General features: G+C 31.6%; 54 protein-coding genes (2 of these 54 cut by a window edge). 24 read left to right on the top strand and 30 right to left on the bottom strand.

Annotated elements, in window-relative coordinates; translation table 11 throughout:
- On the bottom strand, positions 1 to 404 hold the 5' portion of the coding sequence (gene pepE, locus PW52_RS08770; RefSeq protein WP_044632547.1) for a dipeptidase PepE. Its footprint begins 304 nt before the window's first position; only the first 404 of its 708 coding nucleotides appear in the window; the start codon lies at positions 402 to 404; its stop codon lies off the left edge, out of view.
- Positions 405 to 522: 118 nt separating this feature from the next.
- Here pepE and PW52_RS17135 point away from each other — a divergent pair, with 118 nt between their 5' ends.
- The 6 genes from PW52_RS17135 to PW52_RS08740 all read left to right on the top strand — a co-directional run bounded on the left by PW52_RS17135 (position 523) and on the right by PW52_RS08740 (position 7821).
- Positions 523 to 1323, top strand: coding sequence for a hypothetical protein (locus PW52_RS17135; protein ID WP_052823438.1), 801 nt, complete (start codon positions 523 to 525; stop codon positions 1321 to 1323).
- Entirely contained in the window at positions 1310 to 2116 is an 807-nt protein-coding gene (locus PW52_RS08760) for a peptidase associated/transthyretin-like domain-containing protein (protein WP_044632546.1), read from the top strand. The genes PW52_RS17135 and PW52_RS08760 overlap by 14 nt, the downstream gene beginning before the upstream one ends.
- Positions 2117 to 2174: 58 nt before the next feature.
- Complete coding sequence (locus PW52_RS08755; protein ID WP_044632545.1) at positions 2175 to 2678, top strand: DUF6702 family protein; 504 nt, start codon at positions 2175 to 2177, stop codon at positions 2676 to 2678.
- Positions 2679 to 2786: 108 nt separating this feature from the next.
- Positions 2787 to 5030 carry a M1 family metallopeptidase gene (locus PW52_RS08750; protein WP_044632544.1) on the top strand — a complete coding sequence of 748 codons (2244 nt, stop codon included), beginning with the start codon at positions 2787 to 2789 and terminating at the stop codon, positions 5028 to 5030.
- An 83-nt stretch (positions 5031 to 5113) separates the two neighbouring features.
- Positions 5114 to 5401, top strand: a complete 288-nt coding sequence (locus PW52_RS08745) for a Sec-independent protein translocase subunit TatA/TatB (RefSeq protein ID WP_044632543.1) — start codon at positions 5114 to 5116, stop codon at positions 5399 to 5401.
- A gap of 131 nt (positions 5402 to 5532) precedes the next feature.
- Positions 5533 to 7821, top strand: coding sequence for a tetratricopeptide repeat-containing hybrid sensor histidine kinase/response regulator (locus PW52_RS08740; RefSeq protein WP_052823437.1), 2289 nt, complete (start codon positions 5533 to 5535; stop codon positions 7819 to 7821).
- Positions 7822 to 7851: 30 nt separating this feature from the next.
- Here PW52_RS08740 and PW52_RS08735 read toward each other — a convergent pair whose 3' ends face one another.
- The 6 genes from PW52_RS08735 to kynU form a co-directional block, all read right to left on the bottom strand.
- Complete coding sequence (locus PW52_RS08735) at positions 7852 to 8496, bottom strand: O-methyltransferase (RefSeq protein WP_044632542.1); 645 nt, start codon at positions 8494 to 8496, stop codon at positions 7852 to 7854.
- Positions 8496 to 9581 (bottom strand): amidohydrolase family protein, encoded by a 1086-nt coding sequence (locus tag PW52_RS08730; RefSeq protein WP_044632541.1) that lies wholly within the window; start codon positions 9579 to 9581, stop codon positions 8496 to 8498. The genes PW52_RS08735 and PW52_RS08730 overlap by 1 nt, the downstream gene beginning before the upstream one ends.
- 56 nt (positions 9582 to 9637) lie before the next feature.
- Positions 9638 to 10129 (bottom strand): 3-hydroxyanthranilate 3,4-dioxygenase, encoded by a 492-nt coding sequence (locus tag PW52_RS08725; RefSeq protein WP_044632540.1) that lies wholly within the window; start codon positions 10127 to 10129, stop codon positions 9638 to 9640.
- A 236-nt stretch (positions 10130 to 10365) separates the two neighbouring features.
- On the bottom strand, positions 10366 to 10518 hold the full coding sequence (locus PW52_RS08720; RefSeq protein ID WP_044632539.1) for a hypothetical protein: 153 nt from the start codon (positions 10516 to 10518) through the stop codon (positions 10366 to 10368).
- A gap of 557 nt (positions 10519 to 11075) precedes the next feature.
- The gene (locus PW52_RS08715; protein ID WP_044632538.1) at positions 11076 to 12470 is read right to left on the bottom strand and encodes an FAD-dependent oxidoreductase; all 1395 of its coding nucleotides are present in this window, start codon (positions 12468 to 12470) and stop codon (positions 11076 to 11078) included.
- Between the two features lie 48 nt (positions 12471 to 12518).
- Positions 12519 to 13787 (bottom strand): kynureninase, encoded by a 1269-nt coding sequence (gene kynU, locus PW52_RS08710; RefSeq protein WP_082050878.1) that lies wholly within the window; start codon positions 13785 to 13787, stop codon positions 12519 to 12521.
- 148 nt (positions 13788 to 13935) lie between these two features.
- On the opposite strand from kynU, the gene PW52_RS17130 reads away from it, so the two are divergent.
- The 6 genes from PW52_RS17130 (at position 13936) to PW52_RS08680 (ending at position 19882) form a co-directional block, all read left to right on the top strand.
- Positions 13936 to 15351, top strand: a complete 1416-nt coding sequence (locus PW52_RS17130; protein ID WP_052823436.1) for a sensor histidine kinase — start codon at positions 13936 to 13938, stop codon at positions 15349 to 15351.
- An 881-nt stretch (positions 15352 to 16232) separates the two neighbouring features.
- Positions 16233 to 16907: a hypothetical protein gene (locus tag PW52_RS08700; protein WP_044632537.1), complete on the top strand. Its 675-nt coding sequence runs from the start codon at positions 16233 to 16235 to the stop codon at positions 16905 to 16907.
- Positions 16908 to 17168: 261 nt separating this feature from the next.
- Positions 17169 to 18734, top strand: a complete 1566-nt coding sequence (locus tag PW52_RS08695) for a M6 family metalloprotease domain-containing protein (RefSeq protein WP_044632536.1) — start codon at positions 17169 to 17171, stop codon at positions 18732 to 18734.
- A 52-nt stretch (positions 18735 to 18786) separates the two neighbouring features.
- Entirely contained in the window at positions 18787 to 19005 is a 219-nt protein-coding gene (locus PW52_RS08690) for a hypothetical protein (RefSeq protein ID WP_044632535.1), read from the top strand.
- A 35-nt stretch (positions 19006 to 19040) separates the two neighbouring features.
- Positions 19041 to 19436: a hypothetical protein gene (locus PW52_RS08685; RefSeq protein ID WP_131453994.1), complete on the top strand. Its 396-nt coding sequence runs from the start codon at positions 19041 to 19043 to the stop codon at positions 19434 to 19436.
- A 164-nt stretch (positions 19437 to 19600) separates the two neighbouring features.
- On the top strand, positions 19601 to 19882 hold the full coding sequence (locus tag PW52_RS08680) for a hypothetical protein (RefSeq protein ID WP_044632533.1): 282 nt from the start codon (positions 19601 to 19603) through the stop codon (positions 19880 to 19882).
- On the opposite strand, the gene msrA is transcribed toward PW52_RS08680, so the two are convergent.
- The 3 genes from msrA to PW52_RS08665 form a co-directional block, all read right to left on the bottom strand.
- Positions 19879 to 20550 (bottom strand): peptide-methionine (S)-S-oxide reductase MsrA, encoded by a 672-nt coding sequence (gene msrA / locus PW52_RS08675; RefSeq protein ID WP_044632532.1) that lies wholly within the window; start codon positions 20548 to 20550, stop codon positions 19879 to 19881. The two genes, PW52_RS08680 and msrA, sit on opposite strands and share 4 nt — an antisense overlap.
- A 360-nt stretch (positions 20551 to 20910) precedes the next feature.
- The gene (locus PW52_RS08670) at positions 20911 to 21690 is read right to left on the bottom strand and encodes a zinc ribbon domain-containing protein (protein ID WP_044632531.1); all 780 of its coding nucleotides are present in this window, start codon (positions 21688 to 21690) and stop codon (positions 20911 to 20913) included.
- 3 nt (positions 21691 to 21693) lie between these two features.
- Positions 21694 to 22788 (bottom strand): Nif3-like dinuclear metal center hexameric protein, encoded by a 1095-nt coding sequence (locus tag PW52_RS08665; protein ID WP_044632530.1) that lies wholly within the window; start codon positions 22786 to 22788, stop codon positions 21694 to 21696.
- A 47-nt stretch (positions 22789 to 22835) separates the two neighbouring features.
- Here PW52_RS08665 and lpxK point away from each other — a divergent pair, with 47 nt between their 5' ends.
- Complete coding sequence (gene lpxK, locus PW52_RS08660) at positions 22836 to 23840, top strand: tetraacyldisaccharide 4'-kinase (protein WP_044632529.1); 1005 nt, start codon at positions 22836 to 22838, stop codon at positions 23838 to 23840.
- Here the strand turns inward: lpxK and PW52_RS08655 are convergent.
- From PW52_RS08655 to PW52_RS08630, 6 genes are all read right to left on the bottom strand, one after another.
- Positions 23830 to 26055: an ATP-binding protein gene (locus PW52_RS08655; RefSeq protein ID WP_044632528.1), complete on the bottom strand. Its 2226-nt coding sequence runs from the start codon at positions 26053 to 26055 to the stop codon at positions 23830 to 23832. The two genes, lpxK and PW52_RS08655, sit on opposite strands and share 11 nt — an antisense overlap.
- Positions 26056 to 26110: 55 nt before the next feature.
- Positions 26111 to 27100 (bottom strand): type I glyceraldehyde-3-phosphate dehydrogenase, encoded by a 990-nt coding sequence (gene gap / locus PW52_RS08650; RefSeq protein WP_044632527.1) that lies wholly within the window; start codon positions 27098 to 27100, stop codon positions 26111 to 26113.
- Between the two features lie 5 nt (positions 27101 to 27105).
- Entirely contained in the window at positions 27106 to 27984 is an 879-nt protein-coding gene (gene lipA / locus PW52_RS08645; protein WP_044632526.1) for a lipoyl synthase, read from the bottom strand.
- A gap of 192 nt (positions 27985 to 28176) precedes the next feature.
- Positions 28177 to 28725, bottom strand: a complete 549-nt coding sequence (locus PW52_RS08640; RefSeq protein ID WP_044632525.1) for an RNA polymerase sigma factor — start codon at positions 28723 to 28725, stop codon at positions 28177 to 28179.
- On the bottom strand, positions 28716 to 29828 hold the full coding sequence (locus PW52_RS08635) for a glycosyltransferase (protein ID WP_117584368.1): 1113 nt from the start codon (positions 29826 to 29828) through the stop codon (positions 28716 to 28718). The genes PW52_RS08640 and PW52_RS08635 overlap by 10 nt, the downstream gene beginning before the upstream one ends.
- A 9-nt stretch (positions 29829 to 29837) precedes the next feature.
- Positions 29838 to 30041, bottom strand: coding sequence for a membrane or secreted protein (locus tag PW52_RS08630; protein WP_044632524.1), 204 nt, complete (start codon positions 30039 to 30041; stop codon positions 29838 to 29840).
- A 125-nt stretch (positions 30042 to 30166) separates the two neighbouring features.
- Between PW52_RS08630 and aqpZ the strand changes: the two genes are divergently transcribed.
- Entirely contained in the window at positions 30167 to 30859 is a 693-nt protein-coding gene (aqpZ, locus tag PW52_RS08625) for an aquaporin Z (protein ID WP_044632523.1), read from the top strand.
- Between the two features lie 79 nt (positions 30860 to 30938).
- On the opposite strand, the gene PW52_RS08620 is transcribed toward aqpZ, so the two are convergent.
- The 4 genes from PW52_RS08620 to PW52_RS08605 are packed head-to-tail and all read right to left on the bottom strand — an operon-like array spanning position 30939 to position 34527.
- Positions 30939 to 31727: an anti-sigma factor gene (locus tag PW52_RS08620; RefSeq protein ID WP_044632522.1), complete on the bottom strand. Its 789-nt coding sequence runs from the start codon at positions 31725 to 31727 to the stop codon at positions 30939 to 30941.
- A gap of 11 nt (positions 31728 to 31738) precedes the next feature.
- Positions 31739 to 32269, bottom strand: a complete 531-nt coding sequence (locus PW52_RS08615; RefSeq protein ID WP_044632521.1) for an RNA polymerase sigma factor — start codon at positions 32267 to 32269, stop codon at positions 31739 to 31741.
- A gap of 54 nt (positions 32270 to 32323) precedes the next feature.
- The gene (murB, locus tag PW52_RS08610; protein WP_044632520.1) at positions 32324 to 33337 is read right to left on the bottom strand and encodes a UDP-N-acetylmuramate dehydrogenase; all 1014 of its coding nucleotides are present in this window, start codon (positions 33335 to 33337) and stop codon (positions 32324 to 32326) included.
- Positions 33337 to 34527, bottom strand: a complete 1191-nt coding sequence (locus PW52_RS08605; RefSeq protein ID WP_044632519.1) for a pyridoxal phosphate-dependent aminotransferase — start codon at positions 34525 to 34527, stop codon at positions 33337 to 33339. Before PW52_RS08605 ends, murB begins: the two co-directional genes overlap by 1 nt.
- A 121-nt stretch (positions 34528 to 34648) precedes the next feature.
- Here PW52_RS08605 and PW52_RS08600 point away from each other — a divergent pair, with 121 nt between their 5' ends.
- Positions 34649 to 35983, top strand: coding sequence for an aspartyl protease family protein (locus tag PW52_RS08600; RefSeq protein ID WP_044632518.1), 1335 nt, complete (start codon positions 34649 to 34651; stop codon positions 35981 to 35983).
- Positions 35984 to 36037: 54 nt separating this feature from the next.
- Here the strand turns inward: PW52_RS08600 and PW52_RS08595 are convergent, their stop codons facing one another.
- Positions 36038 to 36454, bottom strand: coding sequence for a DUF1573 domain-containing protein (locus PW52_RS08595; RefSeq protein ID WP_044632517.1), 417 nt, complete (start codon positions 36452 to 36454; stop codon positions 36038 to 36040).
- Positions 36455 to 36729: 275 nt separating this feature from the next.
- Between PW52_RS08595 and PW52_RS08590 the strand changes: the two genes are divergently transcribed.
- The gene (locus tag PW52_RS08590; RefSeq protein ID WP_044632516.1) at positions 36730 to 39366 is read left to right on the top strand and encodes a valine--tRNA ligase; all 2637 of its coding nucleotides are present in this window, start codon (positions 36730 to 36732) and stop codon (positions 39364 to 39366) included.
- A 190-nt stretch (positions 39367 to 39556) separates the two neighbouring features.
- On the opposite strand, the gene PW52_RS08585 is transcribed toward PW52_RS08590, so the two are convergent.
- Complete coding sequence (locus PW52_RS08585) at positions 39557 to 40477, bottom strand: DUF2971 domain-containing protein (protein WP_044632515.1); 921 nt, start codon at positions 40475 to 40477, stop codon at positions 39557 to 39559.
- 162 nt (positions 40478 to 40639) lie between these two features.
- Between PW52_RS08585 and PW52_RS17775 the strand changes: the two genes are divergently transcribed.
- Positions 40640 to 40807 (top strand): hypothetical protein, encoded by a 168-nt coding sequence (locus PW52_RS17775; protein ID WP_262509261.1) that lies wholly within the window; start codon positions 40640 to 40642, stop codon positions 40805 to 40807.
- A 167-nt stretch (positions 40808 to 40974) separates the two neighbouring features.
- Here PW52_RS17775 and PW52_RS08580 read toward each other — a convergent pair whose 3' ends face one another.
- From PW52_RS08580 to htpG, 7 genes are all read right to left on the bottom strand, one after another.
- Positions 40975 to 41481, bottom strand: coding sequence for a DUF421 domain-containing protein (locus PW52_RS08580; RefSeq protein WP_316930136.1), 507 nt, complete (start codon positions 41479 to 41481; stop codon positions 40975 to 40977).
- Positions 41482 to 41965: 484 nt separating this feature from the next.
- Complete coding sequence (locus PW52_RS08575) at positions 41966 to 43156, bottom strand: adenylate/guanylate cyclase domain-containing protein (protein ID WP_082050875.1); 1191 nt, start codon at positions 43154 to 43156, stop codon at positions 41966 to 41968.
- A gap of 486 nt (positions 43157 to 43642) precedes the next feature.
- Positions 43643 to 44188, bottom strand: a complete 546-nt coding sequence (locus PW52_RS08570; RefSeq protein WP_044632512.1) for a cupin domain-containing protein — start codon at positions 44186 to 44188, stop codon at positions 43643 to 43645.
- 84 nt (positions 44189 to 44272) lie between these two features.
- The gene (locus PW52_RS08565; protein ID WP_044632511.1) at positions 44273 to 45076 is read right to left on the bottom strand and encodes a helix-turn-helix domain-containing protein; all 804 of its coding nucleotides are present in this window, start codon (positions 45074 to 45076) and stop codon (positions 44273 to 44275) included.
- A 141-nt stretch (positions 45077 to 45217) separates the two neighbouring features.
- The gene (locus PW52_RS17125) at positions 45218 to 46459 is read right to left on the bottom strand and encodes a DUF3089 domain-containing protein (protein ID WP_052823435.1); all 1242 of its coding nucleotides are present in this window, start codon (positions 46457 to 46459) and stop codon (positions 45218 to 45220) included.
- Between the two features lie 116 nt (positions 46460 to 46575).
- Entirely contained in the window at positions 46576 to 47037 is a 462-nt protein-coding gene (locus PW52_RS08555) for an FKBP-type peptidyl-prolyl cis-trans isomerase (protein WP_044632510.1), read from the bottom strand.
- Positions 47038 to 47282: 245 nt separating this feature from the next.
- Positions 47283 to 49196: a molecular chaperone HtpG gene (htpG, locus tag PW52_RS08550; protein ID WP_044632509.1), complete on the bottom strand. Its 1914-nt coding sequence runs from the start codon at positions 49194 to 49196 to the stop codon at positions 47283 to 47285.
- A gap of 244 nt (positions 49197 to 49440) precedes the next feature.
- Between htpG and PW52_RS08545 the strand changes: the two genes are divergently transcribed.
- Complete coding sequence (locus tag PW52_RS08545) at positions 49441 to 50451, top strand: 3-oxoacyl-ACP synthase III family protein (RefSeq protein WP_044632508.1); 1011 nt, start codon at positions 49441 to 49443, stop codon at positions 50449 to 50451.
- Between the two features lie 774 nt (positions 50452 to 51225).
- Positions 51226 to 51588: a CoA-binding protein gene (locus PW52_RS08540; protein WP_044632507.1), complete on the top strand. Its 363-nt coding sequence runs from the start codon at positions 51226 to 51228 to the stop codon at positions 51586 to 51588.
- Here the strand turns inward: PW52_RS08540 and PW52_RS08535 are convergent.
- Positions 51559 to 53007, bottom strand: a complete 1449-nt coding sequence (locus PW52_RS08535) for a sodium:solute symporter (protein WP_044632506.1) — start codon at positions 53005 to 53007, stop codon at positions 51559 to 51561. The two genes, PW52_RS08540 and PW52_RS08535, sit on opposite strands and share 30 nt — an antisense overlap.
- A 72-nt stretch (positions 53008 to 53079) precedes the next feature.
- Between PW52_RS08535 and recR the strand changes: the two genes are divergently transcribed.
- The 5 genes from recR to PW52_RS08510 all read left to right on the top strand — a co-directional run.
- The gene (gene recR / locus PW52_RS08530; RefSeq protein ID WP_044632505.1) at positions 53080 to 53697 is read left to right on the top strand and encodes a recombination mediator RecR; all 618 of its coding nucleotides are present in this window, start codon (positions 53080 to 53082) and stop codon (positions 53695 to 53697) included.
- An 11-nt stretch (positions 53698 to 53708) separates the two neighbouring features.
- A complete protein-coding gene (locus PW52_RS08525; RefSeq protein WP_044632504.1) occupies positions 53709 to 54809 on the top strand; it encodes a glycosyltransferase family 2 protein in 1101 nt (366 codons plus the stop codon).
- 90 nt (positions 54810 to 54899) lie between these two features.
- Entirely contained in the window at positions 54900 to 56240 is a 1341-nt protein-coding gene (locus PW52_RS08520; protein WP_044632503.1) for a dihydrolipoamide acetyltransferase family protein, read from the top strand.
- 89 nt (positions 56241 to 56329) lie between these two features.
- Positions 56330 to 57118 carry a hypothetical protein gene (locus tag PW52_RS08515; protein WP_131453993.1) on the top strand — a complete coding sequence of 263 codons (789 nt, stop codon included), beginning with the start codon at positions 56330 to 56332 and terminating at the stop codon, positions 57116 to 57118.
- Positions 57118 to 57671, top strand: partial view of a 3'-5' exonuclease gene (locus PW52_RS08510; RefSeq protein ID WP_044632501.1) — the 5' portion only. 220 nt of this gene lie beyond the right edge of the window; only the first 554 of its 774 coding nucleotides appear in the window; it begins with the start codon at positions 57118 to 57120; its stop codon lies beyond the right edge, outside the window. Before PW52_RS08515 ends, PW52_RS08510 begins: the two co-directional genes overlap by 1 nt.

Below are 57671 nucleotides of genomic sequence, written 5' to 3'. Positions count from 1 at the left end.
GTGGTTTTAATGGTGAGTCCACAAATATTACTGCCTGCACTGGTGCCTAAATATGGCGTGCCGTTTGTAATAGCATTTTGCATTGGGGTTATTAATTGGTTTATATACAATTGGTTGGTTAAAACAAAGGTGTTGCCGCCACCAACAAATATGGCTTCAGCTTTTGTTACGGCTTCAATTGGGTTTTTAAAGGTGTGAATTCCAACTACTTTTTTGTTTATTTTTTTAAAGGCTTTTTGGACAATTTCGGTGTATTGTTCGTGCGAAATGCCGCTTGGTCGCGCATATGGCACAAATAAAATAGTATTTGCGTTTTTAAAATGTGTAGCTAGAGTTGGTAAAATATATTCTAAATAACCACTGCCATGAATGGTTGAGGTGCTAGCAATAATTAAGTTTTTCATAGGTTGTTAATTTTGAAGGATAAACATAAGTAAATATATGTTTTAACAAAACATTACAGGGCTTTTACCTTTTTTTTAAGATAAAAAATGCGTAATTTATCGTAGAAAACTTTTTAACGTGAAATCAAAATTACTTTTAGTTATAACATTTATTTTTCCAGTTATAATGTTTGCACAATCGGTTAAGCGCATTACAGTTACTGGTGTTATTCTGTCGGAGGCAAACGATGTTGAGGCCGTTACTATTTTTAATAAATCGGCAGGAGAAGGTACCATTACCGACGAATTTGGTGTGTTTACAATTAATGTAGCGCTGCGAGATGTTATCGAAATTTCGGCATTGCAATTTCAAACAGCTTCGGTTATTGTTGATGAAGATGTTATAAAGAACAAGACTCTAAAAATTCAATTAATTGAGCAAGTAAACCAGTTAAATGCAGTAACACTTAACTCAGGGCTTTCTGGTAGTTTAATTCGAGATATTGCAGAGGTTAAGACCATTACTCTAAAACCATTAGATGTTGGTAACATGGATGCTTTAGCAATGAGTGAAGATAAAACTATTGATAACCGAGTTATTGAAGACCATTTAACGGCTACCATAAACCCTAACGCATTAAATTATTTACCAGATTTGGTTAAAATAATTGGCCTATTTGTAAAGCCTAAGTCCAAAACAAGTAAAACCGACTCGGAGCAACTAGAAAACTATAAGACAAAAGATGTGCTTGATGTTTATACCGTAGATTATTTAAACCAAACCTTTAACATTCCCGAAAACAAAGTGCATGATTTTATAAATTACTTAGAAACTAAAAATTTAAATGAAATACTCTTAAAGCCTGAAAACGAAATACATTTGTTAGAGTTTTTATTTACAGAAAGTAAACTTTTTTTAACCGAGTATGGTAAAGATTAAGTTTGGGCTATTTTTGTTTGTACTATTTAGTTTTCAACTTATTAATGCACAAACTATAGAGATTTTAGGACGGGTAGAAAGCACTAATAATGTAGAGAATATTCATGTTATTAATAAAAGTTTAAACCAATTTACTATTACAAATGTAGTAGGTGAGTTTAAAGTCTTGGTTAGGCTTAACGATACCCTGCAATTTTCGTCTATTCAACACAAACCTAAAAGTATTATAATTACTCCCAATATTATAAATTTAAAAGCTTTAAAAGTTTATTTAGAAGAACAAGTTAACGAGCTAGACGAAGTTATGGTGGGTAGTATTTTAACAGGCGATTTACTTTCAGATGTGCAAAATGTAAATGGAAAACCACCCATTAATTTTTACGATGTTGGTATTCCTGGATACACAGGAAAACCAGCAACGCAAAGTGAACGCCGATTAAGCGAGGCTTCAAATTTTAGTCCATCTGTTAACGGAAATTCTATGGGCGGCGGCGGATCAGTTTCTATATTGCCAATTATAAACGCTATTACAGGACGTACTAAAATGCTTAAGAAGCGTGTTAAAATAGAAGAGAAAGAGGAGGTGATGCTGAAAGTAAAAGGCCGTTTAGCAAAAGATTTTTTTATATCGAATCCTTTGAATTCTAGTTTGCAAGCAGATTTCTTTTATTTCTGTGCAGACGATGAAAATTTTATAAAGTACTGTAAAAATAAGTCAGATTTCGAAGTGTTAATATTTTTAAGACATAAGTACAAACAATACCTAAAAAACCTTTGTGAAGTTGAAAAATAATAATTTTATGGAATGCTTTTTGACTTTAATTGATATAAATTAGCCGCAAATTTTATTTATGAGAATTAATAAAGTACTTATTTTACTGTGTGTTATACCTCTTTTTGCTTTTACAGGATTGCATAAATATTATTTAAGTGTAACTCAAATAGATTATGTAAAGACTCAAGAATCTTTGCAAATAACCACTCGAATTTTTGTTGATGATTTGGAGCAAGCTTTACGGAGAAATTTCAACGATACTATTACTTTAACAGGATTAAATCAACCTGAAGAAAGCGATATTTATATTAAAAAATACGTAAAACAGAAATTTACTTTAAATATTAACAATCAGCCAACTAATTTTAGTTTTATAGGAAAAGAATATGATGGAGATATTGTACGTTGCTATTTAGAAGTTGAAAATGTGAAAACCATAAAAACTATAGAAATTAGCAATGCTATTTTGTTTGATATTTACAAAGAGCAGCAAAATATTGTAAAAACCAAAATAAATGGTAAACAAAAAAGTAAAGTACTATCTATTTCCAATAAGAGTTTGGTGTTAAATTTTAATTAAAAAGCGGCCTAAACAATGAAAATTTATTAATTTCAGTCGCTTTTAGTTACAATAAATTAACTTATTTTAGCCGAAATTAAAAAATCAATAAAACTCAAAAAACTAACAATGAAAAAACTCGCTTATTTAATGTTTTCATTTGTTGTTGTGTCGTCTAGTTTATTTGCACAAGAACAAGCGAAGCCACAAGGTCATACCGACCAAAACAAATTCCGACAGTTAAAAGATGTATTAGCAACACCTAACGAATCTAGAAATGCTTCTGGAGCACCAGGTTATGCTTATACGCAACAACAAGTGGATTATGTGATGGATATTCGTTTAGATGAAAACAACGATAAGATTTTTGGTGAAGAAAAAATTACCTATCACAACAATTCTAAAGATCATTTAGAGTATTTATGGTTACAATTAGACCAAAATATGAGAGCTAAAGATTCTAAAACTCCAGATGCAAAATCAGAGAATTTTAATGCTACTTTTAACGGTCCGAAAACTTTTATAAAATCTAATTTAAAAGATAGATTCGATGGTGGTTTTAATATAGAATATGTTAAAAATGAAAATGGCTCCGACTTATCTCATACTATTAATCGTACTATGATGCGCATAAACTTGCCAAAACCATTAGCACCAGGTGAGATTTTTAAATTTAATATTAAATGGTGGTATAATATTAACGATATTAATGTTGAAGGTGGACGTTCTGGTTTAGAAACCTTTCCTGATGGTAATAAAAACTACACCATTGCACAGTTTTTTCCTCGTTTATGTGTTTATGATAATGTTGAAGGTTGGCAAAATATGCAGTTTTGGGGGCGTAGCGAATTTGCTTTAGAGTTTGGACATTACGATGTGAAAATTACAGCCCCAGCAGATCATATTTTAGAAGCCACCGGAGATTTACAAAATCCAAAAGATATTTATACTAAAGACCAATTACAACGCTTTGCTAAAGCGAGAAAATCTTATACGGATCCTGTTTTTATTGTTTCACAGGAGGAAGCCGAGATAAATGAAAAGGGTAGAAGTACAAAAACTAAAACATGGCATTTTATAGCAAACAATGTAAGAGATTATGCATTTGCATCGTCTAGAAAGTATATTTACGATGCCATGGCCGTTAAAATAAACGGTAAAAATATTATGGCTATTTCTTTATATCCAAAAGAAGGAAACCCGCTTTGGGAAGAGCATTCAACACGAGTAGTTGCCAACACTTTAGAAGAATACTCGAAATACACTTTTGATTACCCGTACAGTAAAGCTATTTCTGTACATTCAGAAAGACAAGGCATGGAATATCCAATGATTTGTTTTAACTATGGTCGCCCTAACCCAGATGGAACCTATTCAGAACGATTAAAGCGTGGGATGATTGGTGTAATTACCCACGAAGTAGGGCATAACTTTTTCCCTATGATTGTAAATAGTGATGAGCGCCAATGGACCTGGATGGACGAAGGAATAAATTCATTTGTAGAAACTTTGGCAGAGTTAGATTATGATCCTAATTATATTACTGGTAATTTACCTAAAGATATTGTTCCTTACATGGGTGGTGATCAAAATTATTTATCTCCAATTATGTCTCAAGGCGATTATGTTCATCAATTTGGTCCCAATGCTTACACTAAACCAGCTGCAGGTTTATACATGTTACGCCAAACTATTATGGGACCAGAATTGTTTGATTATGCTTTTAGAACATATTCACAACGTTGGATGTTTAAACACCCAACACCAGCTGATTTTTTTAGAACCATGGAAGATGCCTCTGGAATGGATTTAGATTGGTTTTGGAGAGGGTGGTTTTACACTACAGATTATACAGATATAGGTGTTAAAAATGTTAAAGAGTACTATTTAACAGATAAACCTACCGAACAGGCTAAAGCTCAGGCAGCCCTTTATAATATGAATCTTGATGATTATAAAGACAAATTAATTTATTTTGCGGAAGGTGTAAATCCTGAAGAAGCAAAAGATCCATCAGATTTTACATTTTTAAACGAACACCTTGCAAGTCTTTCCGATGATGAAAGAGCAAAGTTAATAGAAGCACCAAAACATTTTTACGAAGTTACATTTGAAAAACCAGGAGGCTTAGTAATGCCTATAATTTTAGAAATAACTTATGAAGATGGCACTAAAGAACGCAAAACTTTTCCGGCTCAAATATGGAGATACAACGATAAAGAAGTTAGTAAAGTTTTTAAAACCCAAAAAGCCATTACTAGCTTTGTGGTAGATCCAGACTTAGAAACAGCCGATGTAGATACATCAAATAACACTTGGCCAAGAGATCAACAAAATAGTTTTGATAAGTTTAAAGAACAAGTTAAAAACTAAAACTGTTTAAATAATTTTAAAAAGCCGATTAATTTATAATCGGCTTTTTTTATTCTATCGAAAACAACACTTATATTTGTAGCGTGATACAGCAATCTACATTATTATTTATCAGTGGCCCAGAAATAGCATTTATACTATTTATTGCTATTATGGTTTTTGGTGCAGATAAATTACCTGAAATAGCCCGAGGTTTAGGTAAAGGTATGCGTACTTTAAAAGATGCTACCAACGACATTAAGCACGAAATTACTAAAACTGCCCAAAATAACGGTATTGACTCTAATGTAACTTCTGATATAAAAAAGGAATTAGAGCAGGTAAAAGAAGATCTTGAGGATTTTACTGGCTCGGTAAAACGGAAAATTTAGTAGTTTATCTGTTTGTCGAGATGTAGTTCATCTATTAAACAAAGATTCTTTACGCTTTACCTAGTTAATTGAAGTGATTTTTCTTAAAAAATTAACTTTAACGTACCAAATCATCAAATTAACCTACAACTATGAAAGCTACTTTAATGTACTGTTTTCTATTCTTTTCTATACTAACTTTTGGAAAAGAGGATAGAGAAATTATCAAGAATATTGATAATATTAATTCTACTGCGACTCAATATCTGGAAAATAAAAACATTGTTAAAGCATTTAAAGAGTTTGTTTTAGCTAAAAAATTATCAGACTCGATACATGATTATTACGGTAGTGCTTTAGCAAGTTATAACATAGGTAACATTTATAATGTTATGGAAAATTATACTTCAGCTAAGGTGTATTATAAATTTACTTTGGAGTCGTTGGTTAATATAGATGATAATTATTTATTAGCAAGTACTTATTTAAATTTAGCTAGAATATATGCTAAAGAAATTAATTATCCTCAAGCCAATTTCTGTTTTTCTAAGGCATTGGAATATGCTAAAAACTACAATATTTTAAGTGAACAAGAAAGCAAAAAAACAGAGCAGGTGTATTTTGAAGCTCGATTAAATTTATGTGAGTTACATATTTCGAAGGGTGATTTAGAAGACGCTTTAATTAGTTTATTAAAGATTAAAGCGAATTTAGAAGCAAAAAAAGTAAATAAGTATTATTTAGGATATTACAATTATGTGCTCGGTATTTACTATTCTAAAAAGGAGTTGTTTAATAGTGCCACAGAAAATTTCAGAAAAGCGATTCCGTATTTTGAAAATAATATACAAAACTTACCTTTATTAAGTAATGCTTACATGAAATTGTCAATGTCTTTGGCAAAATCTGGTAAAAGTACAGAAGCTTATTTAGCCCTTTTAGAGCATAATAAATATAAAGAAGTACTAGATAACAAAAATAAAAATCACCAAGATTTACTCACTAAATCAAAATTTTTAATAGAAGACTATAAAACTAATGCCGATAAGGCTAATGCTGAAAAATTACAGCAAATACAAGTAGCCAATAATTTTAAGAAAATTAACATTGCCATAATAATTACCTTAGTTCTACTACTAATTTCTATAGTAATTATTTATAGTAATTATGTGTCTAAACGCAAATTAAGTAATACGCTTGAAGCTAAGAATAGCGAACTGAAAATAGCAAAAGATAAAGCTATAAAGACTGCCGAACTTAAAAGTAAATTTATATCGAATGTGTCTCATGAGTTAAGAACACCACTTTATGGTGTGGTGGGCATAACCTCTTTACTTTTAGAAAAAAATGATTTAAATGATGCCGATAAAAAATACTTAAACTCCTTAAAATATTCGGGTGATTATTTGTTAAACCTTATAAATGATATTTTGCAAGTAAGTAAAATGGAGGCCCAAAAAGTTGAAATTAAAAATGTTTCTGTAAACTTAATAGAAATGCTAAATAATCTTGTTAATACATTTAATTATAGGTTAGAAGAAACTAATAATCAATTGGCACTAAATATTGATAAATCTATTCCAGAATACATTAAATGCGATAAGGTTAGGCTCTCTCAAATATTAATAAACTTAATAGGGAATAGCATAAAGTTTACAACCAATGGTGAGATAAAACTGAATGTGGTTCTTTTAAGTAAAAATAATGATAAAGTAGGTTTACGATTTGAGGTTGTTGATAATGGCATTGGTATACCAAAAGAAAAATTTAACACTATTTTTGAAAACTTCTCACAAATTGAAGAAAGCAATTTAAACTATCAAGGTACTGGTTTAGGTCTTTCTATTACTAAAAACTTAGTAAATCTGTTTGGAGGCGATATTAAATTAGAAAGTGAAGTTAATGTTGGTACAAATATTAGTTTTGAACTTAATTTTGATCTAGACAATTTGAAGGTAATACAAAAACCAGAAGCTAAATTGATTAAGGATAACGTTGTAAATAGTGAAAATGGAATTAAAATTTTAGTTGCAGAAGACAATAAGATTAATCAAGTAGTAACTAAAAGTTTATTAACGAAGCAAGGTTATTTTTGTAATATTGTTGATAATGGCCAGAAAGCCCTTGAAGAAATACGAAATAATCATTACGATTTAGTATTAATGGATATTAATATGCCAATTATGAATGGTAATGAGGCTACAAAAGCGATAAGACGTTTTAATTCTAACATTCCAATTATTGCACTTACAGCTGCCGATATTGAAGATATAAGCAAAAATTGTAAAGAAATTGGGTTTAACGACTACATTATTAAACCATTCGATAACTATGAGTTTTTCCAAGTAATTTCAGAAAACTTACAAAAATCAACGGTTACAAATATTAAACCAGTTGAAACTCAAAATATCCCTAACTTACGAGTTGTAAAAGCCTCCTAAGTCAGGCAAATTAATTATAATGTATAGGAATTAAATTTTCCTACTAATTGTTAAGCCATCACGAATTGGAAGTAAAACAGTTTCCACACGTGAATCATTTTTAAGAAGCGCATTGTATGCAATTAAAGCTGGAGTGGAGGTATCGTCTTTTTTAAAAGTTTTATCCAAAATTTTACCACTCCACAATACGTTATCCGATAAAATGATTCCGCCCGTGTTAAGTTTATTAATAATTAAGTTGAAGTAGTTTGAGTAATTGTCTTTATCGGCATCAATAAAAACTAGATCAAAGGTTTTATCAAGTTTAGGAATAATATCTAAAGCGCTTCCTAAATGTTGATGAATTTGATGTCCAAAACGAGATTTATTGAAATACTTTCTTTGAAAATCGATTAATTCTTCATTAACATCAACGGTATGTAATTCGCCTTCGGCCTGAATGCCTTCTGCTAAACATAAGGCAGAATAACCGGTGTAAGTACCAATTTCTAAAATAGTTTTAGGGTTTATTAATTTAGAAATCATACTTAAAATTCTACCTTGATAATGGCCACTTAGCATTCTGGGTTGTAAAATTTTCTGGTAAGTTTCTCTTGTTAATTGTTGTAATAATTCAGGTTCATCTTCAGAATGTTTTACAACATAATCATCTAATTCTTCGGGTATAAAATGCATTAATTTAAAATTCTGTTTACAAGTTCATTTTTTGCATTAACATCATCACCAAATAGCCACTGTAGTACATTATCTTCCCAAATGGCATCACGCTCGGTTTCGTTAATAATATTACGCTCTATTGCTAAATCTAAAATTTTACCTGGATAAGACGATTGTTTGGTGCTTTCCATTTCACCTAACGGATAAGGGTCGTCTAATCCCATTAAAACCTGTTTTGCGCCTTGGTTTTTTACTAAAAGTTGAAAAGAGCCTGTATCGTGCACTAAAGTGTCAAAAAAGATGTTTTTATGCCCCACAGCCTTTCTTGGGTGGTGTTTGCCTTCAAATAAATCGGGTCTGCCATCAAAACCTTGTATACGTCTTCCTAAGTTAATTTGAGCCAATTGCCCGCCATGTGCAAAACAAGTTCGCATATTTGGGTATTTATCTTGCAAGCCATTTAAGGTGAAAAAATGATAAGCATCGGCGCATTGTGCTAACATCCAAATTAAATGGAATCGCCATGCCGTGTTTTGTAGTTTTATAAATTTTTCGCCATCGTAAGGGTGAATTTCAACCGCTAAACCATATTTATCGGCAAGTTCAAAAATACGTGCGTTTTCTTCATCAAAAATACTACGCCAAGTACCAATAGTGTCCATATAATGCGTTGGTAAACATAAAAGACGCATGTTTAATTCTTCTACACAACGCTCAATTTCCCAGCACGCACCACGTACATATCCAGGATGTACCACAAAGCCACAAGTGAATTTTTTAGGGTGTTCGGCTTGTATTTTGGCATTAAAATCGTTTTGAAAACGAAGCGCTTGCTTCATTTCTTCTAAGCGCAGTCCGTTTCCATAAAGTTGAGATAAATTTAAAACAACAGCATGATCTAGTTTATTACGCTCCATCCAAGCGAGTTTTTCGTTTAAAAAGAAACTAGAATCTGTAATGGGGCGATTCCAGTCCTTTTGAAGCATAAATTTCCGGTCTTTATCCACCCAAAAAATACCTTTATCTCGCATAAAATCTGGAATTTCTTCTGGATAAGGCAGTAAGTGAGAATGGCCGTTTATTCGTAATTTACGTTTGCTCATGGTTTGGTATTATTGCGCTATTTTAACGCGACAATCTAATTTAAATTAATAAGAATTTATTTGTTCGATTTTCCTTTTCCAAATTTTTCATGATATCTGTCGAAAATAGCAGGCATATCGGTTTCAATGTTTTCTAAAGTAAACTCTTCTTCATAAATTAAGTCGGCTTCTTCTTCAGAATACCATTGTAATTTATCTTTTACGCCTTTTTCTCTGGGGTATTCTATAACCAAACCCACCGTATTTGGTCCGCGCTGTGGCGAATGTGGCACTTTTGGCGGTAATAAAAATATCTCACCTTCTTTAATGTGAATGTCTTTAGGTTTGCCTTCGTCTATAACTTTTAAAACAATATCGCCTTCAATTTGATAGAAAAATTCGGGTGTTTCGTTATAATGATAATCTGTACGATCGTTTGGGCCGCCAACAACCATTACAATAAAATCGCCATCTTTCCAAACCACTTTGTTTCCTACAGGCGGCTTTAATAAATGACGGTTTTCTTCAATCCATTCTTTAAAATTAATAGGAGGATATATTTTACTCATTTTATATAATTTTTAGATTTTCTAATTCAAGCATCAGTACAGTTTAAAGATAGTTAAAAAGTCTTGTTTCTATAAGGATTTTGTGCTCCCAAAATTATAACAGTTTTTATGTGTTTAAATTACAGATGTTATCATTAAATAAAAAAGGAAATAATGTTTGGAACTTCTACTGGTTTTGCAATGTGATTTCCAGTAAACCTGCGCTGGAAATGTTTTTTTGTTTGTATCTAGTAATACTAGCCTAATGCCTTGGTAGTTACATAATACCGCCAACCAATTATGGCAAGTTGTAGTCTACTAGCTTTAGCTAAATCGAGTTGCTGTTTAGTATAACTGGGTAGAATAAATTTATTAAGTTTTGCTAATCCTTTAAAAAAATGCTTTTTCAATTTTAATCTTGTTTTTGTAAAAATAGTAAAACTTATTCTAGACTAAGTTTTACGTATTTAAAAAAGTTAGAAAATTGAAATAATTAAAATGATTATTTCAATTAAAATTTTGGTAAGCGTTATCATATAATTATGGTTTAAAATGGTTAGTAAAACAATGATTTTTGTTATTGTTTTTTCAATATATATACTTACCAATATGTTTACCAAATAGATTTATTGAAATCTGTGAAAGTGAATACTAATTTGTAATTAAAAAAATATGTTCAGTTTCGATTTGTTTGTGACTTACTTAGTTAAAGTTGTTTATTGTAGTTTAAAATTATTATTTTGTTTTAATATGTAGGTTTTGAAGGGGCTTTTTGCTTTAGTTTTTGTAAACCAAGGCAGATTTCATTTTTAAGAAGGCCAAAATGGGCTGTTTCATTATTTTTTTATTGAAATAAACAGCCGATTTTATAAATTTATTAAACTTAAAATATAGAAATAACGCAGGGCAATATTATTATGTCATCAGTTAAAAAAAATGATGATTAGCTAAACGTTAAAGGTGTTTTTTAAAGTCCTGCAATTCGGTTTTCGTTTAAAATAACTTCGGTTTCTTTTTTAACTTTATCTAAAATAGTTGAGGTGTTATCGTTTGTTGAGATTAGCTTATTCGATAATAAATTTAAAATAGCTTTGTCTTGTGCGCGTCCTTTTAGCATAGCTTCTTCGTAACCAATATTTTCGTTAAATGTAACCAAACTGTATTTTGAAGCATATTCTTTTGGGAATTCCTTCTCCAAAGTTATTTCAATTTTTCGTTTTTCTTGAAAAATAGCTTGCCCAACATGGTCGCGCATTTCATGAAAATTATCGATGGCTAAATCTGCAATAGCATCGGTGTCTTTTTTTCTTGTTTTTTCGTATTCTACAAATACTGTTTCCCAATTACCTTTATGTTTTTCTAAAATAGCATCGAACTCGACCACATCTTCAAACGAGGCATTCATTCCTTGACCGTAAAAAGGCACAATGGCGTGTGCCGCATCGCCCATAAGTAATGTGTTACCTTTAAAATGCCAAGGAGAACATTTTATTGTACCTAAAGTTCCCGTTGGGTTTTTAAAAAAGTCATCAACTAAATTAGGCATTATTTTAAGCGCATCGGGAAATTCTTGATTAAAGAATTCGGTTACTATTTCTGGTGTGGTTAAATTGTTAAAGTTAAATTTACCTTGTGTGTAACTTAAAAATAGCGTGACAGTAAAACTACCATCTAAATTAGGAAGTGCAATAAGCATAAAGTCGCCTCTAGGCCAAATATGTAAAGCGTTTTTATAGGTTTTATAATCGCCAGTTTGGGTTGGTAAAATACTTAATTCTTTATAGCCATGAGTTAAATAATTTTGCGAAAAGCTAAATAAGAACTTTTTGCCTAAATAATAACTTTTTCGCAAAACCGAGCCTGCGCCATCTGTTGCAATAATACAATCGGCGTCTTCAACAAATTCGGTTTTACTTTCGTAATCTTTAAAAAGCGCTGTAGTTTTTTCGAAGTTTACCGATTTACATTTCTTATTAAAATAAATAGTAACGTTTTCGTGTTTTTCGGCTTCTGAAAGTAATAGCGCATTTAATTCGCCTCGTGAAACTGAATTGATAAATTCGTAATCACGACCACTGTAATTAGATATTAAGGTGTTGCCTTGCTTATCGTGAATCATTCTACCATGCATGGGTATACAAAGCGACTTCACTTTATCTTCTAAACCTACTAATTTCATAGCTTTATTGCCACGATCTGAAAACGCAAGATTTATAGAGCGTCCTGAAGAAATATCGGTTTTTCTTAAGTCTGGGCGCATTTCGTAAATTGTTACATTATAACCACGTTGTGCAAGCCTTAATGCTAATAAACTACCGCATAAACCTGCGCCAATAATTAAAATATTTTCTTTTTGTTTCATATTTAGTTATTCTGTATGTGCTTTAGAATATCATGTTTAGATTATGCATTAGTTTAATATGTCTTTTAATTTTTCCACCATGTTAAATACATCTTGATAAGTGTTGTATAATGGTGTTGGTGCACAACGAATAACGTCTGGTTCTCGCCAATCTGTAATAATATTTGCTTCGGTAAGTTTGTGGTGCAAACTTTTATCGGCATTTTGTACTTGTATAGAGAGTTGGCAACCACGCTCTTTTGGGTTTTTAGGGGTAATAATTTTTATTTTCTGATTGTTTAATTGATTAATTAAAAACTCGAAATATCCCGTTAGTTTTTCCGATTTTTCTCTTAACGCATCCATGCCAACTTCGTTAAACATATCTAATGAAGCTTTTATGGCAGCCATAGAAAGAATGGGCGGGTTACTTAATTGCCAACCTTCGGCTCCAGGCATAACATCGAGCTGTTGGCGCATATTAAATCGCGTATCTTTATTATGGCTCCACCAACCAGCAAAACGTTTTAAGTTTTTATTGTAGGCGTGTTTTTCGTGAACAAAAAGTCCAGCTAAACTGCCTGGTCCAGAATTTAAATATTTGTAAGTACACCAAGCTGCAAAGTCGACTCCAGAATCGTGTAATTCTGGTTTTATATTTCCGGCTCCGTGAGCTAAATCGATACCAACCATACAGTTTTTAGCATGACCAATTTTAGCAATTCGTTTTAAATCGAGGTATTGACCCGTATAATAGTTTACACCTCCAATTAAAAGTAGTGCAATTTCGTCGCCTTGTTCGTTTAAAATGTGTTCTAAATCTTCAATGTTTAAAAGTTCCTCATTTTCACGAGGTTTCCATTCAACAATACCGTCTTTAGCATTAAAACCATGAAATTCTAATTGCGTTTGTACGGCGTACCTATCACTAGGAAAGGCGTCACTTTCAATAACAATTTTATATTTAGTTTTTGTTGGTTGGTAAAAGCTAACCATTAGCAAATGCAAGTTGGTAGTAAGTGTATTCATCACGACAACTTCAATAGGTTTAGCACCAACAATTTTAGCCATGCTTTCAGTTAAAAACTCATGGTATGGTAACCATGGGTTTTTAGCTTCGAAGTGTCCTTCCACACCAAGATTAGCCCAATCGTTTAACTCTTGCTGAATATATGTTTGTGTACTTTTAGGTTGTAAACCCAATGAGTTTCCTGTAAAGTATAACCATTCTTTACCATTATTATCTTTAGGTATATGAAATTTAGAGCGGTAATGCGCTAATTTATCTTCTTGATCTTGTCTTTTTGAAAAATCTAGTCCCGTTTTATATGAAATCAATTTCGAATAATTTAGATTGAAAAGCAAAAATAAAACAAATAATTTTTACACTTAATCGATAAAATTAGTGTTTTATCTTTAATTTAGTTAAAATTTAGTATTATTGCATAGGTTTTTTCTTATAACATATTAATGTGAATTTTTTTTGATGTTAAAACAATTGTGGTTATCTTATTTTAATTGGTATTTAAAGTTTAGTGGTCTTTCACGTAAAACTAAGGCTAGTAGCTTATTTTATTTTAGAAATAAATTGTTTGTATCAATATTTATTTTAACAGTAGTACTTGGCTTTTTCGCATATTTAGCAAGCGCCATTGTAGCAATTAGTTTAAACAAATGGCTGGTCGTATTTATAGATACAGCAGGTATGCTTGTTTTGTTTTTTATCTTCTTAAACAAAAAAATGGGCTTAACTACTAAAAAACGTTTATTTTCAATCAATTTTTTTGCATTATCTTTTGCCTTAATTTTAGAGTTAGGCTTTAATAGTAATGGCACCATAATGTTATCTATGCTTTGTGTTTTTGTTACACTTTATAGTGGCAGAAAAGCCGGTATAAATACAGTATTAATTACAGCTACTTTTTATGGATTAGTGTTGCTAATTTCTTATTTCGAATGGATTATATTTAATTTTAATAGGAATACACCTATTGAAGTTATTTTTATAGTTTTCACGAATAATATTATGTTTAATTTTCTAATGGTATTTTCGGTTTCTTTTTTAATTGATCAATTAAATAGGGCATTAATTAAGGAGACTAATTTGCAAGAAAAATTAATAAAAAAACATAAAAATGTTGTTAAAGCTAAAGGTGAAGCGGAAAGATCGAATAAATTAAAAACAGCATTTTTAGCTAATATGAGTCATGAAATAAGAACGCCTATGTATGGTATTTTAGGCTGTGCAGAACTTTTAAAGGATTATAATATTGATTCTGAATTTAATGAATATGTAAAAGTTATACAAGACAACGGAAATAAGTTATTAGATGTTATTAGTGATATTGTTAATTATTCGAAATTAGAATCTGGGTTATTAACTGCTAATTTAGCACCTTTTAACATTATGCATAGTGTTGAAGATATTGTAAAAGAGTTTACACCTATAGCTAAAGAAAAAGGAGTTTATTTAAATTTAAACAATGATATTCCTAAGCGAAATAATATTGTGGTTTCCGATGTGGAAAAATTCACTACAATTTTAAAACATTTAATTGCTAATGCATTAAAATATACTAATAAAGATGGTAGTATTTTGGTTAATTGTGTTTTAGACTATGAGAGCTCAATAGTAAAATTTAGTGTCGAAGATACAGGTATTGGTATTTCAAAAGATAAATTGTCTGATATTTTTGCTCCATTTTATAGAATAGATCATAGTAATGATGATGCTATTCATGGCGCAGGTATTGGATTAGCTATTTCGAAAGCCTATTCTAATTTACTTGAAGGCGAAATTGGTGTTGAAAGTATAGTAGATTACGGATCAGTATTTTGGTTTACTATATCTACGAACTTACAATCTACAGAAAAAGCTAAAGCACTTTACCTAACTAAGTAAAGTGCTTTTGATATATATAGGCGCGTAACGCGGAATATTTATTTAATATACGCCTACAATTTTATTTTGGATGTTAAATATGAAATTATTTTTTTGCTTAATACTATTCTTATACCATTAAAACCTTGATAATTAAAAGTGTTATTTAATAAAGGATTTGGCTGGTTTCCGCATTTAGAAATACAATTCAAGTATGGTTAATTAAAGCTATAATAAATATTGCAAGCATTACCTGGTCTATAGCCTCTTTTATAAGAGTAAGTTATACTAATTTTTAAAAGGAGTACTTCTTTGATAGTAAAAACTTCTATAAACACGCGTAAAATTGTTATACTTTTAATGTAAACTATTTAAAACGAAATAAGTAACCAAAACATACTGTTAATAAAATGGATTTAGATAAAAAGAGAATCTACCTCATTTCGGTTATAAGTTGTTACATTGTTTAGTGTTGCAGTGTAAGTTTTACACCCTACAATTTTTAAGAATTAAAAACTTTCTAACACCCGTTGGCTTTTGTCTTTTACTGAAGAGTAAAATAGTAATAAATGACATAGTGCTAATTTAAAAATCTATGTGAAATTTATAATCAAAAACACTAATTAATAAATTTAACGTTTAGATATTTATTATAGGCTATGGCGAATAAAACTGGTATGAAGCGGATTAAAAAATTTCAGATATTTTAGCTTTTATATAATTTATTAAAGAATAATAATACGAATTTTTTGATCCCAATTTTAAGGTTTAATTTGTTGATATGTAATAATATACGTATATTTACATGTGCTTTTTACAAATTACCTCCAAATTTGAAATAGTTTTATAGTCCTTCCCATTAAGACTAAAATATAGCATTATTTAACCAAACTATTTTAATTATGTTACCTACTTTTAATATACTTATTGCAAGCAGTCATGCAATTACAGCGCAAGCTTATAAGCAGACATTAGTTTCTAATAAGCAGCAATTTCCAATACCTTTAAATATTAATTTAGTTTATTCTATAGAAACGATATTTGATAAACTAAAAATGAAAGATCTTTTAGGCGATAATGGATTAATTATTTTAGATACAGATTTTTATTTTTCTTATGAAGAAAAAGTAAAATCTGCCGAACAACTATGTGAAGCTATTAAAAACAAAATTAATAATGCTAAACTTTTAATAACTACATCTTTTAAAGATAATTTACGATTAATAAATATTTTAAATATTGTAAACCCCGAAGGTCTAATAATAAAGTCTGATATAACCGATTTTCATTTATTAACAGCCGTAACCAATATTTTTTCGGGAGAATCTTATTTTAGTAAAACTGTAATAAACCTTTTAAAAAAGAAAATTTGTCAAAATATAGTTATCGATGCTATTGACACAAATATTTTAATAGAACTTTCAAATGGTGCTAAAATGGTGGAGCTATTAAAATTTATTCCTTTAACAAAATCTGGAATAGAAAAACGTAAACGACGTCTTAAGCAACTTTTTGAAACCAAAAATAATAGCGACCGCGAGTTGGTAATGGTTGCAAAAGCCAAAGGTTTTATTTAGTGCTTTTTTATATTTTACGCTTTTGCTTACTTTTTGTAGTTAGTTTTTTTCTTTTTTGGCTTTTTTAAAACATAATTTTACGACAAAGGTTAATCCTTAAATTTTCTTCCTATAGCTAATTGTAAAGATTAGTACACACCTAAATGTTTTCCTCCCAAACTATTTGGTTTTATGTATTGCTATTTTTGATGTCATTTTAAAAACATCATTTCAAACGAGTTACTTAAATGGTTAAGTAAATTAACTTTAAAACCCTTACATATGAACAAACATGAAGAATGCTTATGTATTTGTCCACCCTCTCCAGAGATTGAACAAAAAATTTTAAGCACAAAACAAAAAATTCTTAAGGAAACTGGATTCGAAGATATCGATGAAGTTGATATTATGGATTTATCTACGTTTACCTTAATTACCAATCGGCCTAAGCGAACCCGAATGCATGATCATCGAATCGCTGCCGATAGAGCTCCCGTTACGGGCACCAAACGTGCGATTGTGCTTTTGGTTGATTTTTCTGATAAAACAGCTGCTCAAAATCAAGCGCATTATAATAATATGTTATTTTCTCAAGGCACTTATGCAACCGGTAGTATGCGCGATTATTACAAAGAGGCATCTTACGGAAAATTAAATGTTATAGGCGAGGTAAAGGGCCAAAACGGACCAACGGCTGGTTGGTTCAGAGCACCTCAAACAAAAGCTTATTACACTAATAATGATTTTGGTTTTGGTAGTTATCCTAGAAATGCTCAAAAGTTAGTAGAGGATGCAATAGATTTAGCACAACCTTTTGTAAACTTTAGTCAATATGATAACGATGGAGATGGTTTTGTAGAAGCCTTAATAGTTATTTGTGCTGGATCTGGCGGCGAAGCCACTGGTAATAAATCCGATTTTTGGTCTCACAAGTGGGGCATTACTACTAAAAATGTCGATGGTGTCAAAATAAACCGTTATTTTATGGCACCCGAAGATGGTAGAGTTGGCGTTATGGCTCACGAATTAGGCCATTTACTTTGTGCACTGCCTGATTTGTATGATACCGATTATACCTCGAAAGGAACTGGACGTTGGGATTTAATGGCCGGAGGTAGTTGGAATAATGGTGGTCATACACCTGCTCATCCAACTGCATGGTGTAAACTTAAATGTGGTTGGGTTACTCCGAAAGTTGTTTTTAACAGTACCCAAAATCTAACTGTTAAGCCTTATTTTGATAATGAAGATATCATTAAAATTCCTATTGGAAGTGCTAATAGTCAAGAGTATTTTTTATTATCAAACAGGCAACAACAAGGCTTTGATAAAAATCTACCAGGAGAAGGTTTAATTATTGAACATATTGATGATAGTAAAGGTAACAATACAGATGAAAATCATTATTTAGTTGATATTGAACAAGCTGATGGTGCACGCCACTTAAACAACAATTCCAATAGTGGAGATGCTAATGATGCTTATCCAATTACAGGAAATACTTCGTTTACAAATACCTCAACACCAAGCAGCAAAACTTATGCGAATACAGATTCTAGTGTAAGTGTTACAAATATTGCTAGATCGGGTAATAATATCACCGCTAATGTGTCTTCTGGCTCTGGAGGTACGTCTTATGTTACTAAAAAAGTACTGCGCACTTATGCATCACCACATTCAAAAAATGCATGGGCATACCTAGATACAATTGGATGGCGAAAAATTAATACTTTATCTACCGATGGAGTAACTAATGTTTTCGCACTTTTAAACGAAGCTAGAGCACATAATCTCAATGTACAAGCTCAAATAGATAACAATTTTATTCATATTGCTTATTTAAACTAATCTAAATCACATTTTACAAAACATTAATTATTAATCTATAAAACAAAATATTATGAATTTCTCAAATAAAAAAGTAGTACGTACTTATGCTTCACCTCATTCTAAAAATGCTTGGGGTTATATTGAAACTATTGGCTGGCGTAAATTAGGCCAATTATCTACCGATGGCGTTAGCAATATGTTTATTATGCTAAACGCTGCTAAAAGTAGCGACAAAACGGTTAGCGGAACTATTGATGCGTCTAACCAAATAAGTTTATTATATTTTTAAAATTAGGCTTAACGAATTTAAAAACATATAAAATTATGATGACAATAAATTTAAATATAAACGGTTCTGGTGTTAATGAAACGCACGGTGTTGCAGGAAATCATGCTTTAAATGAAGTCGCTCCACCGCCAACTGATATAACTACAGAGTTTGCACAGGATGTTGGCACTTCGGTTGATGTGCCTGCGCCTCAAGCCACAGACTTTGAAAGTGATGTAGCCGCAGTAGATGGTTTTGTACCAAGCCCAGAAGGGTTTAACGAAAGCGAAAATAGTATCGATATTGTTGGCGTTCCTAATCCAGATTTGGCTTTAGGTGATGCATTACAAGAATCGGCAAGCGAGCTTCCAGAACCAATGGCTTTGGAAATGCTTGAAGCTAGCGAAACACCTAAAAAAACAACCCGTTCTCGGGCTACTAAAAAAAAGTAAATTAAACTTTTGTAATACCTAAGACTGTCTAAAATTAGACATGTTGAGTAAAGTGAAACATTTTAAATAAGCGATATAAAATTATCTATCCTTAAAAACTTTAACTTTGTTTAATATGATGCTCATTTTGGAGGTCTTAGGTTTATATTTTAAAAAATAATACAATGCAATTAGCTCCTAATAGTAACCCAATTACAGCCACCGTTATTAGTAATTTAGAAGAAAATAGTTTAAAAATTGTAATTCTTAAATTACCAGAGAATGTATTACCCGCTTTTTTAAGTGTTGGAAAAATTTTAACTGCTAAAAATCAATCTGATGCTTCTATAGATTTTACAGAAGGCGATATTATTTCTGCAAATATAGAAGTAATGGGCGATCCATTTAATCAAGTGTTTTTACTAACTCAAGTTAAAAAAGAAGCTCGGGATACAGATACTAATTAATGCGATTCTTTTAAAACTTCGGGCATTTTAGCTTTAAATCGATTAAGTCTAGGTACCGAAACGGCTTGAATATATCGATGATTTGGATGTCTTTTCTCGAAATCTTGATGATAACTTTCTGCAACCCAGAATTTTTGAAAAGGAACAATTTCGGCGGCTATTTGTTTGCCTAATTTTTTAGCTAGTGCATTTTTCTTTTCCGAGATTATAGCCTTTTGCTTATCGTTTTGGTAAAAAATAATAGAACGGTATTGCGATCCGCGATCATTGCCTTGGCCGTTAACCTGTGTTACATTCTGCGATGCAAAATAAACATCTACTAAAGTTTCAAAACTTACAATATTAGGGTCGTAAATTACTTCAACGGCTTCTGCATGTCCTGTTTTTCCAGTATTACTAGCTTCGTAAGTTGGGTTTTTAGTATGTCCACCGGCATATCCAGAAATAGATTCGTCTACACCTTTAACACTTTCATAAATAGCTTCTACACACCAAAAGCATCCACTAGCAAAATATGCACGAGCTTTCCCGTTTTCAATCGGAACCGCAATAGGTTCGGTGTTTCGTTCAATATTCGATTGAGTATGGTTTGTGGCTTTTTGAGTTTGTGCCATGTTTTGGCAACTTAAAAGGACGAATATTCCAACAAGGGCAAATAAATTTTTCATATTATAATGGTCGATAAAAAAAAATAAACTTAACAATAATCTTGTTAAATTCTAAATAAAAAAGCCTTTACAGAACGCAAAGGCTTGGATAAGTAGGGTTAATTGTTCAAGATTTATAAGTTAGGTTAGGTTCTGGTTGTGTTTGAGGGACAAAGACTAACTCTTAAAACTAAACAAGTTAATAACTTGCAAACTAAATAACTAACTGATACAAATTTAGTGTAGAAGTGTAAATTAAAGTAGAGGTAAAAGGTTGGTTTTGTAAGGGTGTTTTTCCTGTAAATTGAATCAATTCTAATTTTAAAAAATAAAAAAAGCCCTCACAATGTGAAGGCTTATTAATATTTTAAAGAAAGCTGTTTACAATTTAGAAAACATTTTTTCCATTTTTTCTTTTTGTTCTTCGGCTAATACAGCATCAACTAAAATTCTTCCACTATGCTCATCTGTAATAACTTTTTTACGAGAAGCAATTTCAACTTGAATTTGCGGTGGAATAGTAAAGAATGAACCTCCAGATGCACCTCTTTCAATTGGCACAACTGCTAAACCGTTTTTAACGTTGTTTCTAATTCTGGTATAAGCAGACACTAAGCGCGATTCAAGTTGTTCTTTGTATTCCGTAGATTTGTCTATTAAAGCTTGTTCTTCTTTTTCAGTTTCAGCTAAAATTGCATCCAACTCACCTTTTTTGTGTTTTAAATGAGTTTCACGCTCTTTTAAACGTTCTTTGGTTTCACCAATAACCTCTTTTTTCTGCTCAATTTGCGCCTTAAATTCTTTAATGTGTTTTTCGGCTAATTCAATTTCAAGTTCTTGAAATTCAATTTCTTTAGACAACGAATTGAATTCTCTGTTATTTCTAACATTCTTTTGTTGCTCAGCATATTTTTTCATTAATGCTTTAGACTCTTCAATAGAGTTTTTCTTATTAGCTATATCGTTATCTATAACTTCTAAGCTTGCAACAAGTTTGTCTAATCTTATGTTTAATCCAGCTACTTCGTCTTCTAAATCGCGAACTTCTAATGGTAATTCACCACGTACATTTCTAATTTCATCTATACGAGAATCAATTAATTGTAAATCGTATAACGCTCTTAAACGCTCTTCTACAGTTGCTTCTTTCTTTTTAGCCATACTTTAAAAATACTTAACAGGATTGGTATTTGTCTTTGATAAAATGATTGCAAAATTAGTAATTTTTTTTGTAAGATAAGCCACTAAAAGATTTTTTGTGTATTGTTCGCTTTCATAATGGCCAATATCGGCTAAAAGAATGCGGTTTTCGGCCATAAAAAAGTCGTGATATTTTAAGTCGGCGGTGATAAACGCATCTGCACCAGCTGCTTGAGCGGTTCCAATAGCAAAACTTCCAGAACCACCTAAAACCGCAACTTTTTTTATTTTTTTGTTTAAAAATGAAGAATGCCTAACAAAAGGTGTGTTCATTTTAAGTTTTATATGGTTTAAAAAATCATTTTCGGTTAAAGCTTCACTAAATTCACCAATCATTCCCATGCCAATATTTTGGTTTTTATTTTCTATGGTTATAATTTCGTAGGCAACTTCTTCGTACGAATGTGTTTTTAGTAAGGTATTTAAAATTTTATTTTCAAGATGTTTCTCGAAGGTTATAGTTATTTTAGTTTCGGCTTCGCTATGGTTTTTACCAGCCTCTCCAATGGTAGGATTAGAGTTTTCGTTACCATTAAATGTACCAACACCATCTACATTAAAACTACAATTTGTATAGTTACCAATTGCTCCGGCCCCGGCATTAAATAGCGCTTCTCTAAGTGCATTGGCTTCATTTTTTGGAACGTAGGTGGTTAGTTTTTTTATAGTTTCGTTTTGAGGTATTAAAATGCGTTTGTTTTTAAGTTGTAATTGATTGCAAATCATATAGTTTACGCCCTGAATTGAATTATCTAACGCGGTGTGAATGGCGTAAATAGCGATATCGTTTTTTATTGCTTTTAAAACAGTACGCTCTACATAGTTTTTACCGGTAATTTTTTTTAAGCCTTTAAAAATAATGGGGTGGAAGCTTATAATAAGGTTACAGTTGGCTTCAATGGCTTCGTCTACAACTGCTTCAAGCGTATCTAAAGTAACTAAAACGCCGGTAAGTTTCGTGTTTTTATCTCCTACTAAAAGGCCTACATTGTCAAAATCTTCAGCGTAAGCTAAAGGAGCTAAAGCTTCTAAATGATTTATAACATCTTGTACAATCATATTCAATTAAATTTTACATCAAAGATAAAATAATTACTTTCGTTGTGATGAAATTTTTGCGATACATACTTTTTCCTATTGTTCCTGTTTACTTTATGATAACATGGCTTAGAAATAAGCTTTACGATTATAATTTTAAGGCATCTAAAAAATATAATATGCCAATAATTTGTGTTGGTAATTTAAGTGTTGGTGGCACCGGGAAAACGCCTATGATAGAGTATTTAATTAATTCTTTAAAAAACGATTATAAAATAGCGACTTTAAGTCGTGGTTATAAACGCAGTACTACAGGTTTCCAATTAGCAGATTTGTCATCTACTGCGAATACTATTGGAGATGAACCTTTTCAGTTTTATAGTAAATTTAAAAATGATATTTATGTTGCAGTCGACTCTAACAGGCAAAATGGTATTGCAACTTTATTAAATTTAAACATACAACCCGAAGTTATTTTACTTGATGATGCTTACCAACATCGTAAGGTTAATGCGGGATTCAATATTTTACTTACCACGTTTACTAAACCTTATTTTAAGGATATAGTTTTACCTACAGGCGATTTACGCGAACCAAAAAGTGGGGCTAAACGTGCCGATGTTGTTATTGTTACAAAGTGCCCTGAAGGAATTAGTGATTTAGATAAAGAGCTAATAGTAAAGCAAATTAAACCAAATACGAGCCAAAGCGTATTTTTTAGTAGCATTGTATATTCTGATACCGTTTTTTCTGAAAACTCAACAAAAAAAATAGCCGATTTAAAATATTTTACCTTAGTGACAGGAATTGCAAATGCATCGCCTTTAGTTGAATTTTTAAAAACAAAAGATTTACAATTTAAGCACGAAAACTTCCCAGATCATTATAATTTTAAATCTGAAGACGTAGCGCATTTAGAAAAAAACGATTTAATTATTACTACCGAAAAAGATTTTATGCGTTTAAAAGATTTTGATAAGCTAAAGCATAAGCTGTTTTATCTTCCAATAACGGTAAAGTTAGATAAACCCGAACAGTTTAATAATTTATTAAAACAATTTGTTAAGCCGTAGTTTTGTTGGCTAAAGCATTGTATAATTTTTTCTCGAATTCTTCTTGTTTGAAAGGTTTAGGGATAATGTCAGTAAAACCAGCCTCTTCAAATTCTTGCATTTTATCCTCAATAGTTACTGCTGTTAAGGCATAAATAGTAAGTTCTTTGTCGAAAGTTCTAACAATTTTTGTGGCTTCAATACCACTTATTCCTGGCATATGAATATCCATTAAAACAACGTCGTAGTTGTTATCTTTTATTTTACTTACAGCGTCTTCGCCGTTGTCTACTATTTCACTATGTAATCCCATTTTAGTTAAAATCTTTTTAGTAATCATTTGATTGATTTTATTGTCTTCAACAACTAAAATTTTAACTTTCGAGAGGTCGAATTCGCTATTATCAACATCAAAATAAGAAGGTTTACTATCATTAGTTTCCTCAATAGTAGTATGTTCTAAAGGAATTTCAAAGAAAAATGTAGTGCCTTTACCAAGCTCGCTTTTTACGTAAATAACACCTTTTAAAATATCTATTAAGCCTTTAACAATGGATAAACCTAAACCAGTACCACCGTATTTTCTGTTAATTTGAATAGAACCTTGTGAGAAACTTTCGAACATATGGTCTTGTTTTTCTTGACTAATACCAATACCGTTATCCTCAACTTCAAAGCGAAGGGTGTAAATTTTATCTTTTTGTTCTATTTTATACACTCTAATCCAAATATCACCATCTTTGGTGAACTTTATAGAGTTACCTACTAAATTTATAAGGATTTGAGAAATTTTTAACTGATCGGCAATAAAGTTTTCTGAAAGTTCTTTTTCATATTCAAAATGAATATTTATGTTATTATCTTGAGCAGAGTTGTTTAAGGCTAAAATAATATTGTTAATTTTCTTTTTAAGATTGAAGGTTTCAGGTTCAATGTCAACTTTATTAGCTTCAATTTTATTTATTTGAAGAATGTCGTTTATAAAAGTTAATAAATAATCACCAGAGAATTTTAACGATTTTAAATGTTGTACTTGTTCTGGTTTAGGATCTTCATCTAAAAGCATGTTACTAATGCCAGTTACGGCATATAATGGTGTGCGTAATTCGTGGGTAACTGTAGATAAAAAATTTGCTTTTGTTTTCGAAGCTAATTCTGCTTTTTCTTTGGCAACAATTAATTCAGAATTTTTTTTGTGTAACATATTATTAGTCTTTAACCTAATGTTATTGTTTTTGTATAACGATAAGGTTAAAAGGGATAGAATTGTTATTAAGGCTACACTTAAAATTGAAATTAAGGTTCCTAAGTTATTATCTGATTCTGATTTTTTAAGTTTTTCAGTTACTTCAACAAAATCTTGATTTAATTCGGCTAACTTAGTCTGTGTTTCTAACTCAACAGACGAGTTCGAGTTAATAAGATTTCTTATAGAGTCCGACACTTTAATATACTTGTCAAGGTAGGACCTGGAAGACTTAAAGTTTTCAGAACTATTATATAAATCGCTTATTATTAAGTAGCCTTCTGGAAGTAAATTTGTATACTTATAAGTTTCAGCAAGCTCAATTCCTTCTTGGCCATATTTTATAGCTTTGTTAAGACCTCCTAGATTATTATGAACAATAGCCAAATTAATTAAAGCTTCACTTTGTCCTTTTACAAAATCTATGTTTTGAGCTTCAAGTAAGGCTTGTTCAAGTAAACCCCTAGCTTTTCTATAGTTTTTTAGAAGTATATAAGTTTTGCCCTCGGTAAGTAAGGTTTGAGTAAAATTTAAGTCGAGTTCTTCTTCTTGGAATTTAGATTTTGCTGCCGTATAGGAGTCTAAAGCTTGGTAATAATCGCCTTTAGCAAGATAAATATCTCCAAAGGTTTTATAGCTTTTTCCTAAATTAACATTATCGTTAATTAAACGTTGTACTTCAATAGCTTTGCTTAAAGACTTAATAGCTTTGTCTTCTTGGTTAACAACTAATTGTATTTTTCCTTTTATCGTATGAATTACTCCTATACTTTCTTTATTATCAATTTTATTAGCTAAAATTAATGCTTCATCTAGGTTTAATAAAGCCTTGTAATAGTTATAATTATCTAAATATTCTTGAGCTTGTTTTATTCTATAATTAATATTGTTAAGCGCAATTTCTGGATCATCTTCAATTTTATCCTGCGCAAAACTATTTATGCATAAAAGCATTACAATGAGAGAGATATAGGCTTTTATTTTAAACATATTTGGTTATTGTGTAAAGCAAATATAAGCATTTTATCGATAAAACGTATTTTTTTTACGATAAATTACAAATTAAATCAATTATTCTTTGTGAATACCCAGTTTCATTATCATACCACCCTATTATTTTAACCATATTTCCTATTACGGATGTCATTTGTGCATCAAAAATACAAGAATGTTTATTCCCTACAATATCTATAGAAACAATTGGGTCTGTGGTGTATTCAATAATGTGTTTAAATTTTTCTTGAGAAGCCGCTCTAAAAGCTTCATTTACATCGTTTATGCTAACGGTTTTTTTTACGTTAAAAGTAATATCTGTTAATGATCCATTTATAACAGGGACTCTAATACCACAACCTCCTATAACATCAGATAAATCTGGGAAAATTTTTGTTAGTGCTTTAGCAGCGCCAGTTGTGGTTGGTACAATAGATTGACTAGCAGCTCGCGAACGACGTAAATCTCGGTGTGGTTGATCGTGCAAGCTTTGGTCGGTGGTGTAGGAGTGCACCGTTGTAATATAAGCTTCATTTATACCACAAAGATTGTTTATTACATCGAACATTGGAGCAGCATTGTTGGTAGTACATGATGCATTCGATATAATATATTCTGTACCATCTAAAATTTGATGGTTAACTCCTAAAACAATAGTTTTAATGGTGTCGTCTGTTGGTGGTACACTTAATATAACCTTTTTAGCTCCATTTTTTAAATGCTGTTCTAGTGTTGTTCTGGTTTTAAATTTCCCGGTTGCTTCAATTACAAAGTCAACATTAAAAGGAGACCAATTTATCGCTTTTGGATGATTGTGATTTAATAGCGGAATACAGGTGTTATTAACTATAATAGCATTGCTTTCAGCAGTAATAGAGCCGTTAAATAATCCATGAACACTATCGTATTTTAATAGATGACTTAAGGTTTTAGCATCAGATAGATCGTTTATTGCAACAATGTTTATGTTGTTGTACTCTTGAAGAAGCCTAAAAACACGTCTGCCTATTCTGCCAAAACCATTTATGGCAACATTAATCATTCTTTTTAATTAATATGTTTTTGTGCGTGGTAAGACGAACGTACTAATGCACTACTTTCAACATGACGGAAGCCTAAGTTTAAACCTATTTCTTCGTATTCTTTAAACTCATCTGGATTAACAAAACGTTGTACAGGTAGGTGTTTTTTGCTTGGTTGTAAATATTGCCCAATGGTAACCACGTCTACATCGTTCGCTTTTAAGTCGTGAAGGGTTTCAATAACCTCTTCGCGTGTTTCACCTAAGCCAAGCATAATACCAGATTTTGTGCGTCGTTGGCCTTGTTGTTTTAAATATTTTAATACGCCCATACTACGGTCGTATTGAGCTTGTATACGTACTTCACGTGTTAAGCGACGAACGGTTTCTATGTTGTGTGATACTACTTCCGGTGCAACATCAATAATTCTATCTATATGTTTTTCAATGCCTTGAAAATCAGGAATTAAAGTTTCCATGGTAGTTTCAGGGTTCATGCGGCGAACAGCTTTTACTGTTTCGGCCCACATAATACTTCCCATATCTTTTAAATCGTCTCTATCTACACTTGTTAAAACAGCATGTTTTATTTTCATAATTCTAATAGAACGTGCCACCTTTTCAGGTTCGTCCCAATCTACGGTTTCTGGCCTACCTGTTTTTACACCACAAAACCCACATGATCGCGTACAAACATTACCTAAAATCATAAATGTAGCCGTACCTTCGCCCCAACATTCGCCCATATTTGGGCAACTACCAGATGTGCATATGGTGTTAAGTTTATATTTATCTACTAAACCTCGTAGTTCGGTGTATTTTTTCCCCGTCGGAAGTTTAACACGAAGCCATTTTGGTTTAGGTTTACGTTCGGGTAATATATTTGAAACTGTATCTGTATTCATAAAAAAAAAGTGTGATAGCAAAGATACAAAGTATTCTTTTAAATTTTCTTATAATCTTATTACATCGCAAAGCTTATAGTTCGCTAGAAAAAGTAATTCTTAATTTATTTTATTTCAAGTAAAATTATTTTAGGATTACAACTATTAATATTTAATTGAAGTAGAAATAGCAGTGGTAATGCCTTTTTTAATTTAATTTTTTTTTCGAATAATTTCAGCTAATAGCTTTTTGGCACGAAGCAGTTTTACTTTTACGTTATTTATTGGTTCGTCGAGTTCTATAGAAATTTCTTTATAGCTTAATTCTTGAAAATAACGTAAGTTGATTATGTTTTGGTAATGTGGTTTTAGCTTTTTTATATCACGAAGTAATTTGGCTAAATTTTGTTCGGTAATGAGTTTGTCTTCGGGAGAAGGTGATTCGTCTAAAATTTGATAAGCTTCATCATGATTATTAGATATAATTTGTGAAATAGAGTTTTTATTCTTTCGAAGTAAATCAATATGAATATTTTTTGAAATAGTTATGAGCCAAGTTTTAAACTTATAATTTTCATCGTAAGTTTCAATTTTGTCAAAAGCTTTAGAAAATGTTTGAATAGTAATGTCTTCCGCATCATTTTCATTTTGAGTTCGTTTTAATTGAAACCCATAAACATCGTCCCAAAAGCTATCTAAAAGAAAATTAAATGCTTTTTGGTTATTGATTTTAGCTTGTTTAATGGCTTGTTCTATTTCCAATAGTTGGGTTTTGAAATAAGATTATTTATAAAGATAGTTAATTGCACGATAATTAAAAATATTTCTAAAATAGGTGTACATACTGTTATACCTTTTTCGTTTAAGTTTTTTGCCGATTTTCCAAATATCACATATTGAACTATTAATCTCATTAAAATTAATGGTAAAACAATTAGCCATTTAAAGGCAAAACTTAAAAGTAAAATACTCAGAATCCAAAATAACACGTTGGTTATGTAAAGTAAAGCAAGTAAAATTTTGTGCGATTTTTTATAATACTTAGCGGTGCTAATATGTCTGCGCTTTTGCCTGAACCATTTTTTAAATGTATCTTTTGGTACAGATTGTGTAAAACTGTTTGGAGTTAAGCAAATACTTGTATTGTTTTTTGTTGCTACTTGATTCACAAATAAATCGTCGTCTCCCGATTTAAGCTTCATATGATTAACGAAACCATTGGCTTTAAAAAACTCAGTTTTAGTATAGGCTAAGTTTCTACCAACACCCATATAAGGTAAACCTATTTTTGCAAACGAAAAGTAGTTAATTGCGGTGGTAAGAGTTTCAAACCTAATTAGTTTATTCAGAAAAGATTTTTCTCTAGTCTCATACTTACCATAACCTAATATCAGATTTTTTTTATTCGAGAAATTCAAAGACATTTCGCTTATCCAATGCTTTGAAAGAGGCTTGCAATCGGCGTCGGTAAAAATTAAATGCTCATATTTTGCAGCTTTAATGCCTAAAGTAAGCGCAAATTTTTTATTACCCCAAAAGGTTTCATAGTTTTCAACATTTACCAGTTTTATATTTTTGTTAGTTGCTGCGAATTGTTCCATAACTTCAAAAGTATCATCGTTCGATGCATCGTTAATTAAAACAATTTCAAAGTTTTCATACTGTTGATTAATAATTGAAGGTAAAAACGTTTTTAAATTTTCAGCTTCATTTTTAGCACATATAATTACGGAAACTGGTAAGTTGTTGTAAGTTTCAGTTCTAGGTTTGAAAAAGGCAAACTTAGAAAAAACAAAAAAATAAAATATAACTTGAATAGCAACTACAATACAAAATATGTAGAAAATTACATCAAGAATTCCCATGAAGTAATACTACTGGTGTTGAGGTTCGTTGCAATCGCTAAATTGGTCTGGAGTTTTACCACAAAAACCACAAGCTTCTCCACTTTTATTTAACATTGGATTTTGACTAGCACAAGTTCCAGCGAATTTGCCGTCTTTTTTTGCCCAAATTTTAATGGCAATACCTGCAATACCTAAACCGAGCATGACTACGGTAATTAAAAGAAGTTTCATGTTAAAAAAATTTATGCAAAGATAAAGATTTTAGTTAATATGATTAAATTTTTAGTGACCAAAACTAATTAGTGAGTGTCTTAAATATTAAATATTTGAAAATTAATTAATTATATTATTTTATCATGAAAAAATTACTAGCAGAGTTTTTTGGTACCTTTTGGCTCGTTTTTGGTGGTTGTGGTAGTGCTATTTTTGCTGCAGGTTATCCAGAATTAGGTATTGGTTTTGTTGGAGTGTCTTTAGCTTTTGGCTTGTCGGTTTTAACAATGGTATATACTGTTGGCCATATTTCGGGCGGACATTTTAATCCAGCAGTGAGTTTTGGATTGTGGGTAGGAGGTAAGTTTGATGGAAGAGATTTACTTGGGTATATCTTAGCACAACTAATTGGTGCTATTGCAGCAGCTACGTTTTTATATTTAATTGTTTCTGGAAAATCTGATTTTACAGATATTGGTGGTTTTGCGGCTAATGGTTATGGAGAACTATCGCCTAATGGATATAGCATGATTAGTGTTTTAATTACGGAGTTTTTATTAACAATGTTTTTCTTGCTAATTATTTTAGGAAGTACGAATCTTAAAGCTCCAAAAGGATTTGCTGGAATTGCTATTGGTTTGGCTTTAACGTTAATTCATTTAATTAGTATTCCCATTTCAAACACATCTGTTAATCCTGCACGGTCTACTAGTCAAGCGTTATTTGCTGGTGGCGATTTTACCTTGCAATTATGGTTGTTTTGGGTAGCACCAATTGGTGGAGCAGTGGTTGCAGGTTTAATACATAAGGGTTTGTTTGATAAAATCGAAGACTAATTTGTGATATGTATTTTAATAAAAAATCCTGACCTTTTAAAGTCAGGATTTTTTTGTTGTATGATTAATACTATTACACTTAATGTAAGTCTATTTCTGCTACAGAATTATCTGTAGATGCAGTTTGGTTTCCTCCTTTAGGCTCGATTGTGATACTTAAAGCCAAAGCATCTTCTAAATATGGAATATTTTTAAGTTTTCTATCGGCTTCATTTAAAATACCTAAACTAACCATTTTGTCTTGCAATTCGGCCCAAATTTGGTAGCATTGCTCTTCAGGCAATTGCGGTAACGAAACTACATCAATCATAGATGTTTTTTCTTTTGGATTAATGTATGCTACAGTTTTTAAATCTTTAGCACGTTCATTTCCTTTTATAATGTACTTTTCGGTTTCGGGATTATTAAGCCTTAAAAGCTGGCGCATAACATTATCAAGCATTTCGTTATTTTTATCGATATCGCTTCGTAAGTCAAAAAGTTCATCAACTACAACCTGATTTTCTTCTGCTAGTTTTAAGTTTTGATTGTAAAACACGTACGACGTTACAGCAAAAGCAATAGCCGTAACACTAGCAGCAATGCCAAACTTAAACCAGCTTGTCGGCTTTTTTTGTGGTTCTAGTTTAACCACAGGTTTTTCATCAAGTTCATCTAAAATATTATTTAAGATGCCTTTAGGGGCTTCAATCGCATTACTTTTAGAAACCACTTCTAGGTTAAATTGTAATGTGTTGTAGGCATTCTGTACTTCTGGGTACCTTGAAATGTAAGACTCCACCATTTCTGTTTCATCAGAAGTAGTTTCACCTAATAGATATTTGTCTAATAGGCCAGAATTTAAGAAAGTATTTATTTTCTCATTCATGACTGTATTAATTAAGGGTTATAAATTTTTTTCAATTCTCGCAACCCAATTTTTAATCTTGATTTTATTGTTCCTAACGGAATATTTAACTCATCGCTAGCTTCTTGCTGGGTCATACCTTCAAAAAAAAGTGCATTTAAAACAATTTGATACTTTTCGTCTAGACTTTTTAAATGCGTTTTAATATCGAGTACATCCTGGTTTAATTCTGTTGATGATACTTTATATACGGCTGAAGTTTCAATTTGGACTTCTTTGCCCGACTTATTTTTAATATTTCTAACTTTATCTATGGCACAATTATATGATATACGATATAGCCATGTGAAAAGTTTTGCTTTGCTGGAGTCGTATTTTTTTGCGTATCGCCATATTTTTACAAAACTTTCTTGCAGTACGTCTTGCGCAATATCATCATCGGTGATTACTTTTTTAATAACACCAAATAGGGCATCAGCATAATTTTCGTAAAGTAAACTAATGGCTTTCTTATCGCCTTTTTGCAATAAGGAAACGATTTCTTTTTCTATGGATGAAATCAAATTTTGGTTAGATATTAAGTTTTACTACTATCAAAGTTAGTCATTTCTTCGAAATTAAATAATATTTACTTCAGCTTCAATAGAAATATTAAAAATTCGATAAACGGTTTTTTGAATTAATTTAGATAAATTTAAAATGTCTGCTCCTTTTGCATCGCTATAATTAACTAAAACTAGAGCTTGTTTGTCATGTACCCCATAATTATTGAACCGCTTACCTTTAAAGCCGGTTTGTTCAATTAGCCAACCAGCAGGAACTTTTACTTGGTCTTCGTTAACTGGATAGCTAGGAATATTTTTAAAATTTAAAGCTAAATTATCGAATTGAGATTTTGGTATAATAGGATTTTTAAAAAAGCTACCACTATTACCAATTTTTTTAGGGTTTGGCAATTTGCTTTCTCGAATGGCAATTACGGCTTGCGAAACACTTTGAATGGTTGGTGTTTTTACATTCATAGCTTCTAGCTCGTTTATAATAGTGCCATAATTAATATTGAGCTTATGATTTTGCTTGGTTAATTTAAAAATTACCGAGGTAATAATATATTTTCCTTTTGCTTCCTGTTTAAAAATAGAATTTCGGTAGCCAAAGTTGCAATCTGCATTGGTAAAGGTTTCTTGTTGGTAATTCCTAACCGAAATAGCTTCACATGACTCGAAAACATCTTTTAATTCAACTCCGTAAGCACCAATATTTTGAATGGGTGACGTGCCTACATTTCCTGGAATAAGCGAAAGGTTTTCTACACCACCAAAATTATTTTTAATACACCAAAGTACAAAGTTGTGCCAGTTTTCGCCAGCTTGGGCTTTTACGTAAACAAAATCTTCCGATTCTGAAATTATTTTAATGCCTTTTAAATTTATATGAATTACTAATCCGTCGAAATCTTTAGTTAGTAGCATATTGCTTCCTCCGCCTAAAATCAATCTGTTTTCGTAACCTTTTAAAGCTATAACCTCTTGTAATGCATCCATAGTATTAACCGATACAAAATGTTTTGCTACGGCATTAATACCAAAAGTGTTATAAGGCTTTAAAGATATGTTGTTTTTAATTTGCACTAGTCTTTATAAACTTTTAAAGCTTCTTTAATAATATTTACGGCCTTTACTAAACTTTCTTTTTTAAGTACATAAGCAATTCTAATTTGGTTTTTACCCACACCAGGTGTAGAATAAAAACCAGCAGCAGGCGCTACCATTACTGTTTCTCCATTAACATCGAAATCTTCTAAAAGCCATTGTGCAAAATTATCAGAATTTTTTATTGGTAATTCTGCAATACAATAAAACGCACCTTTTGGTTTGGCGACTTTTACACCTTCTATGGTTTGTAACTCGTTAATTAGCGTGTTTCGGCGTTCTACATATTCTTCAATAACATCATCAAAATAACTTTGTGGCGTATCTAAAGCAGCTTCTCCAGCAATTTGCGCTAAGGTTGGTGGACTCAATCTGGCTTGTGCAAATTTTAAAGCTGTTGTAATAACTTCGTTGTTTTTAGATACCAAACACCCAATTCGTGCACCACACATACTGTAACGTTTCGATACAGAGTCTATTATTATAGCATGGTTTTCTAATCCGGGTTCTTGCATAATAGAGTAGTGTGTATTGCCATCGTATGTAAATTCGCGGTAAACTTCGTCTGCAATTAAAAACAAGTCGTGTTTTTTTACAATTTCGGCCAGCTTTTGTATTTCGTGTTTCGAATATAAGTAACCTGTTGGGTTTCCTGGATTACAAATTAATATAGCTTTGGTTTTAGGTGTAATTAATTTTTCGAATGCTTCTATAGGTGGTAAAGCAAAGTTATCTTCAATTTTAGAAATTACAGGAACAATATTAACTCCGGAAGCTGTTGAAAACCCATTGTAATTAGCATAAAATGGTTCGGGAATAATAACTTCATCATCAACATCCATAATGCTTCCAAAGGCAAAAAGTAAAGCTTCGCTACCACCAGTGGTAACAATAATATTGTCGTGTTTTACTTTAATATCATTTTTAGCATAATAGTTTGCAATTTTTTTTCGGTAAGTTTCCGAACCTTCTGATCTGGAATATGCTAAAATATCTAAAGAGATATTTTTTACAGCTTTAAGTGCTATTTCTGGTGTTTTAATATCGGGTTGTCCAATATTTAAATAATAAATATGTTTTCCTTTTTTTGTTGCTGCTTCAGCATAAGGAACTAGTTTACGTATTGGCGATTGCGGCATTAATTGCCCTTTTTCTGAAATTACTGGCATTAAATTGAGTTTATCACACAAAGTTGAGAAAATTATCTTAAAGTTTTTTTAAAAATTATTTATAAGTGGTAAGAGTTATCATAAAGATTGTTAAATTTAGTAACCAACCTAACTATTTGTCATGAAACCCATTCTTTTTTGTATACTATTTATGTTTTTAAGCATGGTTGGGTTTTCGCAAGAGTTTCGTATTCCAAATAAAAAGCATTCAGATAAAATTCAGTTTAAACTTATTAATAACCTTATTATAATTCCTGTTGAAGTAAATGGCGTTAAACTGTCTTTTTTGTTAGATACAGGTGTTAGTAAACCTATAATTTTTAATGTTCTGCATGTAGCGGATAGTTTGAAGTTTAAAGAAGACGACACTATTTTTTTAATGGGATTTGGCGATGGTGAGCCTATTAAAGCAACGAAGTCTATAGATAATATTGTTAAAATTGGAGAAGTTATTAATCTACATCAAGATTTTTATGCTATTTATAATTTTGACTTGAATTTGGCGCCGCGATTAGGTGTTCCTGTACATGGCATTATTGGTTACGATTTGTTTAAGGATTTAACCGTAGAAATTAATTATGCACAGCGGTTTATTAAACTTACCGAACCAAGTTATTATAAATATAAACCCAAAAGGAAAACAGAGAAGTTACATTTAGAGTTTTATAATAATAAACCTTATATAAACGTAAAAGTAAATATTAATGGTAAAGAAATACCCATAAAACTATTAATTGATTCAGGAGGAAGTGATGCGCTCTGGTTATTTGAAGATGATAGCTTAGATATCCATCCTGGTGACCTTTTTTTTCATGATTATTTAGGGCACGGACTTAGTGGAAGTGTTTTTGGAAAACGATCGAAAGTTGATGGTTTTTCAATTAACAATTATCATTTAAAAAATGTAAATGTTGCGTATCCGGATTCTAGTTCGGTTGTTAAAGCTAAAAATAACAAAGGAAGAAATGGAAGTTTATCTGGAAATATGCTTAAGCGATTTAATGTGGTTTTCGATTATCCGAGAGGTTTTGTAAGCTTTACTAAAAATAGCTTTTTTAAAGAAAAGTTTAACTATAATCACAGCGGGATTGAATTGGCTCACGATGGCGTAAGACTTGTAAAAGAAATAGACGATTCTCATAGCAAATTTAGAAGTCCTAATACGCAAAATAGAAGTGCTGCTAATAGCCAAACTATTGTAATAGAAGCGCAATATAAATATGTTTTAAAACCTGCTTTTGTAATTGCAGAACTCAGGAAAAATTCTCCTGCAGATTTAGCCGGATTGCAAATTGGCGACTTAATTTTAGAGATAAACAATAAACCAACCTTTCGTTTTAGTTTACAAGAAATAACCAATAAATTTTATGATGATGTTGGTAAACGACTAAAACTTAAAATTGAGCGTAGCGGTGTGGTTTTAAATTATTCTTTCGTTTTAAAATCTCCTTATTAAAAAAAGAAACCCCAAGCTTTCACTTGAGGTTTAATAAAAAATATTTTTTAAAACTTATTGCTGTACAATACTTTTATCTTTCTTTTCAAGTACGCTAGCTTTACTAGAATCTACAACTAAACCTTTAATTTTTAAGGCTATAGTTGGAGTTTCAGCGTTCGATTGTACTGTTATTGTTTTTCTAATAGGGTTAACACGATTGGTGTCGTATTTAACTTCAATTTCTCCAGTTTTTCCTGGTAAAATAGGATCTTTCGGCTTTTTAGGAATAGTACATCCGCAGCTAGAAGATACTTTAGTGATTACTAATGGCTCGTTACCTGTGTTAGTAAATTCAAAAACTCTTACACCATCGGCACCTTTTTCAATAGTACCATAATCTATAGTTTCGGTTTTAAATTCAATTTTAGCTTGAGCACTTACAGCTAAACTGAATAATCCAACAAAAAAGATTGTAATTAAATGTTTCATAATTTTAGTATTTATTTCAAATTAATTACCCTTTGCTATAAAAATATTTAGGGCGAAAATTCATATTATTTCTATAAATCTTAGTCAAACATACTCACTTTTTCTACAACCTACAAAAATATTGGATGTATTACAGATTTATTAACATATTTAACAAAGATGAAAGTACATTCTGTTTCAAATTCAAATTTAACAATCAATAGTTCAATATCTGTTTTTACAGAACAAGAAATATAAGTACTTTTGCCAATTATTATTCAAAAACTATTCCAAAGATGAGTATTCCATCAAAATACGATGCACAACAGGTAGAAAACAAGTGGTACGACTACTGGATGACACATAATTACTTTCATTCAGAACCGGACGATAGAGAGCCATATACCATTGTAATCCCTCCGCCAAACGTTACAGGAATTCTTCACATGGGACATATGTTGAATAATACCATTCAAGATGTATTAATTCGTCGTGCGCGTTTACAAGGTAAAAATGCCTGTTGGGTTCCTGGTACAGATCACGCTTCTATTGCTACTGAAGCCAAAGTTGTGGCCAGATTAAAGGAACAAGGTATAGATAAAAACGATTTATCTCGCGATGAGTTTTTAAAGCATGCCTGGGATTGGACGCACGAATACGGTGGCGTTATACTTGAACAATTAAAAAAACTAGGCTGTTCTTGCGATTGGGATCGTACCAAATTTACTATGGATGACGATATGAGCGAAGCCGTAATAAAAGTGTTTGTAGATTTATACAACAAAGGCTTAATTTACCGTGGTTATCGAATGGTAAACTGGGATCCTGAGGCAAAAACAACATTATCGGACGAGGAAGTAATTCACGAAGAGCGTCAAGGTAATCTGTACTATATTAATTATAAAATTGAAGGTAGCGACGACACGTTAACTATTGCAACTACACGTCCTGAAACTATTTTTGGAGATACAGCCATTTGTATAAACCCAGAAGACGAACGTTTTACGCACTTACGTGGAAAAAAGGCCATTGTGCCAATTTGTAACCGTGTTATTCCTATTATTGAAGATGAATATGTAGATCTTGAGTTTGGTACAGGTTGTTTAAAAGTAACACCAGCACACGACGAAAACGATAAAAACCTTGGCGATAAACACAATCTTGAGGTTATCGATATTTTTCATGAAGATGCTACATTAAATAGTTACGGATTGCAATTCGAAGGTCAAGATCGTTTTGTGGCTAGAAAATCCGTTGCCAAAGAACTAGAAAATATTGGTGTTTTAGTAAAAACAGAAACACATATAAATAAAGTAGGAACCTCAGAACGTACAAAGGCTGTTATCGAGCCTAGATTAAGCGATCAGTGGTTTTTAAAAATGGAAGAACTTGTAAAACCAGCAATAGAGGCGGTTTTAGGCGAAAATAACGATATTCAATTATTCCCTAAAAAATTCGAAAATACCTATCGCCACTGGATGGAAAACATCCGCGATTGGAATATTTCGCGCCAGTTACTTTGGGGACAACAAATTCCAGCTTATTATTATGGTGAAGGAAAAGAAGACTTTGTAGTTGCCGAAAGCATCAATGATGCACTTGAGTTAGCTAAGTCTAAAACAAACAACCAACAACTAACAGCTAACGACTTACGTCAAGAAACCGATGCTTTAGACACTTGGTTCTCGTCATGGTTATGGCCAATGTCGGTTTTCGATGGTATTCGTAACCCAGAAAACGACGATATAAAATACTATTACCCAACAAACGATTTAGTTACAGGTCCAGATATTTTATTCTTCTGGGTAGCTCGTATGATAATTGCTGGATATGAATATAAAGGAGAAATGCCATTTAAAAATGTGTATTTAACCGGTTTAGTTCGCGATAAGCAGCGTCGTAAAATGAGTAAATCTTTAGGAAACTCGCCAGATGCTTTAAAACTTATAGAAGAATACAGTGCCGATGGTGTTCGTGTTGGTTTACTATTAAGTAGTGCTGCAGGAAACGATTTACTGTTCGATGAGTCTCTATGCCAACAAGGTAAAGGTTTTGGTAACAAAATTTGGAATGCCTACCGATTAGTTGATGGTTGGGAAGTTTCGGAAAGCATAGAACAACCAGAAGCAAGTAAAATAGCTATTTCTTGGTACGAATCTAAATTCCAAAAAGCATTAATCGAAATAGAAGATCATTTTAGTAAATACCGTTTAAGCGATGCTTTAATGGCTATTTATAAATTGATTTACGATGATTTTTGTGGTTGGTTACTAGAAATGGTAAAGCCAGCGTACCAACAACCTATTGATGCTAAAACGTACAATGCGATTATTGCCATTTTTGAAGATAATTTAAAAATTGTACATCCATTTATGCCGTTTTTAACTGAAGATTTATGGCATTACATAAAAGACCGCACACGAGAAGAAGCTTTAATTGTAGCCAGTTGGCCAGCAGCTAAACCAATTAACGAAACTTTGATTTCTGAATTTGATTTTGCTTCAGAAGTTATTTCGGGTATTCGAACCATTAGAAAAGAAAAGAACATTGCTTTTAAAGATGCGATTGGTTTTTCTGTTATAAACAACGAAAAGTCATCCACTACTTTCGATGCTATAATTGCTAAAATGGGTAATTTAGAAGCTATTGATTATGTAGATGAAGCCGTTGAAGGCGCATTAACGTTTAGAGTAAAATCGAACGAATATTTTGTGCCAATGGTTGGTGCTATAGACGTTGAAGCTGAAATTAAAAAACTAACCGAAGAGTTAAATTACACCGAAGGATTTTTAAAATCGGTACAGAAAAAACTATCAAACGAGCGTTTTGTAAATAATGCACCAGAGCAAGTTGTAGCTAGCGAGAAAAAGAAAGAAGCTGATGCTTTGGCTAAAATTGAAACGTTAAAGACTAGTTTGGCTAGTTTAGGTTAAACTTATTTGTCGTTCCGTGTTGTCGCACTGAGCACAGTCGAAGTGCGACATGGAATTTACATCTATTTGTTTGGATGCTGAATCGAGTTCAGCATGACAAGAGGTTTGGGGCGTTTTTGTTTAGCGAGTTTGTGTATAGATTGTTGTAGGTGAAGCAGTTAATTTAATAATTAATTTACAGGTATTTTAGTTACTTATTTAAATCATCGAACTTTTCAAATAGTTTTACTGTTTCTTTATAATCTATAGGTTCAAATGAATTGTGTTTCCAAGACATTTCAATAATTGGCACATTCAATTTTTCTGCGTATTCTAGGAAAGAACGTTTTTGTTTTTCATTCGAAAAACTTGATATAAAAATGGCTTGAATGCAACTTTTGATATCCAACATCATAGTTTTATCAAATATTAATTCACCTTTAATTTCTTCTACATTACATTTATTTTTATCAAAATAGACTCCGATTCTGAATTCATTTTCTCCAATATAATCGGTGTGTTTACAAAAAAATGATGATTCTGCAATTTTCTCTATTTCTTCTAAATATTTCTCAAAACCTACTTTGAATAAATAATTTCCAGAGACATTATTTACTTTACGACAATTTAGTTCTCTATATTTTAAATATTCTACATTTTTAGATATTAGCTTATACTTTTTTTTATTAAGCTCTAAAATTTTCTTTTTAGAAAATGCGATACAAACCCCAGTATAATTGTCTGCATATCGCTCCCACATTCTTGGTTTAGTAAATCCAAAAAGTTCCTCGTGGCCCTCAAATTGAGTAATGTAATTTTTGTTTGCAAAGTCATGCCCGATATTGTTTTTACAAAAACATATTTGGCTAAATGCACTTTCCATTTCAAAGACTCGTTTTGCTAATTTATCTAATTCTTGAGAAAATTTAGCATCAATTTCTTTATCAACATAATTTCCCGTAAAAGAGACGCTTCCATTGGCTTTTAGACTTTCAATAGGATCGATTGAGTATTGTCTTTTTCCAAATTTTAATTCCTCATTATAAAGTATATAATCGATTGCAATTGATGATTTCGTGTAATGATAAATAATATCGTCGTTGTAGATTTCCTTGAAAAAATTCAAGCCCATATTTATCATTTGATTAATTTTAAATTCAACATGCAATACTTGTAACTAACTTTAATAATATAACCTCGTTTTAATACTGAAACAAGTTCAGTACAGGTGACTTATATCAAACATTAAACTAATTTAGATGAAATTATTTACAAAGTCAAAAAAATAACTTTAGTGTACTTGTGGGTTTTTATTTCGATACAGAAAAAACTATTAAACGAGCGTTTTGTAAATAATACACCGGAGCAAGTTGTAGTTATTGAGAAAAATAAGGAAGCCGATGTTTTAGCTAAAATAGAAACGTTGAAGACTAGTTTGGATAGCTGGAAGTTTTTTGTTTAGCGTGTTTGTATAAGCGAAGTTGTTTTTTATATGAGTGGTTATGTGTAAGGCTTTTACTCAACTATTCCTAAATAAAGCTTAATCTCTTTTTAATACTTTTTCTTTGAAAGTTTATTGATTATAGATATTTAATATTCTTGTTGTATTTATACTATAATTAGGAGAAATCATTTTTTATACTCTTTAACATCCCCTAAAATTATGGAATCAACATCATTTTTATTTGCACTATGTAATACCGAAATATCTCCAGTGCTTTCAAAAACAACGGCTTGAACTTCGGAAAGTTTATGGACGTTTGCTTCTCTCAATTTTCCCATTAAATCACTTAGGGCTAAGTTGCAATTTTTTAAATTATCATAGAAAATTTCTCCATCTTTCATAAGCAATTGCGGTTTATTAGTCAACAACTTTTTGAACCAATCACTTTTTCTAACTAAAAATGAAAATAGTGTCTGAAAACCTATGATACAAAATAACGCCAAAATACCTTTTAATATATTCTGGTCTTTATTAATAATAATGGAAGCTAATATAGAACCAACTGCAATGGTTGAAGCAAAATCAAAACTTGACATTTTAGCAAAAGTTCGAAGCCCAAAAATTCTTGTAATAATCGTAATAGCTGTAAAAATTCCAATAACTGAGACAATAACTAAAATTGCGATATCCATATTCATAGTGTTAATTTTTAAGATGTTATTATGTGATAATGATTGATCTAAATTTTTGGTATGCCAAAGCCTATTTATTGGCCGTGAATTAACTCTAATTGTTAAAGCTAAGTATGGGGTAACAATCTGCCGTTTTTTGTGAGTTGTTAATTTCTACCTGACATAAATTTAATGCTATAATGTCATTTAATACTGAAACAAGTTCAGTACAGGTGACTTATATCAAACATTAAACTAATTTAGCTGAAATTATTTACAAAGTCAAAAAATAACTTCAGCATTACTAGTGGGTTTTTATATAGGTACAGAAAACATTAATAAATGAATGTTTTGTAAATAATGCACTAGATCACGTTCGAGTTAAAAGTAAGCTAAACCACTAGTTCAAATTGAAACTTTGTAAGCTATTTTGGCTAGCTTGGAATTGTTTGTTGATATAGTGTGTATCTCGTGCGTATAAATTATATACCTTGTTGGCAACTGTTTATTTTACAAAATACATTTCTAATTCACCTTTTCCTTTTGCAAAAATCTTACCGCGAGAAATACAGGTGAAGTCGTTTTTAATGAGTTTGTAAGTTGTTGACGATATATTTATTTTACCTGCCTCACCGGCGGATTCTATTCTACTGGCTGTATTTATCGTGTCTCCAAATAGGTCGTATGCAAATTTCTTTTTGCCTACAACGCCTGAAACAGCAGTTCCTGAATGTATTCCTACCCTCATTTTCCACATTATTTCATGACTTTTATTTCTTTCCTCCAGGTAGGATAGCATCATTTTTGCAGCTTTAATACAGTTTGCAGCATAATAATTATTAGACATTTCATTTTCAAGGCCACATGCTGCCATATATGCGTCTCCAATCGTTTCAATCTTTTCAACCTCCGTTTCTTCCATTATTTCATCAAATCGACCAAAAATGTCATTGAGTTCGTTAACCAAAGTGATTGCCGATATGGACGATACAATCTCCGTAAATCCTACAAAATCAGTAAATAGTATAGTGATGTTCTTGTGTCTTTTAGGGATTGTCATACCACTTTCTTTTAAATCCCTAATTATATTAGATGGTAAAATATTGTGTAGCAGATCTTCTGATTTTTTTTGTTCGGCTATTAAGGACTCCTCGGATTTATCCATTAAAACAGACAAACTCCATATAAGTATGAGACAAATAAATCCTGTAATGCTAATATTAACTATTTGTGATATGTAAGGATCGATTTCGCCAAAACGAGCAGTTATTTTGGATTGAAATATTACAGTAGCAATCAATGTTAGGCAAGCTATAATGCTTAAACCATGGGCTATATTTCTAGCCTTTCTGGGGAAAGTCATATATGGTAGAATAATTACAAGGAAATAAACAACAGCCACACCAGACGAATATCCTAATAAATAAAGAAACAATAAAACAGACATATAAGATGCCAGAATAAGCCAAACGGAAGCTAGTACGCGCCATCCTTTCCTATTGAATATTAACGCCATTAAAAACATCAACCCCAATAAAGCATTACTTCCGTAAATTACCTGTGCGTCTGTAAGAAATAAAGCAATTAACATCCAAATTGCATTATAAATTACTCCTAAAGCAGATGCAATATTGGTTACTCGTAAATATCTAATTTCAGTGATGGAAGAGTTGTAATAAGTGCTGGGATCAATCATTCTTTGAAAAAATCTGGATTTGGTTTTATTATAAGTAGACATAAGTTCCTCTCAATTTCTTCGGTTGTTAACTTCGTTTGTATTTTAGCTTACTTTCTAAGATATTATTTTAATTCTAAATAGGCTCATTTTGTGTAACTTACATCAAACTTTAAACGAATTTAATTGAAATTATTTACAACGCCAATTAATTAAAATAATCCTTTAATCAGGTAGCGATTTTACTTATAAAGCTGTTTTAGTCTCATTCGTTTTAAGGAAAATATAACTAATGATTGGAGCGGTAAATGTTGAAGGTGCAATTGAAGGAATCACCGAAGTATTGCATTATACTGAAGTTGGATTAAAATTTCTGCAAAAAATATCTAATTTACATTTTTAAGGCAAAAGGAAAAGTTGTAGTTAATGAGAAAAAGAAAGAGGCCAATACCTTCAAATTAAAAACTTGAAAGCTAGTTTGGGCTAATTTTAATTATTGACTGCCTATTATAAAAAGCTAATGCCATATCTGCTGCAAATTTTGGTTACCTTTTCAAAATCTGGCGGGCCAGCAGGAAGTTTAGCTAATTCTTGGAATAGGTTTTCAATACCAGCAGGGAAAGCTGAAGTAATCATTTTAGCAGTTTCTGTTCCTACCACTTTCCAAGCGTGCGGAATTTCTTTTGGGGCAAAAGCAATATCGCCTGCGTTTAAAAGGGTTGTTTCTCCATCTATCGTTATTTCAACTTGGCCTTTAATAACTCTAAATATTTCATCTTCTTTGGTGTGAATATGTGGCGGAATTCCAACGCCTGGATCTACATTTGAAACCCATTCCATAATTTGATTACCAGTGTCGATTCCAACAAGTTTGTGGGTTTGTATATCTCCAATGACATTAAATACAGTTCCTTGGATGGCGGTTATAATTTTTGGATTATTTTTTATTGTTTTTAATACTTCCTTAGTGTCTGTTAAGCAATTAGTTGTTAATGGTAATAGGGTTAAGCCTATCCCAAGCCCTGATGTTTTGATGAATTTTTTTCTGTCCATAATAAAATGTTTATTGCAATGTATATAGACTATATGGGTCTAACAATGTGAAAATTGCGGTAAAATCATGGATTTTAAGAGTTTTTAGCTTTTTCTAAGTGCAGAAGGAGTGATTTTGGTATGACTCTTAAAAAAATAACTAAAATAATCTGGTGATGAAAACCCCAATTCAAAGCCGATTTCTTTGATGCTTTTGTTCGTAAATTTTAAGGCATGTCTAGACCTCATGAGTAATTGTTCAATTATGATGCTTTTCGAGCTTACACCCAAAACTTCTTTAACACATTCATTTAAGTATTTTGAAGATAGATTAAGTCGTTTAGCATAATCGCCTACTTCATGAAGTTCGTGTACATGTTGGTCTACAAGTTTTTTGAATTCGTAGACTATATTTGTTTTCGAATTGTTATTTGAAACAACCGATTTTATATTGCATTGCCCGTCGCAGTATACAAAAAATGTGTTTAAAAGTGATAAAATGGCATCGTCTTTATGGTTAAGTTGTGACCCTAAAAGTTCATCAATCATTTCTAGAATTGCTTGTGTTCTTTTTTCAATTCCTGGACTTAATTTAAATAATGGAATCTCGCCGGAATTAAAAAGCCTCACTTTATTAATGTGAAGATTACTTAAAATAGGATTGTTTAAAATATCACTAGCCAAGTTTAAAACATAGCCAGAAGAAGTTGCGTTGTCTTTTTTTAATATTTTCCATTGATACTTAGGGTCTAGGAAAAAAATGGAATTTGAAACATTTTTATATGCTACATGATTTATTTCAATGCTTTCAACTTCATTTTTAATCCAACAAATAGCAAAATAATGACTGTTAGGTTTAATGGTTATTTTTTCAATAATTTGCGTTATGTTAATTGAGTCGGGTTTCATCTATCGTTAAAGCTAACGTTTTGTTTGAAAGTTATTTATAAGTGTTTGTGATAGGCTGAAACTAATTTAATGAAATTATTTATAAACCCAATAAATGCATTTACCCTAATATTGGTTTTAGTTATTTTTCATCAAATGTAATTAATTACAATGCTCCAATTTCTCATCAATTTGCGACATTAACGCCCATAAATAAATATGATAATCTTTGGTGTGATAACCCCAATTCGAGTAATTAATATGATCTTGTTCGTCTTCTAGCTCGTTAGGGCGTTGGTCGTTGGGTTGTGCTTCGAAATTTATGCTCAATACTACTTTTTGGTTTGCTTCACGGCGTTGTCTGGCGGTGTAAAAATTATTAAACGCTATAAAATTTGCCTCTTCGGCATAGTCGTAACTGCTATCTGGTGTTATGTAATAATCTAAATTTGTGGCGGTTTCGCCGTAATAACTAAAATCTTGTACAAACCAGTCTTCGGTTTCATTAAAAGCTCTGTAAACCAATCCGCTATTAATTAAATACGGATTAAACTCTGGCAAACCAGGGTTAATATCTGGAATATCTTGAGCTTCATCAAAAGCGGCCCAATTGCTAATACAGCCACATTCGTTTGTTGTGGTACATAATGGTATGTTTTCCCACCAACCACCTTTGTATTGACCTTCTTCGGCATAAACATATGCCATTCCCGCTAACGCCGCTACCACTAATTGGTCGCGAAGTGTTGGGTTTTCATCGAATACATCTCGCAATAACATGCCTAATAAATACGATCCTTGCGAATGGCCTGCAATTATTATTTTATTGCCGTTATTGTAGTTGTTTAAATACTCTAAAAATGCGGCTTTTACATCGCTATAAGAGGTTGCAATAATATTGGCTTGTTCTTCCTTGTCGGTTGTTTCGTCGTAGGTTTTACCAGACGATTGGCGATAATGAGGTGCAAAAACACGACCGTATTTTGCTAATAAACCGCCTTGGGCAATTATAGTTAGGTTAATTAACAATTTATCTTGCTGATCAATGGGAATATTTTGTGGCGTAAAAGCACTTTGTGCAGTAGTTAGTATGGTTGGGTGCACCCAAAATACATCGACACCAGTATTTACGGTGGCGTTATTTTCTACAGCAATGGTTTCTTCAATGTTTAAATTTTCATCAATTAACGCAATATCTAAATTGTAAAAAGGTAAAAGAGTGGTTTTTTCGGGGTGAATTACCCAATTTTCGGTATTCTCGAAATCTACAGTTGAGGTTGGAATATCAATAACTTCTGTAACTGGGTCGTCATCGTCTTCTTGTTCTTCTTCTGTACCGCCGTTATCACTTTTAGAGCATGCAGTTTGTAATATAATTAGGGCAAGTAATAATAGCTTTTTCATCTTTTAAGTAGGTTTTTAAAAATAAATGTCTGAAAAATAGTTTGTTAAGCTAATATAATAAAAAAGTCGCTCCTAAATTAAGGGCGACTTTTATGTTTTGTTAAATTGCTTAGACTTTATTCGTTAACCGAAATTAAGTTAATATCAAAAATTAGCACAGAACCTCCAGGAATACCGGCGTAACTACTATTACCGTACCCTAAATGTGCAGGAATTAAAAGTATACCGCTACCACCTTCTTTGAAATAAGTAATACCTTCGGTCCAACCTGCAATAACTTGCTGTAAGTTAAACGAAACACCGCTTTCACTACTTTCGTCGAAAACGCTGCCATTTAAAAAATAGCCTTTGTAAGCTACGGTTACGTTGCTTGTATAAGTTGGTTGTTCGCCAGAGCCTTGTTCGTTAATAACATAGTACAAACCCGAATCGGTTTTTACAGCATTTAGGCTATTTTCGGCAATGTAATTTTGAATGTCTTCATCGTTTTGAGTTCTATAATCTACAGTGTCGTCGTTTTTACAAGCCGTAAATATTAATGGAATTATTAAGGCAAAGGCTAATAAGGTTTTTTTCATGTTTAAAATTTTAGCGGTAAATATAATAAGATGTAAGTGTTGTAAACGGCGTTATTTGTTAAAGTTTTGTTGAAATAAAAAGGAGACGCTTTAAAAACCAACCTTTAGTGTCCTTCTGAATTATTTTCAGATTCTATTCTCACAATTAATGAGATCCTGAAACAAGTTCAGGATGACAGGTTTTCGATTTTTAAAGCGTCTCGAAATATATTTTATCGTTCTAGAATGTTACCAAAACAACAGAGTTACTTTATCATAGCGTAGCTACGTTTTATAAAGTTTGTAAGTTCTTCACCTTTTAATAAACCTTGAGATAAACGCGCTAAATCTAATCCTTGATTAATTAAGCGTTCTTTATCCTCTTTAGCTTCGGTGTTTAAAATATCGCTTACTAAGGCATTATTGATGTTAACAACTAAGTTGTACATTTCGGGCATATTACCCATGCCAAACATACCACCACCGCCTCCGGTAGCTTGCATTTCTTTCATACGGCGCATAAATTCTGGTTGCGTAATTATAAACGGATTTGCTTCGCTATCCATAGCTTCTAATTGAACCATAAATTTATCAGAAGGCACAACTTCTTTTAATAATTCTTCTAAAGTTTTCTTTTGATCGTCATCTAACTTAGAAATAGTGTTTTCATCTTTCTTAATTAAATTATCGATGTGATCGCCATCAACACGTGCAAAAGAGATGTTTTCTTTTGATGTTTCTAACTTCTGGATTAAGTGCGAAACTATTGGAGAATCTAATAATAAAACTTCGTAACCTTTTGCTTTTGCAGACTCGATGTAACTGTGTTGTGCATCTTTGTCTGAAGCGTAAAGAATTACTAATTTATCATCTTTATCGGTTTGGTTTGCTTTAATTTTATTGAATAATTCTTCGTATGTGTAGTAGCTACCATCAACCGTTGGGTAAAGTGCGAAAGCATCTGCTTTTTCAAAGAATTTTTCTTCGGAAAGCATTCCGTATTCAATAACCACTTTAATGTCGTCCCATTTTGCTTCAAAATCTTCACGATTGCTATTAAATAGCGATTTTAATTTATCGGCTACTTTACGTGTAATGTAAGATGAAATCTTTTTTACAGCACCATCGGCTTGTAAGTATGAACGCGATACGTTTAATGGAATGTCTGGAGAATCGATGACACCACGTAACATGGTTAAAAATTCTGGTACAATACCTTCAACATTATCGGTTACAAAAACTTGGTTTTGGTATAATTGAATTTTATCTTTTTGAATATTCATGTCTTGTCCCATTTTTGGGAAATACAGAATACCAGTTAAGTTAAACGGATAATCAACATTTAAGTGAATGTTAAATAACGGCTCTTCGAACTGCATTGGGTACAACTCGCGATAAAAGTTTTTGTAATCGTCGTCTTTTAAATCGGCTGGTTGCTTTGTCCACGCTGGGTTAGGGTTGTTTATTATATCATCAACCGTAATTTTTCTGTGTGGTTCTTTGGTTTCTTTACCATCTTTATCGGTAATAGTTGCAGGCTCATGCTCTGGGTCGTTTATTTCTTTAGTACCAAATTTAATTGGCACAGGCATAAACTTGTTGTATTTGTTTAAAAGCTCACGAATACGAGATTCTTCAAGAAATTCGGTAGAATCTTCGGCAATATGAAGAATAATTTCAGTACCTCTTTCGGTTTTATCGGCAGCTTCTAAAGTAAATTCAGGCGAGCCGTCGCAAGTCCAATGCGCCGCAGGTTCATCTTTAAATGATTTCGTGATGATTTCAACTTTTTCGGCAACCATAAAGGCCGAGTAAAAACCTAAACCAAAATGACCGATAATTCCAGAATCTTTAGCAGAATCTTTATATTTATCTAAAAATTCTTCAGCTCCAGAAAAGGCTACTTGGTTAATGTATTTTTCAACCTCTTCGGCAGTCATACCTAAACCTTGATCTATAATATGAAGTTTTTTACCGTCTTTATCAATTTTTACTTCAATTTGTGGACTGCCATACTCAACTTTAGCTTCACCAATATTGGTTAAATGTTTAAGTTTTAAAGTTGCATCTGTTGCGTTACTAATAAGCTCACGTAAAAATATTTCGTGGTCGCTGTATAAGAATTTTTTAATTAACGGAAAGATATTCTCTACCGATACATTAATGTTTCCTGTTGCCATAATTTAATTTATTTATCATTCTCACAAAAGTGAAAATCTATTTATTGATTTTAATTTTAATGATGAAGGTATTTCAACAAAAATGCCAATTCTTAAAATGTGACAAAGTGACATAGTTTTTATGGAAATAAGAAATAGTAAAAATTGAATAAGATTTTTTAAATAAAATGAATTATATGATTTGTTTATTGGAAATAATTTAAAGTTATTGTAATTTGAAACTATCTGAATAAACTTTAAGACTATGTACAATTCGAAAATAATAGGTTTAGGTAAATATGTGCCAGAAAATGTGGTTACAAATGATGATTTATCTAAAATGATGGACACTAATGACGCGTGGATTACAGAAAGAACAGGAATAAAGGAACGTCGTTGGGTTAAACAAGGCAGCGACGATACTACTGCAACAATGGGGGTTAAAGCTGCAAAAATAGCTATAGATCGAGCAGGAATAAGTAAAGATGATATTGATTTTATAGTTTTCGCCACTTTAAGCCCAGATATGTATTTTCCAGGTCCGGGTGTGCAAGTACAGCATGCCTTGGGAATAAAAACTGTAGGTGCTTTAGATGTTAGAAACCAATGTTCGGGTTTTATTTATGCTTTATCTGTAGCCGATAATTTTATAAAAACAGGTATGTACAAAAACATACTTGTAATTGGTAGTGAGTTACATTCGCATGGTTTAGATAAAACAACACGAGGTCGTGGCGTTAGTGTTATTTTTGGAGATGGGGCAGGAGCTGCAGTTTTAACGCGTGAAGAAAATAATAATAAAGGCATTTTATCTACACATTTACACAGCCAAGGGGAGCATGCCGAAGAATTAGTGTTGAAGGCTCCTGGAATGGGAACGCGTTGGGTGAATGATATTTTAGAAGATAATAACCCAGAAGATGAAAGCTATTTTCCTTATATGAACGGACAATTTGTGTTTAAAAATGCTGTAGTTCGATTTAGTGAAGTTATTATGGAAGGTTTAATGGCAAATGGCTTACATAAAGAATCTATTGATATGTTAATTCCGCATCAAGCTAACTTACGAATTGCACAGTTTATTCAAAAAAAATTCAGATTATCAGACAGTCAAGTGTTTAATAATATTCAAAAATACGGAAATACTACAGCGGCTTCTATACCAATTGCTTTAACCGAAGCCTGGGAAGAGGGAAAAATAAAAACCGGAGATACGGTGGTTTTAGCAGCTTTTGGAAGTGGTTTTACCTGGGGAAGCGCAATAATTAACTGGTAAAACAAAAAACCCAAAACGTATAGTTTTGGGTTTTTCTAGCTATTAATCAACTTCAACTAACACTAATGTGAAGAATCTTATTATATAAGACGAAAAATCTTTCGTTTTATTTCATCATATATATATATTTAACAAACTTTAACTAAAAAACAAAACTCGAAATAAACAATTTCGAGTTTTTAAATAATACTAATCTTCATATGTACGAATTTTTTTAGACGACTAATTCCAAATAATTAAAACTTCGTGTTTGGTTAGATGATTGTACTTTATATTATAACGTAAAGATAATTTTAATATTGCGTAAAATTTAAAATTTTAACATATTATTTATTTTTTTAAAATTTTTACACCTTAAAAAATTATTAAAATATAATTCATGGGTTTTGTTTTTTTGTTATTTAGATTGATTTTAGAAAAAATTATAAGTGAAAATTTAAGAATTGTTCAAAATTTATAAGTAATGCTATTTAGATTTAAAACAGTCGCTTTTTTTATAGAATTTAGGCTTTTAGTTGTTATTAAGGTTAAAAAAATATATGTACAGTTTCAAAAACAGTATTAATCAAATTATTTTAAAAACATCAAAACCCTAAAAGCATATCAGTTTTTAGGGTTTTTTAATAATCTTGCATTTCACTAACCATCAAAATTATGCAGGATTATAGTATTTTGAGCATATTATTTATTTGATAGTTGTAATTTTCCTGCTTGTAGGACGTCTATTTTATAAACCTGTTACATGTTGTAAGTAGAGTTAACTAATTTTAACAAATGAAAGACAAAACCTTAGTGTTTGGAGCATCATTAAATCCAGATCGATATTCTAATTTAGCCATTAATCGTTTGGTAGCTAATAATAAAAAGGTTGTTGCTTACGGATTAAGAGGAGGAACCGTTGCAGGTGTTACTATAGAAACAGAATTAGTAAATTTTAATGATATTGATACCGTTGCACTTTATATGAATCCTTTACGACAGAAGCCATTTTATAACGACATACTTTCCTTAAACCCGAAACGTGTTATTTTTAACCCAGGAACCGAGAATCCGGAGTTTTATAGTTTGCTTCAGGAAAAGAATATTCATTTTGAAGCGTCTTGTACTTTAGTGCTGCTTTCTACGAATCAGTATTAATCCTAAAAAGGTTAGTAACCCGTTAATTATTAAAATTTCAAATCCAATTTGGTATCCATTTAATAAATCAACCGAATATTTATTAATAAAAAATGATAGTATTGGAGCGATAATAGCTATTATCCAAACGTATTTATCTTTTATTTCGGTTTTAGTAAAAATACCTAAAGCAAATAATCCTAAAAGCGGTCCGTAGGTATAACCAGCAGCTTTAAACAATTCCCAAATTACAGACACATCTTTAAAAATAGCATCAAAAGCAATAATTACGAAAACAAGTAAAATGCTTATTAAAACATGGGTTCGTTTTCTAATTTTCTTTTGAATTTCTTTTGGTTTCTTATCAATTTCAATAATATCTATACAAAATGATGTGGTTAGCGAAGTTAAAGCCGAATCGGCACTAGAGTATGCAGCAGCTACTAAACCTAGAATAAAAAACGATGAGGTTATAACACCAATTTCTGGTAACATGGCAATGGTTGGAAATAACTCATCTTTTTTAGCAGAAATACCATGAGCGTTGGCATACTCGGTTAGCATTAAACCTAAAACTAAAAATAGGATGTTAACAAAAATTAATACCACACTAAAAGAAATCATGTTTTTTTGAGCTTCTTTTAAGTTTTTACAAGTGAGGTTTTTTTGCATCATATCTTGGTCTAAACCGGTCATGGTAATGGTAATAAACATTCCCGAAAGAAAGCTTTTTATAAAATATTGTGCATCGTTAACATCGCTAAAGAAAAATACTTTGCTCATGGTGTTTTCTTTAACACTCGTGTAAATTTCAGAAATACCATTTAAGTTTAACGCCGATGCTAAAAATATAATAGTTACAACAACCGATACTAGCATAAACAAAGTTTGTAAGGTGTCGGTAAAAATTATGGTTTTAATACCTCCTTTAAACGTGTACAACCATATTAATACAATGGTGAGAATAACAGTTAAAGCAAAGGGAATATTAAATTGATCGAACACTAAAAGCTGAAGTACTTTTGCTACCAAAAACAATCGAAACGATGCGCCAACAATTCTTGAAATTAAAAAAGCTACCGATCCTGTTTTGTAACTTACAACTCCAAAGCGATCCTTTAAATAGGTGTAAATTGAAGTTAAATTAAGCTTGTAGTAAATGGGGAGTAAAACATATGCAATAACCATGTAACCAAATAAGTATCCAAAAACGACTTGCAAATAGCCAAATTGTTTGGTTTCTACGGCGCCAGGAACCGAAATAAAAGTAACGCCCGAAAGCGATGCTCCAATCATCCCAAAGGCAACCAAATACCAAGGTGCCGACTTGTTGGCTTTAAAAAAAGCATCGTTACTATCTTCTTTTCCGGTGAAATATGAAATTAAAATAAGCACGACAAAATAGCCGGCAATAAGGAATAAAATTTGAGTTGCAGTCATATATAGAATAATTCAAAGCCAAAATACAAATTCCAATCGATAAGTTAAATCAAAAATTGTAAATTCGCAGCCATGGAATTTTCTTCTAAATTACTAGAAAACGCAGTTAACGAAATGTCGCAACTACCAGGAATTGGTAAGCGTACGGCATTGCGTTTGGTATTGCATATGTTAAAGCAACCAGAATCTCGTACTAAACTGTTGGCCGAGGCTTTATTAAAAATGCGAACCGAAGTAAAGTTCTGTAAATCATGTCATAACATTAGCGATGTAGAAATATGTGAAATTTGCTCAAATAAAAATAGAGTTTCACATACTATTTGTGTGGTTGAAGACGTTAGAGATGTTATGGCAATTGAAAATACAAGCTCTTTTAAAGGCATTTATCATGTTTTAGGAGGAAAAATATCTCCAATGGATGGTATTGGACCGCACGATTTAAAAATAGAATCCTTAGTAGAAAAAGTTAAGCAAGGCGAAGTAAAAGAAATAATTTTTGCGTTAAGTTCAACAATGGAAGGCGACACTACCAATTTTTACATTTATAAGCAAATACAAGATTATAACATTGTTACTTCTACCATTGCTAGAGGAATTTCGGTTGGAGACGAGCTCGAATATGCCGACGAAATTACCTTAGGGAGAAGTATAGTTAACCGAATTCCATTCGAATCTTCATTAAAATCTTAAGTGCATATTTTTTGAAACTTTCCGTAATTATACTTAACTACAATGTGCGCTACTTTTTAGAGTTATGTTTAAAAAGTGTCGAAGCCGCTATTGCAAATATTGAAGCCGAAATTATTGTAGTCGACAATCATTCTCAAGATGATAGTTGCAGCATGCTTAAAGCTAAATTTCCATCAATAAATTTAATAGAGAACAAAGAAAACTTTGGTTTTTCAAAAGGTAATAACATTGGTGTTGCAAAAGCAAAAGGCGAATATATTTGCATCTTAAATCCAGATACGGTTGTTGCCGAAGATACCTTTACCAAAATTTTAAACTTTGCCGAAAAAACTGAAAATTTAGGGGCTATTGGTTGTAAGTTAATTAATGGTATTGGCGAATTTTTACCAGAAAGTAAGCGCCATATCCCTTATGTTAATGCAGCTTTTAAAAAGATTTTAGGAAACTCTAACGATTATTATGCAAATAACCTAAAACAAAACGAAGTTGGAGAAGTTGAGGTTTTAGTAGGTGCATTTATGCTTTTAAAACGCGAAACCTTCAATGAAATTCATGGTTTCGACGAAGATTATTTTATGTATGGCGAAGATATAGACTTGTCTTACAAACTAATAAAAGCAGGGTTTAAAAATTACTATTTTGGCGAAGCTACAGTAATACATTATAAAGGCGAAAGCACTTTAAAAAATAAGTTCTACGCACGCCGATTTTATGGTGCCATGAAAATTTTCTACAAAAAACATTTTAAAAGAAATTACTTTTTTGATGTTTTTGTAAATTTAGGTATTGCCGGAGTTTATTTTTTTAGAACCAATCCTAAGGGAGTTCGAAAGCAGCCTAGTCGCTATTTATTGGTGTCAAATTCCGTTTGCGATAAATTAAAAAACACTTTAAAGAAGCAAATAGAATTAAGTGATACTTTATACACTATTAAACCAGAAACCGAAGTTATTTTTGATGCTAATGTTTCAAGTTATAAACGTATTATAAACTTAATGGAGACAAAGCCAGATAATAGTAAATTATCCTTTAAAATCTTGCCAAATCAATCAAACTTTATTATCGGTAGCGACGATACTATTTGCAAAGGAGAAATAATAGAGTTTAACTAGTTTTTGTGAAATTAATTGATTGAAAACCGTTGTTTTTTAGTAATTTTGCAAAAAAAATAGAACAACCTAAAACCACTACATACGTTAAATATGGCAAAATTTAAGTTGAAGCTACCAAAAATGGGCGAAAGTGTTGCAGAAGCAACCATTACTTCTTGGCTAAAAGAAATTGGAGATACCATTGAAATTGATGAACCAATTTTAGAAATAGCAACTGATAAAGTAGATAGCGAAGTGCCAAGTGAAGTAGAAGGTGTTTTAGTTGAACGCTTTTTTAATGTGGATGACGTGGTGCAAGTAGGTGGGGTTTTAGCAATTATTGAAACCGAAGGTGATGTGGAAGAAATTGATAATAACGATGATCTTGCAGAAATTGCAAACGACGAATTAGTACAAGATGAAGCTATATCTTATGTTGAAGAAACTGTAGCTGTTGCACAACAGGCCGTTGAAACACCTGCTGTCCTGTCTTCCGAAAATAGATTTTATTCTCCTTTAGTTAAAAACATTGCTAAAGCAGAAGGTATTACTCAAAAAGAATTAGATAGTATTATAGGTAGCGGAAAAGATGCACGTGTTACTAAAAACGACATTTTACAGTTTTTAGAAAATAGAAATAGTAATGGGGTAGTTGAACCAGTTAAAGTGGAACAAAAACCTACACAAGCAAAAACAGTTGTCGAGCCTGCAAAAGCTCAAACAGCACCTTTAATTTCGAATGGGGAAGATGAAATAATTGAAATGACCCGAATGGGTAAATTGGTTTCAAATCACATGATGGCCTCTTTACAAACATCGGCGCATGTACAAAGTTTTATCGAGGCCGATGTAACGAATATTTGGAATTGGCGTAAAAAAGTTAAAGATACCTTTTTTAAACGCGAAGGCGAAAACCTTACGTTTACACCTATTTTTATGGAGGCAATTGCTAAAGCCTTACGCGAATATCCGTTAATGAATATTTCGGTTCAAGACGATAAAATTATAAAAAAGAAAAATATAAACTTAGGTATGGCAGCGGCTTTACCCGATGGTAATTTAATTGTTCCTGTTATTAAAAATGCCGATCAACTAAATCTTGTTGGCATGACAAAACAGGTTAACGATTTAGCAAACCGTGCGCGAATTAATCAATTAAAACCAGACGAAGTTCAAGGCGGTACTTATACAGTTACCAATGTTGGTAGTTTTGGTAGCATTATGGGGACACCTATTATAAACCAGCCACAAGTTGGTATTTTGGCACTAGGTGCTATTCGTAAAGTGCCTGCAGTTATAGAAACACCAGAAGGCGATTTTATTGGTATACGTTACAAAATGTTTTTATCGCATTCGTACGACCACCGTGTTGTAAATGGTGCGCTTGGTGGTATGTTTGTAAAAGCCGTAGCCGATTATTTAGAGGCTTGGGATATAAAACGAGAAATTTAGAATAATTAAAATATGTTGTAAATTGTCCAATCCAATCTATGGGTTGGATTTTTTATTTTTTAATTAAAAACTAAAGGTATATTTTTAATATGCGTTGTTTCAATTTATTTATAGCTCTGTTTGTATTGTATTTTAGTGGTTTTTCGCAAGTAGATACTTTGTATTTCGATATTAATAAAGAAGCTATTAGTAAAGCAATCTTTAATAAAAAAATCGAGTCTAAAATATATGATGGAATTAGATTTATAACGGATTCTTTAGTGGTTCAAGATGTAATTCCTAATCATGTTTTCGGACAATTAGATTCAGTAACTAAGTCGCAATTATTTAAAATGTTTAGTGCTAGAAACGGTATTGACACAACAAAAACTTTGATGGTTTTTTATCAGGATACTTTAATTGCCGAAAATGAATTTCCAGAAAAAAGTATTATGATTTTTAGGGATAGTTTAGGAGAGTTTATGGGGACTTCAAAGTATAACGGAATATATTTTGATAGTCGTAAATATAGAAAAGCGAAATATCATACAGTTGAATATAGTTTAAAAGGTTTTAATAAAGTAACCATTTCCAAGGCAAAAACCTTTAAAAAAATTAAAAACGTAACTCCAGTGTTTTTTTATGCTTATAATAAAGGCTTAGATTTATCCAAATTAAAAGTAATATGGCATAAAGATTATGGGCATATTTTACATAAACTTTTTGTTACTAACAATTATTTTTTTCGAACGCTTATAATAAAACCAAATGGAGAATATTTTGTTAGATATGGTGATAAATTTGTAGCTGAAAAAAAAGATATTTTCAATTTAAAAGATTGGGAAAAATTAAAAAATAAATATTTTAAAGAAATGAGAACTAATTCACAAAATTTATAATGCAATTAAACCTAACAAAACCCATTTGTTTTTTCGATTTAGAAACTACAGGGGTAAACATAACTTCCGATAGAATTGTTGAAATTTCAATTTTAAAAGTTTATCCAGATGGCAAAGAAGAACGCAAAACCTGGTTAGTTAATCCAGAAATGCCCATACCAAAAGAAGTTACTGAAATTCATGGAATTTCTGATGAGAAAGTAGCAAACGAACCAACCTTTAAAGAGCTTGCCAAGGAAATTCATAATATGATTAAGGATTCCGATTTAGGAGGGTTTAATTCCAACAGGTTCGATATTCCGTTATTAGCCGAAGAAATGCTGCGTGCCGATATAGATTTCGATATGAAAAACCGAATGGCTGTCGATGTGCAAACTATTTTTCATAAAATGGAGCAGCGTACCTTAAGTGCAGCTTATAAGTTTTACTGCGATAAAAATTTAGATGATGCCCACAGTGCCGAAGCCGATACAAATGCCACTTATGAGGTTTTAAAAGCGCAAATAGCTAAATACGACGACCTTGAAAATAATACAAAGTTTTTAGCGGAGTT

Source organism: Neotamlana sedimentorum (assembly GCF_000943565.1).
In the GTDB taxonomy this organism is placed as follows: Bacteria; Bacteroidota; Bacteroidia; order Flavobacteriales; family Flavobacteriaceae; genus Neotamlana; species Neotamlana sedimentorum.
Note: the sequence above shows the minus strand (reverse complement) of the source record. Positions and strands in the feature narration are given on the sequence as shown.

Coding starts and splice junctions, on each gene's coding strand:
- PW52_RS08760 (WP_044632546.1), top strand. CDS start 1,310: ATGGTAAAGATTAAGTTTGGGCTATTTTTGTTTGTACTATTTAGTTTT.
- PW52_RS08755 (WP_044632545.1), top strand. CDS start 2,175: ATGAGAATTAATAAAGTACTTATTTTACTGTGTGTTATACCTCTTTTT.
- PW52_RS08750 (WP_044632544.1), top strand. CDS start 2,787: ATGAAAAAACTCGCTTATTTAATGTTTTCATTTGTTGTTGTGTCGTCT.
- PW52_RS08740 (WP_052823437.1), top strand. CDS start 5,533: ATGAAAGCTACTTTAATGTACTGTTTTCTATTCTTTTCTATACTAACT.
- PW52_RS08735 (WP_044632542.1), bottom strand. CDS start 8,496: ATGCATTTTATACCCGAAGAATTAGATGATTATGTTGTAAAACATTCT.
- PW52_RS08730 (WP_044632541.1), bottom strand. CDS start 9,581: ATGAGCAAACGTAAATTACGAATAAACGGCCATTCTCACTTACTGCCT.
- PW52_RS08725 (WP_044632540.1), bottom strand. CDS start 10,129: ATGAGTAAAATATATCCTCCTATTAATTTTAAAGAATGGATTGAAGAA.
- PW52_RS08715 (WP_044632538.1), bottom strand. CDS start 12,470: ATGAAACAAAAAGAAAATATTTTAATTATTGGCGCAGGTTTATGCGGT.
- PW52_RS17130 (WP_052823436.1), top strand. CDS start 13,936: ATGTTAAAACAATTGTGGTTATCTTATTTTAATTGGTATTTAAAGTTT.
- PW52_RS08700 (WP_044632537.1), top strand. CDS start 16,233: ATGTTACCTACTTTTAATATACTTATTGCAAGCAGTCATGCAATTACA.
- PW52_RS08695 (WP_044632536.1), top strand. CDS start 17,169: ATGAACAAACATGAAGAATGCTTATGTATTTGTCCACCCTCTCCAGAG.
- PW52_RS08690 (WP_044632535.1), top strand. CDS start 18,787: ATGAATTTCTCAAATAAAAAAGTAGTACGTACTTATGCTTCACCTCAT.
- PW52_RS08685 (WP_131453994.1), top strand. CDS start 19,041: ATGATGACAATAAATTTAAATATAAACGGTTCTGGTGTTAATGAAACG.
- PW52_RS08680 (WP_044632533.1), top strand. CDS start 19,601: ATGCAATTAGCTCCTAATAGTAACCCAATTACAGCCACCGTTATTAGT.
- msrA (WP_044632532.1), bottom strand. CDS start 20,550: ATGAAAAATTTATTTGCCCTTGTTGGAATATTCGTCCTTTTAAGTTGC.
- PW52_RS08670 (WP_044632531.1), bottom strand. CDS start 21,690: ATGGCTAAAAAGAAAGAAGCAACTGTAGAAGAGCGTTTAAGAGCGTTA.
- PW52_RS08665 (WP_044632530.1), bottom strand. CDS start 22,788: ATGATTGTACAAGATGTTATAAATCATTTAGAAGCTTTAGCTCCTTTA.
- lpxK (WP_044632529.1), top strand. CDS start 22,836: ATGAAATTTTTGCGATACATACTTTTTCCTATTGTTCCTGTTTACTTT.
- PW52_RS08655 (WP_044632528.1), bottom strand. CDS start 26,055: ATGTTTAAAATAAAAGCCTATATCTCTCTCATTGTAATGCTTTTATGC.
- gap (WP_044632527.1), bottom strand. CDS start 27,100: ATGATTAATGTTGCCATAAATGGTTTTGGCAGAATAGGCAGACGTGTT.
- lipA (WP_044632526.1), bottom strand. CDS start 27,984: ATGAATACAGATACAGTTTCAAATATATTACCCGAACGTAAACCTAAA.
- PW52_RS08635 (WP_117584368.1), bottom strand. CDS start 29,828: ATGGGAATTCTTGATGTAATTTTCTACATATTTTGTATTGTAGTTGCT.
- PW52_RS08630 (WP_044632524.1), bottom strand. CDS start 30,041: ATGAAACTTCTTTTAATTACCGTAGTCATGCTCGGTTTAGGTATTGCA.
- aqpZ (WP_044632523.1), top strand. CDS start 30,167: ATGAAAAAATTACTAGCAGAGTTTTTTGGTACCTTTTGGCTCGTTTTT.
- PW52_RS08620 (WP_044632522.1), bottom strand. CDS start 31,727: ATGAATGAGAAAATAAATACTTTCTTAAATTCTGGCCTATTAGACAAA.
- PW52_RS08605 (WP_044632519.1), bottom strand. CDS start 34,527: ATGCCAGTAATTTCAGAAAAAGGGCAATTAATGCCGCAATCGCCAATA.
- PW52_RS08600 (WP_044632518.1), top strand. CDS start 34,649: ATGAAACCCATTCTTTTTTGTATACTATTTATGTTTTTAAGCATGGTT.
- PW52_RS08595 (WP_044632517.1), bottom strand. CDS start 36,454: ATGAAACATTTAATTACAATCTTTTTTGTTGGATTATTCAGTTTAGCT.
- PW52_RS08590 (WP_044632516.1), top strand. CDS start 36,730: ATGAGTATTCCATCAAAATACGATGCACAACAGGTAGAAAACAAGTGG.
- PW52_RS08585 (WP_044632515.1), bottom strand. CDS start 40,477: ATGGGCTTGAATTTTTTCAAGGAAATCTACAACGACGATATTATTTAT.
- PW52_RS08580 (WP_316930136.1), bottom strand. CDS start 41,481: ATGGATATCGCAATTTTAGTTATTGTCTCAGTTATTGGAATTTTTACA.
- PW52_RS08575 (WP_082050875.1), bottom strand. CDS start 43,156: ATGATTGATCCCAGCACTTATTACAACTCTTCCATCACTGAAATTAGA.
- PW52_RS08570 (WP_044632512.1), bottom strand. CDS start 44,188: ATGGACAGAAAAAAATTCATCAAAACATCAGGGCTTGGGATAGGCTTA.
- PW52_RS08565 (WP_044632511.1), bottom strand. CDS start 45,076: ATGAAACCCGACTCAATTAACATAACGCAAATTATTGAAAAAATAACC.
- PW52_RS17125 (WP_052823435.1), bottom strand. CDS start 46,459: ATGAAAAAGCTATTATTACTTGCCCTAATTATATTACAAACTGCATGC.
- PW52_RS08555 (WP_044632510.1), bottom strand. CDS start 47,037: ATGAAAAAAACCTTATTAGCCTTTGCCTTAATAATTCCATTAATATTT.
- htpG (WP_044632509.1), bottom strand. CDS start 49,196: ATGGCAACAGGAAACATTAATGTATCGGTAGAGAATATCTTTCCGTTA.
- PW52_RS08545 (WP_044632508.1), top strand. CDS start 49,441: ATGTACAATTCGAAAATAATAGGTTTAGGTAAATATGTGCCAGAAAAT.
- PW52_RS08540 (WP_044632507.1), top strand. CDS start 51,226: ATGAAAGACAAAACCTTAGTGTTTGGAGCATCATTAAATCCAGATCGA.
- PW52_RS08535 (WP_044632506.1), bottom strand. CDS start 53,007: ATGACTGCAACTCAAATTTTATTCCTTATTGCCGGCTATTTTGTCGTG.
- recR (WP_044632505.1), top strand. CDS start 53,080: ATGGAATTTTCTTCTAAATTACTAGAAAACGCAGTTAACGAAATGTCG.
- PW52_RS08520 (WP_044632503.1), top strand. CDS start 54,900: ATGGCAAAATTTAAGTTGAAGCTACCAAAAATGGGCGAAAGTGTTGCA.
- PW52_RS08515 (WP_131453993.1), top strand. CDS start 56,330: ATGCGTTGTTTCAATTTATTTATAGCTCTGTTTGTATTGTATTTTAGT.